The sequence below is a fragment of the Ancylobacter sonchi genome, from assembly GCF_018390695.1.
Classification (GTDB): Bacteria; Pseudomonadota; Alphaproteobacteria; order Rhizobiales; family Xanthobacteraceae; genus Ancylobacter; species Ancylobacter sonchi.
Genome location: NZ_JAHBGF010000036.1, coordinates 557,317 through 613,250, shown reverse-complemented (window position 1 = coordinate 613,250; position 55,934 = coordinate 557,317). Strand labels below are relative to the sequence as shown.

Below are 55,934 nucleotides of genomic sequence, written 5' to 3'. Positions count from 1 at the left end.
GTGTTCTGAGCGGCGCTGTTCCGGGCCAGCGGCCATGCCGACCCGGATCTCAGCGCGGGCGCATCAGCCAGACGATCTCGTGCGCCGGCTTCAGGCCCTTCAGCCCGTCCTTTAATTCGTGCCGACCGGCCTCGGTGACATGGTAGGCGCCGCCGTAGTGCCGTCGCACCTCCGCCTCCGGCACCGCGAAGGGCGGCCCGACCAGCTGCGACTGGTCGTACTCGAAGGCGATCAGCAGCTGCGGCGCGGCACGGGCGAGGTGGACGAGATGGCCAGCATAACGCGCGCGCATCGCCTCGGGGAGCGCCACGAGCGCCGCCCGATCATAGACCGCGTCGACCTCGCCGAGGACGTGGCGGTCGAGATCGAAGAAATTGCCGACGAACACGGTGAGCCGTCCGGCCTCGAAACGCTCCAGCGGCCCGGCCGGGGTGACATGCGGCACCATGCCGAGTTCGGCGAATAGCTGCTCGATGGCGAGCCGGCTAAGTTCGGCGCCGATGATTGTGTAGCCCTGCCCGAGCAGCCAGGAAATGTCGCGGGTCTTGCCACAGAGCGGCAGCAGCAGGCGACTGTCGGCCGGCAGATGGAGGGCGGGAAGATAGCGCCGCAGCAACGGGTTGCCGTCGGCCTCGTGGAAGGCGATCTCGCCGCGCCGCCACTTGCCCTGCCAGAATTCCTCGTCCATCGCCGCGCACCTTTGCCGTCCCGGTCGTCCCGATATCATAAACCCGCCGGACCGCTTGCCTAGGCCGGGGGATCATTACTTGGCCGGCTCGCCGATGGGCGGGGCGTTGGGCGCCGCACTCAATCGGGCGTGCGCCGGATGAAGGCGCCGAAGGCGCGCGGGCCGTCGGCGACGTCGATATCGGCGACCACCTTGAGCGTGGCAACGTCGATGACGCTCAGCGTGTTGGCCTCCCAGTTCGCCACATAGACGAAGGCGCCGTCGCGGCTCGCCGCGATGCCCTCCGGGTAGTCGCCGAGCGGGATGGTGGCGAGGGGTTGCAGCGTCGCGGTATCGAAGACGGAGACCGTCGAGGCGTACTGGTCGGTGACGAAGGCCCGGCCCTTCGCCAGCGCCACCGCATAGGGCCGCTGGCCGACCTTCACCGTGGCGACGACCGTGCGGGCGGCGATGTCGATGATGCTGACATCGTCGGAACCGACATTGGCGGTGTAGGCGCGCCGGCCTTCGGCGTCGATGGTGACGCCGAACGGCCGGGTGCCGACCTTCACCGAGCCGGTGCGCGCGAGGCTGGCGGTATCGATGAAGCTCACCGCATCGGAATCGCGATCAGCGGAGAGCAGCAGCGCGCCGTCCGGGGTGACGGCGAGACCGGAGGGGGACTCGCCGACCTGCACCTCGCCGGCAATGCTGCCGCTCGCCGCGTCGACCGCGACGATGCGGTGCAGGTACCAGTCGGCGACATAGGCCGGGCTGCCGGAGGGGTGCACGGCGACGCCGAGCGGGCCGCCGCCGACCTCGACGCGGTGCTGCACCGTGCGGCTGGCGGCGTCGAGGATGGTGAGCGCCTTGCCGTCCGGCGAGGTGACGAAGGCGCGGGCACCGTCCGGGCTCACCGCGATGCCGGCCGGCTTGCCGGGGATCTTCAGCGTGGCGACGACCTTGCCGGTCGGCAGATCGACGACGGAGAGGGTTTCCGCCGGCTGCGAGGTGACGAAGGCTTCGTCGGCATGGGCGGGCGCGGCAAGAAGGGTGCCGATGACCGCCGCCGATATCGGAAGGGCGAACCGTGCCCGTCTCCGCCGAGGGGCGGGGGCGGCGAGGGGATGCGTGCTTCTCAGCGTCGGATGCGGCATGGAGTGGGCGTTCCGTCTGTCTCGATTGATATCCACGGGGATTCGACGGTGCCCCGGGGCCGGTCCCTCGTGCCCTGTGGCCTCACGGGGAGGAAACGAGAGTGAATGGGCAGGGACGCATCGCCTCCGATCCGGCGCGGCATATGAAGCCGATCCTTGCGGCCCGAGAGGCCTTCGCTACGGGATTCCCACGTGGCGTCAAATCGGCGCCGCTGCCGCGTACCGCGCCGGCTCGCCGGCATGTTGCTCGCCGTGCGCCAATCCCGGAGCGAGAGGGCCGGGGCTCGGAGAAACCGTGCCCGCCTGAAGGGCTCGCCAGCCATCGCCGTTTCGGCGCTGCGCTCTTTTCCTCCCAGCTCGAGTCCGGCCATGCCCAAACCGAAGGGCGCCGGTGTCGGCGGCGAGGCAGTCCACGCAACGGGTCGGCGGCCCTCCGACCGCAACCCGGAAAGCCCCTGCTCTGGCCCTCCACCAACATCGGATGTGCCCGATGCTGCTCTTGTCGAGGGCAAGGTCCGGCGAGAATCGGGTTCCGTGCGGGAGAGGGCATGGCTGGCCGGCGGGGGAGTTGCAAAGAGGCGCCTCCAGCGGCAGGTGCACGGTGCGCCTCCGATGTCCGTTTCCTTTCTCCCTCTTTCAAGGGAGAAAGGATTTCGATGCCACCGGCGACGCCGGCAGGCGGAGGGGCATGGAAGGTGACGGCGCTTGCGACGCGCCGCCGGTTTCAGCTGCCGCCTTCGATCTTCTTCTTCAGACCGTCGAGGCCGGCCTTGTAGAGCCCGGTCACGGCGGCGATGGCGGCCTCGTCGTTCAGCTCCGGCGGCGGGTCGTTATTGGGATAGCCGCGATAGAAGGCGCCGCGCCACTCGACCTTGGACTTGGCGCCGCCGTCCTCCGGGGTGACGATCAGCCAGGAGGAGTAATTGGTGACCGGCAGCACCTTCACGTCGACCTGATCGATGCGGTACATCAGGGTCATCTTCTCCGGCTCGAGCTTGGCGACTTCCTCGACCACCGTCGCGCCGTTCTTCAGCGTGAGGGTGCGCTTGGCGCCGGCCGCGTTGCCGCCGGTGCCCTCGGTCTTGTCGACCACCGGAATCCAGCCGCCATCCTGGAAATTGCCGACCACTTCCCAGACCTTGGCCGGCGCGGCGTTGATCACGATGGTCTCGCTGACCTTCTGGCGGGTCGGGCCGTGCGCCTGCGCGCCGGAGGCGCCGACGGCGAGGGTGGCCGCGGCCACGGCCATGGTGAGGAGTTCGAACTTCATCGCTTCCATCCCGGAACAGTTGACGTTGCGGACGTTTCTCGCCCGTTGCCAACCAGTCTAGGAGCGGAATCGGCCGTCGTGAACTCCTTTGAACGGCGAAAATGTCGCGGGCGAATTCTTAGAGAATTCTAAGAGAATTCTTTGAGAATCTTAAGAAACGCCGTGCCGAAGGCTTCCAGCTTGGCGGCGCCGACACCCTTGATGCCGCCGAGCTCGGAGCGGGTGCGCGGGTGCTCCACCGCCATCTCCTCCAGCGTGCGGTCGGCGAAGACGACATAGGCCGGCACGCCGCGCTCGGCCGCCAACTCGCGGCGCAGCGCCTTCAGCTTGGCCAGCAGCGAGGCTTCGGCGGGGGCGAGTTCGGGCGCCTCCGCGCGGCTGGAGCGGTCGCGCTTCACCTTCGAGGGCGCGCGCAGGGTGAAGGCGCGGGTGCCGGCGAGGATCGCCTTGCCGTGATCGGTGAGCTGGAGCGCGCCGAAGCGCTCGACATCGGCATGCAGGGCGCCGGTGGCGACCAGCTGGCGCAGCAAGGCGCGCCACTCGGTGGCCGGTCGGTCGGCACCGGCGCCGAAATCGGCGAGCCGGTCATGACCGCGCCCGCACACCTGGTCCGAGCGCTGGCCGGTGACGACGCTGGCGAGATAGGCGGCGCCGTAGCGCTCGCCGGTGGCGCGGGCGAGGCGCAGCACCAGCTCGGCCTGCTTCGAGGCGTCAACCACCTTGGGCGGATCGCGGCAGACGTCGCAATGGCCGCAGGCCTTGGCGCGCTCGCCGAAATAGCCGAGCAGCACCGCACGACGGCAGGTGACCGCCTCGCAGAAGCCGACCATGGCGTCGAGCCGGCGGGCCTCCACCAGCTTGCGCTCGGGCGAGGACTGCTCCTCGTCGATGAAGCGGCGGCGGGTGGCGATGTCGCCACCGGAATAGAGCAGGTGCGCCTCGGAGGGCTGGCCGTCGCGGCCGGCGCGGCCGATCTCCTGATAATAGGCCTCGAGGCTGCCCGGCGCGTCGGCATGCAGCACGTAGCGGACATTCGACTTGTCGATGCCCATGCCGAAGGCGACGGTCGCCACCATCACGATGCCGTCCTCGGCGAGGAAGGCTTCCTGATGCGCGGCGCGCTGCTCCGGGGTGAGGCCGGCATGGTACGGCAGGGCCCGCACGCCGGCGGCGACCAGGCGCTCGGCGGTCTCCTCCACCTTCTTGCGCGAGATGCGGTAGATGATGCCGGGCACGCGCGGGCGCGCCTTCACATAGCTCTCGATCTGCCGGGCCGGGTCCTTCTTCTCCTCCATGCCGATGAAGATGTTCGGCCGGTCGAAGCCGGAGACGAACACCCGCGCCTGCCCGCCGAACAGCCGCTCGACGATGTCGCCCTGCGTCGCCTTGTCGGCGGTGGCGGTGAGCGCCACCAGCGGCACGCCGGGGAAGATCTCGCGCAGCCGGCCGAGGCCGAGATATTCATTGCGGAAGGAATGGCCCCATTGCGAGATGCAGTGCGCCTCGTCCACCGCGACGAGCCCGAGCGGCAGCCGGGAGAGGGCGGAGAGCATGCGATCGGTCATCAGTCGCTCGGGGGCGAGGTAGAGCAGGCGCACCTCGCCGGAAGCGACGCGGCGCCAGATCGCTACATTGTCTTCGCGCGGCTTGCCGGAATGCAGCGCCTCGGCGGCGACGCCCTGCAGCTTGAGTGCGTTCACCTGGTCGTCCATCAGCGCGATCAGCGGCGAGATGACGATGGACAGGCCGCCAAGGGTGAGCGCCGGCAGCTGGTAGCACAGCGACTTGCCGGCGCCGGTCGGCATCACCGCCAGCGTCGGCACGCCGGCGAGCACGGCATCCACCACCTCCTGCTGGCCGGGGCGGAAACGGTCGAAGCCGAAGACTTCCTTGAGGATGGCGGTCTTGCGCGCCTCGACCTCGCGCGGCAGCACGTCGGAGGCGGCGGAAGCGGTGGCGTGCATGTTCATGCTGCGCGGCGCCGGTCGGATCGGCCCGGGACGGCTGACAAACGCTGGACGGAAGACAGGCTCTGGACGGCTGTGGCGGCGATGGACATGGTGCGGCCTCCTGCCGGTTTTGAGAGAATCAGTGCGGATGGCGCCGGAGCTCACCCTCGGTTTAACCTTTGTCGCGCTGCTGTTCGAGGCCGCTTTCGGCTATCCGGCATTGCTCGTGGCGCGCATCGGCCATCCGGTGATGTGGGTCGGGCGGCTGATCTCTCTCCTCGACCGCCATCTCAACCGCGAGCGCGACCCGCCGCGCCTGCGCCAGTTCGCCGGCCTCGTCGCGCTGCTGGTGCTGCTCACCGTGTGCGTTGGCGCGGGGCTCATGGCGCAGAAGGCGCTGCTGGCGATCCCCTTCGGCTTCCTTGCGGTGGCGGTGCTCGGCTCGACGCTGCTGGCGCAGCGCAGCCTCCATGAGCATGTCGCACGGGTGGCGGATGGGCTCGATGCGGGACTCGCCGAGGGGCGGGCGGCGGTGTCGATGATCGTCGGCCGCGACCCGGAGGCGCTCGACGAGGCCGGGGTGTCGCGGGCGGCGATCGAAAGCCTCGCCGAGAACTTCTCCGACGGCATCGTGGCGCCGGCGCTGTGGATGGCGATCGGCGGGCTGCCGGGCATCTGCATGTACAAGGCGGCCAACACCGCCGACAGCATGATCGGCCATCGCACGCCGCGCTTCCTCGATTTCGGCCGGGCGGCGGCGCGCTTCGACGACCTGATCAACCTGCCGGCCTCGCGGCTGGCCGGCGGGCTGATGATCGCGGCGGCCTTCCTGATGCCGGGCGCCTCGGCGCGCGGGGCGTGGACGGCGATGCGACGCGACGCGCGCGCCCACAAATCGCCTAATGCCGGCTGGCCGGAGGCGGCGCTGGCCGGCGCGCTCGGCCTGGCGCTGGCCGGGCCGCGCGTCTATCACGGCCAGCTGGTGACCGACGGCTATATGGGCACCGGCGGGCGGCGGGACTGCACGGCGGCGGATATCAGGCGCGCGCTGGCGCTGTACCGCATCGCCGATGGGCTGTTGATCGCGCTGGCCGGCGCCGGGGCGGCGGCGTTCTGGGCGTTCTAGCCCCGCGCGATCTCCAAGAGCCGGTCCAGCTTCACATGGCGGGCGAGGTGGTCGGCCAGCGCGTCGAGCGCGGCGTCGACGCCGGCCTCGTAGTCGAGCACGCTCGGGGCGGCACCGAGGCGGGTGAGCCAGGCCGAGCGCTGGGCGTCTTCGGCGAACAGGCCATGCGCATAGGTGCCGACGACGCGGCCATCGGCCGAGATGGCGCCCTCGACGCCCTCGCCGTCGATGCGGGCGAAGGGGCGGGCGCGGTCGGGGCCTTCCGTCACGCCCATATGCATCTCGTAGCCATGGAAGGCGATGCCGTCGGTGCTCACGCCGGTGATCGGCACGAGGCGCTTTTCCGCCGTCAGCACCGTGTCGACATCGAGCAGGCCGAGGCCGGGAACCTTGCCGGCGGGGCCCTCAATGCCCATGGGATCGTCGATGGAGCGCCCGAGCATCTGGTAGCCGCCGCACAGGCCGAGCACCCGGCCGCCGCGCCGCGCATGCGCGGCGATGTCGATGTCCCAGCCGGCGGCGCGCAGTTCGGCGAGATCGGCAATGGTGGATTTCGAGCCGGGCAGGATGACGAGGTCGACGTCCCCCGGCAGCGGCTGGCCGGCCCGCAGGCGGATGAGTTCGACCGCCGGCTCGGCTTCCAAGGGGTCGAGGTCGTCGAAATTGGAGATGCGCGGCAGGATCGGCACGGCGATGCGCAGGCGCGCGCCTGATTTGCGCGCGGGGGCGGCGTCGAGGGCGAGCGCGTCCTCGGCGGGCAGGCGGTGGGCATGCTTGAAGAAAGGGATCAGGCCGAGATTTTCCCACGCGGTGCGCCGCGCGATCTCGTCCATGCCGCTGGCGAACAGCGCCGGGTCGCCGCGGAAGCGGTTGACCAGGAAGCCGCGGATCATCGCGGCATCTTGCGGGTCGATCACCGCCCGGGTGCCGACCAGGCTGGCGATGACGCCGCCGCGGTCGATGTCGCCGATGAGGATGACGGGAACGTTCGCCGCGCGCGAAAAACCCATATTGGCGATGTCGGCGGCGCGCAGATTGATCTCCGAGGCCGAGCCGGCGCCTTCAACCAGCACGAGGTCGGCCTCCGCGCGGAGCTTCTCGAAGCTCTCCAGCACCGGGGCCATCAGTTCGGGCTTCAGGCGCTGGTAGTCGCTGGCGCGGGCACTGCGCCACGCCTTGCCCTGCACGACGATCTGCGAGCCGGTCTCGCTCTGCGGCTTCAGCAGCACAGGGTTCATGTGCACGCTGGGCGGCACGAAGGCGGCGCGGGCCTGCAGCGCCTGCGCGCGGCCGATCTCGCCGCCGTCCTGCGTGACAGCGGCATTGTTCGACATGTTCTGCGGCTTGAAGGGGCGCACCCTCAGACCCTGCCGGGCGAAGGCGCGGGCGAGGCCGGCGACGATCAGCGACTTGCCGACATCCGAGCCGGTGCCCTGGAACATGAGGGCGGGAGCGGTCACGGGGCCGCTCCCGCGTGTCGCGTCAGGCGCGGCGGTTTTCCAGATAGTCGACGCGGCGCTCCAGATTGGCTTCGCGCACCATGCCGGGGATGAGGAACAGGTCGATGATCTGGCCGATGCCCAGCAGGCCGAGCGTCAGCAGCCACAGCGCGCCGGTCCAGTAGCGGCCGGCATAGAAACGGTGGATGCCGCAGACCCCGATGAGGCCGAACAGCCAGAAGAGATAGGCAACGGGCGTCGAGCGCATGGACGCGCAACTCCATCTGAAGACCACGCCGCGACATCCGGCGTCCCCCTGCAGATAGGGATGACGCAGCGGGATTTCGAGGGGGCGGCATCAGAACTCGATGCCCTTCTGCGCCTTCACCCCCGCCTTGAAGTGGTGCTTCACCAGGGCCATTTCGGTGACGAGGTCGGCGGCCTCGATCAGCTCCGGCTTGGCGTTGCGGCCGGTGACGATCACGTGCAGATCCGGGCGGCGCTGCGTGAGCACCGCGATCACCCCGTCGAGCGGCAGGTAGTCGTAGCGCAGCGCGATGTTGAGCTCGTCGAGGATGACGAGGCCGATGGACGGATCGTCCATCAGCTCTTGCGCCTTGTTCCAGGCGCGGGCGCAGGCGGCGATGTCGCGGGCCTTGTCCTGCGTCTCCCAGGTGAAGCCCTCGCCCATGGAGTGCCATTCGACCCGGTCGCCGAAGACCGAGAGCGCGTCGCGCTCGGCCGAGTGCCAGGCGCCCTTGATGAACTGCACCACGCCGACCCGGCCACCATGGCCGAGAATGCGCAGCGCGAGGCCGAAGGCGGCGGTCGACTTGCCCTTGCCGGCGCCGGTATGGACGATGAGCAGGCCCTTCTCGACGGTCTTGCCGGCGACTTCGGCGTCCTGTACCGCCTTGCGCTTCGCCATCTTCTCGCGATGGCGCGCCGCCTCCTCGACAGAGATGTCGGTCATCACTTCACCTTCAACGGAATGCCGGCGACCACCAGGATCACCTCATCGGCTACCTCGGCGAGGCGTTGGTTGAGCCGTCCCTGCGCGTCGCGGAAGCGGCGGGCCAGCGCGTTGTCCGGCACGATGCCGAGCCCGACTTCGTTGGACACCGCCACCACCGGGCCGTCATGGGCGAGCAGCTCGGCTTCAAGGATCGCCGAATCGAGGTCGGGATCGGCGTCGGCCAGCATGCGGTTGGACAGCCAGAGGGTCAGGCAGTCGATGAGCACCGGGGCGCCGGAAGGCAGGGCGCCGAGCGCGCTGGCGAGGTCGTGCGGCGCCTCGACGCCGATCCAGCCTTCGCCACGGCGGTCGCGATGCAGGGCGATGCGCTCTTCCATCTCGGCGTCATAGGCCTGCGCCGTGGCAAGGTAGTACCACGGCGCCGGGAAGCGCTCGACCAGCGTCTCGGCGTGGCGGCTCTTGCCGGAGCGCGCGCCGCCGAGGACGAGGGTGAACGGCATGGCAGTTCTCAGGCCGCCGGCGCGCCGAGGCGCGGACGCAGCCAGCCGGACAGGCCGCCGAGCAGCACCCAGAACAGGAAGCTCACCGCCACCGAGGCGACGACGAAGCTGTGGTGCAGCGCTTCCGGGATAGGGCTGTCATGGCTGTCGGGCTGCGGCGCGCCCACGAAGTGCGGCGCCAGGATGACCAGCACGCCGAGCGCCGCCAGCAGCGGCGAACGGCCATAGACCAGCAAGGCGAGGCCGACGGCGGTGGCGAGCGCGGTGCCGATCCACCACAGCTGGCGCGCCATCAGATCCGCGGCCGGCATGGCGGGCAGCTCCGGCGGCAGGCCGAGGCCCGGGGCGAGGGTGAACACCGCGAAGCCGGCGAGGCCCCACAGCACGCCCTCGCGCCAGCCCGACAGGCCGCCCTTCAGCTCGGTGGCGGCGACCAGCAGCAGGCCGAAACCGAAGGCGGTGAGGATGCTGGCGACGACGGTGAAGGCGTTGCGCTCGAAGCCGTCGGCGGGGGACCACGCCTCAGGATCGTGGTGATGGTCGTCGGCGGCGCCGGCGGCATGGCTGTGCGCCTCGGTCGAGGCGTGCGCATGCGCATCGGCCTGTACCTCGGCGGCTGGGGCGGCTTCCCCGCCCTCGAAGGTCTCGGCCTTGAGGATCAGCGGCACGGTGGTGAACAGGTGCACGGCGGCGGAAGCCACGCCGGTAGCGATGCCCGCCACCAGTGCGACGAGCAGGATCGTCCGGAACAGGGACATGGAAACCCCCGTCAGTGGCAGGGGAAGGCGTTGACGTGACGCACGTCGTGCGCCGCATTGTGCGCGGCGGCGATGTGGGAGAAGCCCACCCCGCCGATCACGAACACGCCGAGCAGCGCGGCGAAGGTGATGGCGAGCGCGCGCGAGGCCGGGGTCTCGGTTGCGGCGGCGGCGGAATGCGGGCGTGCGTTCAGGCTATTCATGGTCGTCTCCTTCTGCCCTCCACCCGAGGGCCGGCCACCGCGATGGCCGGAGTGATGTCGACGGCCGGTCTCCTGGCTCGCGGGTCGTCGCCCGTCCCTCCGCCTTCCCGGCGCGAACGCCAGTGGCCAGTAGAGGTAGGCTCGCCGCTTACAGTTGCGGGGGCAGCCACGGAATCGACCCTGCCCGAAGGCCAAGATCCCACCGCGTTCCCGTCTTGCGTCCCGTGCGCATCACGGAAACCGTCGACTGGCTTCAACTATACCGGCCGGCGGGGGCTTCGCAATGGACTCCTGACGATTAGGATCGTCGAAAGCAAGGGAAGGACAGCGTGGCAGAGGGCGCCGGAGTGAATGCTCGTGGCCAGAAGCTGGTGGAAAAGACCGGGTGGCGGGGCAATCATCGCTTCGCCATCGTCTGGCTGCTCCAATGCACGTCCTGTGGAACGGGCTACGGCGCAAACAGCTGCGATTTCCATATCGGCCGCTGCCCGAACTGCCAGGACGGCAAGCCGGGCCTGCTGCTTCACGCCCCGCGTTGACATTCCCCCGCCGCGCACCTTTAGTGGCCGCGACCGACGGTTTCCTCCCTTCACCGGGAGGGACGAAGAGGGAATGCGGTGCGCGGGCCCGGAAACGGGCCGGCAATTCCGCGGCTGCCCCCGCAACTGTGAGCGGCGAGCCCGAGCCGAAAAGCCACTGGAGCGATCCGGGAAGGCGGCAAGGGCGGCGACCCGCGAGCCAGGAGACCTGCCGACGGTCCGGTCGTGCGTGCCGGCGGGGTGCCCGGCAGGCAGGTGACGCCGCGGGCCCAACGAGGCGCCTGCGGCGTGCGCGGGAAGCCTCCCGCGGCCGGCGTGCCCTCACACTGCAACGCCGCCGGAGACGCCTTCATGACTGGTTCCACCTCGCTCGCCCGTGTTCCCTGCACCATCGTCACCGGCTTCCTCGGCGCCGGGAAGACCACGCTGATCCGCCACGTGCTGGAGAACGCCAAGGGCAAGCGCCTCGCGGTGATCGTCAACGAGTTCGGCGATGTCGGCATCGACGGCGACATCCTGAAGGGCTGCGGCATCGAGACCTGCCCGGAGGAGAATGTCGTCGAGCTGGCCAATGGCTGCATCTGCTGCACGGTGGCCGACGATTTCGTGCCGGCGCTCGACGCCATCCTCTCCCGCGTGCCGAAGGTCGACCACATCCTCATCGAGACCTCCGGCCTCGCGCTGCCCAAGCCGCTGGTGCAGGCCTTCCACTGGCCGGCGATCAAAAGCCGGGTGACGGTGGACGGCGTCGTCGCGGTGGTCGATGGCGAGGCGCTGGCGTCCGGCCGCGTCGCCCATGATCACGACGCGCTGGCCGAGCAGCGGGCGGCCGACGCCTCGCTCGACCATGACGACCCGATCGAGGAGGTGTTCGACGACCAGATCGCCTGCGCCGACCTGGTGGTGCTGACCAAGGCCGACCTGATCGACGCCGATGGCGCGGTGCGGGCACGCGCGGCGCTCGACGCCGAGCTGCCGAAGGGCGTGCGGGTGGTGAACGTCACCGGCGGCCGGCTCGACCCGGCGGTGCTGCTCGGCCTCGGCGTGGGCACCGAGGACGACATCGAAAACCGCCGCACCCATCACGATAACGAGGCCGAGCACGACCACGACGATTTCGACAGCTTCGTCGTCGAGGTGCCGGAGATCGCCGACCCCGCCGAGTTCGCCGTTCGTGTGGCCAAGGCCGCCGAGGAGGCGGAGGTGCTGCGGGTGAAGGGCTTCCTCGCGGTGGCCGGCAAGCCGATGCGCCTGCTCGTGCAGGCGGTGGGGCCGCGCGTCGACCACCATTACGACCGGCCCTGGGGCGCCGGGGAGCGCCGCGGCCGGCTGGTCGCCATCGGGCTGAAGGGGCTCGACCGGTCGAAGGTGGAGGCCATCCTCGCCGGCGAGCCGGTGGCGGCCTGAGGCGGGCGATGGCGCGGCGCGCGGCTGAACCGATGCCGTCGGCGATCCCGGGCGCGACCGGCGCGTCCGGTGAGGGCGCGCACCTGCCTCGTGTCGTCGTGCGCACCGGCGCGGCTCGGTAGCGGCGCCATGCACATCCTCGCCACCAGCTCCAGCTCGCTCGACGACCTCGCTGAGCCGGTCGATCTCGCGCAGGCGCCGGCGGAGATCGTGGTGGCGTCCTTCGCCGACAGCGACCTTGCGGCGCTGGCACGGGCATCCGGAGATCGGAGCGGGGAGGCGGTGTCGGGCGGGGCGCCGCTGTTTCGGACACCGCCTTCGCTCGCCCTGACCAATCTGCGCGAGCTGAAGCACCCGATGTCGGTCGATCTCTGGGTCGACCGGCTGGCGCCGCACGCCCGGATCGTGGTGGTGCGGCTGCTCGGCGGGCTCGACTGGTGGCGCTATGGCGTCGAGCGGCTGGCGGCGGCGGCGCGGGCGTACGGCTTCGCGCTCGCCGTGCTGCCGGGCGAGGACCGCGACGATCCGCGCCTCGCCGGAGCCTCGACGCTGGCGGCGGACGAACTCGCGGCGCTGCTCGGCTATTTCCGCGCCGGCGGGCCGGACAATATGCGGGCCCTGCTGGTCCTGCTGGGGCGCCATGCCGGGCGTGAGGCCGAGGTGCCGCCGCCGCGACCGCTGCCGCTGGCGGGGTTTTATGACTGGGACGAGGGGGGAGCCGGCGCCGCGTTGGCTTTCCCGCGGCATACGTCCTCACCAAACCCTCTCCCCGCCGGTGAGAGGGCTTTTGCAGCAATACGGCCGGCTCTTTCCCCCCGCACAGAACCCGATCGCAGCCGGGTTCCGCACTCGACGAGACCAACATCGGATGCATCCGATGTTGGTGGAGAGGGTTGGGGCGAAGGGGAAGCCCCGGCAACCGACAGGGGCGAGCGAACGGCGATAGACGAGGCGCCGGTCGTCCCCGTGCTGTTCTACCGCTCGCTCTTGATGGCCGGCGACACCGCGCCGGTGGACGCGCTATGCGCGGCGCTGGCGGCGCGGGGGATGGTGCCGCGCCCGATTTTCGTCGCCAGCCTGAAGGAGCCGCAGGCGGCGGCGTTCCTACGCTGCGAACTGCCGGGGCTGCGGCCGGCGGCGCTGGTGACGCTGACCGCTTTCGCCGTCTCCGAGGCGGGCGAGGAGGGGTTGCTCGACCTCACCGACGCGCCGGTGCTGCAGGCGGTGGTGGCGACTACGCGGCGGGCGGCGTGGCGCGAAAGCGCGCGGGGACTGGCCAGTGCCGACCTCGCCATGCATGTGGTGCTGCCGGAGCTCGACGGGCGGGTGCTGGCCGGAGCGGTGTCGTTCAAGGACATGGCGGAGGCGGGTGCCACCCATCTCGTCAACCGGCCGGAGCCGGAGCTGGTGGCGGCGGTGGCCGACCGGGTGGCGGCACTGGTGCGGCTGCGGCGCCTCGTGCCTTCCTCGCGCCGGGTGGCGGTGATCCTGCCGGACTATGCGGGAGCCGCCGGACGCACCGGCTGGGCGGTGGGGCTCGACGTGCCGGCGAGCGTGCGAGCCCTGCTCGCCGACATGCAGGCAGCCGGCTACTGCGTCGCGGACGTGCCGGCGGACGAGCGGGCGCTGGTGGCGGCGCTCGGCGCTGATGGTCCGCTCGGCGAGGTTTTGTCGATCGAGACCTACCGCTCCCTCCTCGCCGCTCTCCCACCTGAGGCATTCGTCGCCCTCAACGCCGCATGGGGCGCGCCGGAGGACGATCCCGACTGCATCGACGGGGCGTTCCGCTTCCGGGCGATCCGCTGCGGCAATGCCCTCGTCGCGCTGGCGCCGGATCGCGGCTCGGCGGCCGAGCGGCGGGCGCAGTATCACGATCCCGCTTTGCCGCCGCGCCACGCGCTCGTCGCCTTCGGGCTGTGGCTGCAGCGCGAGGCCGACGCGCTGGTGCACATGGGCGCGCATGGCACGCTGGAATGGCTGCCGGGCAAGCAGGTGGCGCTGACGCCGTCCTGCTTCCCCAGCCTCGTCGTCGGCGCGCTGCCGGTGGCCTACCCGTTCATCGTCTCCAATCCCGGCGAGGCGGCGCAGGCCAAGCGGCGCATCGCGGCGGTGACGCTCGGCCATTTGCCGCCGCCGATGAAGGACGCCGAGCTCGACGGCGACGCCCGCGATCTCGAGCGGCTGGTCGACGAATATGCGCAGGCCGACGGTCTCGACCGGCGCCGGCGCGAGAAGCTGGCGCGGCTGATCGTCGAGGAGGCCGGGCGTACCGGGCTGGCACGCGAGGCGCGGCTCGACGGCACGGATGATGGCGAGGCGCTCCGGCGCATCGACGCCTGGCTGTGCGACCTCAAGGAATTGCGGCTCAAGGACGGCTTCCACGTCTATGGGCGCGGGCCATGTGGGGGCGAGGAGCGCGACGGGCTGCTGGCGGCGCTCGACGGTCGGCGGGTGAAGGCCGGGCCGGCGGGCGCGCCGGCGCGGGGGCGCTCCGACGTGCTGCCCACCGGGCGCAACCTCTCGACCGCCGATCCGCGCGGCCTGCCGACGCCGACGGCGATGGATCTCGGCCGGCTCGCCGCCGACGAGGTGGTGCGCGCCTACATGCAGGCGCATGGCGACTGGCCGCGCGCGCTGGTGCTCGATCTGTGGGGCAGCGCCACGCTGCGCACCGGCGGCGAGGAGATTGCGCAGGGGCTGGCGCTGATCGGCGCCCGGCCGGTATGGGATCCGGCGACCGGGCGCGTCACCGGCATCGAGGTGCTGCCGCCGGCGGTAATGGGGCGGCCGCGCATCGACGTGACCTTCCGCATCTCCGGACTGTTCCGCGACCTGTTCCCGGCGCAGATCGTCCTTTTGGATGCGGCGCTGAAGGCGGTGGCCCGGCGCGATGAGCCGGCGGAGGAGAACCCGCTGGCGGCGGCGGGCGAGGGGGCGCCACGCATCTTCGGCACCGCGCCGGGGGCCTATGGTGCCGGGCTCGACATGCTGGCCGGCGAGCGGGAGGCGGATGCGGTGGGCACCGCCTATCTCGCCAGTGCCTCGCACGCCTATGGCGGCGCCGAGGGTACGGCGCGGCCGGCGGCGGAGGCCTTCGCGGCGCGGGTCGCGGCGGCGGATCTCATCGTGCACGGGCAGGACGATCCGGGACGCGACCTCTTGGAGGGCGATGCCGACCTGGCCTTCCTCGGCGGCTTCGCGGCGGCGGCAGCCTCGCTCGGGCGGGCTCCGGACCTCGTGGTGCTCGACACCAGCGATCCGGCCCGGCCGACGGCGCGGCCGCTCGACCAGGCGCTGGCGCGCATCGTGCGGCGACGGGTTGCCCCCGGCTATATCGAGGGTCTCCTGCGCCACGGGCCGCGCGGCGCGGCGGAGATCGTCGAGACCGTCGACCGGCTGGTCGGCTTCGCCGAGGTGACGCCGGCGGTGCCCTCGTATCTGATCGACCTCATCCACGCCGCCTATGTCGCGGACGAACGGGTGCGGGCCTTCCTCGCGGCGCAGTCGCCGGATGGGGCGGGCTTCGTCGCCGACCGGCTGGACGGCGCGCGCCGGCGCGGGCTGTGGCACCCGAGACGTAACGATGTCGATGTCGGCCTCGACGGGTTGCGCGTGCCCGGAAGGGGCGGGGAGGCGGCGGAATGAACGATGCCGCACGGTCACTCGACAGCCTGCGTCGGGGCGCCTGCCCGAGCCTGCCGGCGCCGATGGCGACGGGCGACGGGCTGCTGGCGCGGCTCGCGCTCGCCGCGCCGCTGACGCCGGAGCAGGCGATCGGGCTGGCGGCGCTGGCGCGGGACTGCGGCAATGGCATCGTCGAGGTGACCGCGCGCGGGAAAATGCAGCTGCGCGGGCTCGATGCGGCGGGGACGGCGCGTCTCGCCGAAGGCGTGGGAGCGCTCGGTATCGCGGTGCGCGAGGGGCTGGGCATCGAGGTGAGCGCGCTGGCCGGACGCGATCCCGCCGCCGCCTTCGATCCGCGCCTGCTGGCGGCGGCGCTGGCGCAGGCGGCCGATGTCGCCGGGCTGGCGGCGCGGCTGGCGCCGAAGGTGAGTGTCGGCATCGATGGCGGCGGCATGCTGGGGCTCGGCGGGCGTGATCTCGACATTGCCGTGTCGCCGGCGGCGGGGGGATTCCGCATCGAGGCGGGCGGCGTGGTGCTCGGGCGGACCAGCGCGCCGGTGCCGGTGGTGCTGGCGCTGCTGGAGCGGCTGGCCGCTTTCGGTCCTCGGGCACGGATGCGCGACCTGATCGCCGCCGAGGGCGTGGCCACGCTCGGCGAAGGGCTGGAACCGGCCGGGGCGCGCGCGCCGGCACCGGCCGAGCCGGTAGGGCGGCACGCGCTCGCCGAGGGATGGGCACTCGGGCTGGCGTTGCCCTTCGGCCAGATCGAGGCCGAGGGGCTGGCGGTGCTGGCCGGCAAGGCGGCGGAACTGGGCGCCGGCTTCATCGAGCCAGCCGGCGGGCGGGCGCTGCTGATCGGCCCCCTCGCGGCGGCCGAGGCCGAGGCGCTGGCGCAATGGGCCGGGGCGGCGGGGCTGATCGTCGAGCCTGGCGATCCGCTGCGGCGGGTCGAGGCCTGTCCCGGTGCGCCGGCCTGCGGCTCGGCGCGATTCGCCACACGAGCACTGGCGCGCGAACTTGCCGGGCTGGCGAGGGGGCGCTCGGTGCATGTTTCGGGCTGTGTGAAGGGCTGCGCACATCCCGGTCGGGCCGGCCTCACCATCGTGGGGCTGGACGAAGGGGCCGGGATCGTGATCGAAGGCACGCCGCGCGACGTGCCGACCCGGATCGTCCCCTTCGACGAACTGGCGGGCGCCGCGTGCCGAATTCTGGAGAGCGCACGTGGCTGAAGCTGCCCACGACTATATTCGCGACGGCAACGCCATCTATGAGCGTTCCTTCGCCATCATCCGCGACGAGGCCGAGCTCGGCCGCTTCACGCCGGAGGAGGCGGAGGTGGCGGTGCGGATGATCCATGCCTGCGGCCTCGTCGAGGCGGCGCTCGCCATCGACTTCGCGCCCGATCTGGTGCGAGCCGCGCGGGCCGCGCTCGCCGCCGGCGCGCCGATCCTGTGCGACGCGCAGATGGTGGCGCATGGGGTGACGCGGGCGCGGCTGCCGGCGAACAACGAGGTGATCTGCACGCTGCGCGATCCCGAGGTGCCGGCGCTGGCCGAAAAGCTCGGCACCACCCGCTCGGCGGCGGCGCTGGAACTGTGGCGCGACCGGATGGAGGGCGCGGTGGTCGCCATCGGCAATGCCCCGACCGCGCTGTTCCAGCTGCTGGAGATGCTCGACGCCGGGGCGCCGAAGCCGGCGGCGATCCTCGGCATTCCCGTCGGCTTCGTCGGCGCGGCGGAATCCAAGGACGCGCTGGCGGCCGGCGACCATGGCGTGCCGTGGCTGGTAGTGCGCGGTCGGCTGGGCGGCAGCGCCATGGCGGCGGCGGCGGTGAACGCGCTGGCGAGGGTGGGGATATGAGCGCTCCCGCCACTTCCACCGGCTGCCTGATCGGGGTCGGCGTCGGGCCGGGCGACCCGGAGCTGATGACGCTGAAGGCGGCGCGGGCGCTCGGCGAGGCCGATGTGGTCGCCTATTTCGCCAAGCGCGGCAATGGCAGCCATGCGCGGGCCATCGCGCATCCGCATTTCCGCGCCGGGGCGGTGGAACTGCCGCTCGACTACCCCGTGACCACCGAGCTGCACCGCCACGATGACAGCTACCGGGCGCAGATCACCGATTTCTACGACGCCAGCGCGCGGCGTGTGGCCGAGCATCTCGATGCCGGGCGCAAGGTGGCGGTGCTCTCCGAGGGCGACCCGCTGTTCTATGGCTCCTACATGCACCTGCATGTGCGGCTCGCGGCACGCTACCCGACCGAGGTCATCCCCGGTGTCACCGGCATGTCCGGCTGCTGGGCGCAGGCGGGCACGCCGATCGCCCAGGGCGACGACGTGCTGAGCGTGCTCCCCGGCACACTGGACGAGGCGGAACTGGCGCGGCGGCTCGCCGAGGCCGACGCGGCGGTGATCATGAAGGTGGGGCGCAACCTGCCGAAGATCCGCCGCGCGCTCTCCGCTGCCGGACGGCTGGGGCAGGCGCTCTATGTCGAGCGCGGCACCATGGCGGGCGGCGGCACCATGCCGCTCGCCGCGCGCGGCGAGGAGCCGGCGCCGTATTTCGCCATCGTGCTGGTGCCGGGCTGGCGCACGCGCCAAGAGACGAGAATTGCAGCGGCGGGCGCGGGATCGGGCGAATGAGCGGGCGGATCGCGGTGATCGGCCTCGGCCCCGGCGAGGCGCGCTACCTGACGCCGGAAGCCGAGGTTGAGCTCGAAGCCGCCGAGGCGGTCTATGGCTACGGCCCCTATCTCGACCGGGTGCCGGCGCGGGCCGGCCAGAGCCGCCACGCCTCCGACAATCGCGAGGAGATCGCGCGGGCGGGCGCCGCGCTCGCCCATGCCGCAACGGGGGCCAGGGTGGCGATGGTGTCGGGCGGCGATCCCGGCGTGTTCGCCATGGCGGCGGCGGTGATCGAGGCGATCGAGGCCGGGCCGGCCGCATGGCGGACGCTCGACGTCGCGGTGGTGCCGGGCATCACCGCGATGCTGATGGTGGCGGCCAAGGCGGGGGCGCCGCTGGGGCACGATTTCTGCGCCATCTCGCTCTCCGACAATCTGAAGCCATGGGAGTTGGTCGAGCGGCGGCTGCGGCTGGCGGCGCAGGCGGGATTCGCGATGGCGTTCTACAACCCGGTGTCGAAGGCGCGGCCGTGGCAGCTCGACCGGGCGTTCGACATCCTGCGCGAGGAACTACCGGGCGTGGTGCCGGTGATCTTCGGCCGCGCGGCGGGACGGGCGGACGAGAAGATCGTCACCGTGCCGCTCGCCGGTGCGCGGGGCGAGATGGCGGACATGGCAACCTGTATCCTCGTCGGCACGACGGCGACGCGGATCGTCGCGCGGGATGGCTTGCCCGACCTCGTCTACACGCCGCGCCGCGCCGATGCGGGGCGGGCGGAGCGGGCATGAAGCCGGGCGTCGATCCAGGCGAGGGCCTCGCCGACATTGGCGGCGGCCTCGACGTCCGGCCGGGGCGGGCGGGCGACGAGCACCACCTTGAGGCCGAGCGTGCGGGCGGCGGCGAGCTTGGCGGCGCTGGCCGTTCCCCCGCTGTTCTTGGCGAGGACCACCTCGATGCCGTGCGATTTGAAAAGATCGATCTCGGCTTCAAGGACGAACGGGCCACGGTCGAGAACATAGGCAGCGAGCGGCACGGCGAGCGGCGGTTCGACCGCATCGACGCTACGGATCAGGTAATGGTGCTGCGGCACGGCTTCCAGCGCGCGCACCTCGTTGCGGCCGAGCGCGGCGAACACCCGGCGCGGCGCGGCGCCGAGGCCGGCGAGGGCGGCGGGCAGGCTTTCCGCCTCCTGCCAGTCGTCGCCGGGTTGCGGCGTCCAGGCCGGGCGGGCCAGAGCCAGCAGCGGCACGCCGGCGAGCCGCGCAGCATCGGCGGCATTCATCGACATGATGGCGGCGAAGGGGTGGGTGGCGTCGACCATGAGGTCGATGCCCTCGGCCCGCAGATGCGTGACGAGCCCCGCCGCGCCACCGAAGCCGCCGATGCGGGTCGGCGCGGGATAGGGGAGCGGGTTGCGCGTGCGGCCGGCAAGCGACACGCTGGGCGCCAGATCGGCCCGGTTCGCCAGCGCCTCGACGAGCGCGCGGGCCTCGCTGGTGCCGCCAAGCACCAGGACGCGCAGCGGGCGGGACGCGGAATGAGGAGCGGTGATGCCGGAAGCTGAAGCCGTGGTGCGTGACATGGTGCGTGACATGGCGCGGGACAATGCGCCGGCGCGGCGCTGGTTGTCCATCGTCGGCATCGGCGAGGACGGTCTCGACGGGCTGTCCGCGCGCGGGCGTGAACTGATCGAGCTCGCCGACGTGGTGTTTGGCGGGGCGCGGCATCTCGCGCTCGCCGGCGAGGCGATCCATGGGGCAGCGCGGGCGTGGCCGAGCCCGTTCGAGGACGGGGTGAAGCAGGTGCTGGCGCTGGCCGGCGGCGATGTCTGCGTGCTCGCCTCGGGGGATCCGTTCCTCTACGGCGTCGGCACCGTGCTGGCGCGCCACGTGCCGGCGGACGAGATGGAGGTGGTGCCGGCGGCCTCCGCCTTCAGCCTGGCGGCGGCGAGGCTTGGCTGGGCGCTCAACGACACGACGCTGCTCTCCGCGCATGGCCGGGCGGTGGAGGGGACAAGGCGGCACCTGCATGACGGAAGGCGGCTGCTGGTGCTGACCTCCGATGCCGACGGGCCGGCGGCGCTGTCGGCGCTGCTCGCGGCGGCCGGGTTCGGCCCCTCGCGGATGCATGTGCTGGAGGCGCTGGGCGGCGCGCGGGAGCGGGTGCGCTGTGCGACGGCGGAAGGCTTCGCGCTCGGCGACATCCATCCGCTCAACCTCGTCGGCATCGAGGTGGTCGCCGGGGAGGGGGCGCGAGCGATCCCGCTCACGCCCGGCCTGCCGGACGACTGGTACGAGAATGACGGCCAATTGACCAAGCGCACCATCCGCGCGGCGACGCTGGCGGCGCTGGCGCCGCGCCGGGGCGAACTCCTGTGGGACATCGGCGCAGGGGCGGGGTCGATCGGCATCGAATGGATGCTGGCCGATGCATCCTTGTCGGCCATCGCCATCGAGGAGCGCGGCGAGCGGGCTTCGCGGGTGAAGCGCAACGCGCTGGCGCTCGGCGTGCCCGGGTTGCGTGTCGTCGAGGGGCGGGCGCCGGAGGCGCTGGAAGGTCTGCCGGCGCCGGATGCCATCTTCGTCGGCGGCGGGGCGAGCGACAGCGGAGTGCTCGATACCGCGCTGGAGGCGCTGAAGCCGGGCGGGCGGATCGTCGTCAACGCGGTGACGCTGGAGACCGAGGCGGTGCTGCTGGCGCGGCACGTGGCGCTGGGCGGCGAGCTGACGCGGCTTTCGGTGGCGCAGGCGGCTCCGGTCGCCGGCATGACCAGCTGGCGGCCGGCGATGCCGGTGACGCAATGGTCATGGAGAAAGCCGTGCGGGTGAAGCGATGATCGTCGCGGGGGTCGGCAGCCGGCGGGGCGTGAGCGCACAGGAAGTGTGCGACGCCGTGCGCGGCGCGCTGGCGCGCCATGGCGTGAAGCTCGGCGAAATCTCGCTGATGGCGACGCCGGCGCTGAAGGGCTCCGAGCCCGGCATCATGAAGGGCGCGCTCGATCTCGGCCTGCTGCTGGTCATGGTGCCGCAGGCGCAGATGGAGGCGGCCGGCGCGCGCGCCGTCACCCATTCGGAACGGGTGGTGGCGCTGATGGGCGTGCCCTCGGTGGCGGAAGCGGCGGCGCTGGCGGCGGCGGGGCGCGGATCGACGCTGCTCGGGCCGCGCTTCGTGCTGGGGCCGGTGACCTGCGCGCTGGCGCGGGAACGCGACAAGCAGGCGGATCAAGAGACGGGCGAGACGACGTGACGGTGCATTTCATCGGGGCGGGACCGGGCGCGGCCGACCTCATCACCCTGCGCGGGCGCGAGTTGATCGGCCGCTGCCCGGTGTGCCTCTATGCCGGCTCGCTGGTGCCGGCGGAGATGCTCGGCTGGTGCCCGCCCGGCGCGCGGCTGGTCGACACCGCGCCGCTGTCGCTCGACGAGATCGAGGCGGAGTTCGTGCGGGCGACCGCTGCCGGCGAGGATGTCGCGCGGCTGCAATCCGGCGACCTCTCGATCTATTCGGCGGTGGCCGAGCAACTGCGCCGACTGGATCGGCTGGGGATTGCGTACACCCTCACCCCCGGCGTGCCGGCCTTCGCGGCGGCGAGCGCGCTGCTGGGGCGCGAACTCACCGTGCCCGGCGTGGCGCAGAGCGTGGTGCTGACGCGGGTGTCGGGCCGCGCCTCGGCGATGCCGGACACCGAGACGCTGGAGGCCTTCGCCGCCACCGGTGCGACGCTGGTGCTGCATCTCGCCATCCACGCCCTGGAGCCGATCGTCGCGCGGCTGCTGCCTACCCATGGGGCGGATTGCCCGGTGGCGGTGGTGGTGGAGGCCAGCCGACCGGGCGAGCGGGTGATCCGCGGCACGCTCGCCGATATCGTCGCGCGGCATGGCGAGGCGCCGGCGGAGCGGGCAGCGCTGATCCTCGTCGGGCGGGCGCTTGGCGCCGAGGAGTTCCGCGAGAGCGCGCTCTACGATGCGCATTACCAGCGGCGCTTCCGGGGGCGGGACTAATGGCGCGCGCGCTCATCCTCGCGGCGCCGCGCTCGGGCTCCGGCAAGACCACGGTGACGCTCGGCGTCGTCGGGGCGCTGGCGCGGCGCGGCGTCAAGGTGCGGGCGGTGAAGTCCGGGCCGGACTATATCGATCCTGCCTTCCATGCGGTGGCCAGCGGCCGGCCGGGGCTGAACCTCGACAGCTTCGCCATGGCGCCGGAACTGGTGGCCGGCCTGCTCGCCGAGGCCGGGCGCGAGGCGGAGCTGGTGATCATCGAGGCCTCGATGGGGCTGTTCGACGGCATTTCAGGCGAGGCGGGCCGGAGCGGCGCGGCGGCCGATCTCGCGGCGCGGTTCGGCATCCCCGTGGTGCTGGTGATGGACGTGTCCGGCCAGTCGCAATCCGCCGCCGCGGTGGCGCGGGGCTTCGCGACGCACGACCCCGCCGTGCGGATCGCCGCCGCGGTGCTCAACAAGGTGGCGAGCCCGCGCCATCGCGCGCAGGTAGAGGAAGCAATGGCCGGCCTCGGCCTGCCGGTGATCGGCGCGGTGCCGCGCGACGCGGCGCTCGGGCTGCCGGAGCGCCATCTCGGGCTGGTGCAGGCCGCCGAGCACACCGGGCTGGCCGCGCATCTCGACCGGCTGGCGGAAATGGCGCGGGCGCATGTCGACCTCGACGCGCTGGTGGCGCTGGCGGCGCCGCTCGACCTCGCGCCGCCGCCACGACCGGCGATCGCCCCGCCGGGGCAGCGCATCGCGCTCGCCCAGGATGTCGCCTTCAGCTTCGCTTATGCGCATCTCGTCGCCGGCTGGCGGGCGGCGGGCGCGGAGATCGTGCCGTTCTCGCCGCTCGCCGATGAGGCGCCGGCGGAGGATTGCGAGGTTTGCTGGCTGCCGGGCGGCTATCCCGAACTGCATGCCGGCCGCCTCGCCGCCGCCTCGCGCTTCCTCGACGGCGTGCGGCATTTCGCGCGCTCGCGTCCGGTGCATGGCGAGTGCGGCGGCTACATGATGCTCGGCGAGGCGCTGGAGGATGCCGACGGCGCGGTCCACGTGATGCTCGGCCTGCTCGGCCATGAAACCAGCTTCGCCCGGCGCCGGCTCAATCTCGGCTACCGCCGGGCGACCACGCTGGCGGCCGGACCGCTCGGCCCGGTGGGGACAAGCCTGCGCGGCCACGAGTTCCATTATGCCAGCGTCATAAAGCCCGGCGACGATGCGCCGCTCGTCACATTGGCGGACGGACAGGGTAAGCCGCTGGGACCGGCAGGAAGCCGGCGCGGCCTCGTCTCCGGGGCCTTCTTCCATGTGATCGCGCAAGATTAGCGTGCAGGAGTAGAGTGATGACACCCTATCGCCGCCTCATCGTGCTTCTCGCCGGCCTGTTCGGCGTGGCGGGCGTCGGCCTCGCGGCGGCGGCGGCGCATGCCGTGCCCGACGCCAGCCTCGCCACCGCCGCCAGCTTCCTGATGATCGGCGCGGCGGCGCTTGTGGGCTGCGCGGCGCTGGCGGCGGCGGGCGGGCGGCGCTGGTCCTTCGCCGATCTCGGCGCCGGGTTGATCGCGCTGGGCACCGTGCTGTTCAGCGGCGCCATCGCCATGCGGGTGCTCATGGATGCCGTGCTTTTTCCTATGGCCGCCCCGACCGGCGGGACTATGCTGATGATCGGATGGGCGGCGCTGGGCCTCGCGGCGTTCGAGAAAACCCGCTCGCCCGCATGAGGAATTGTCGGGCCAGTTGGCCAAAAGGTTGCATGGCCGGTGCCGGCATCCGCCGGATATCGGGACCGGCGGAGTGGCAGGCGGCAAATCGCCGAGGGGAGCGCTAGTCGCAGATGACAGTCGAGGTCGAGAGCAAGATGCTGGACAAGCCGGAGACGACCACCCGCGCACCGGGCGCAGCCGGCGACGATGTCGCCAAGTTCCGCACCGCGGTCATCGCCAAGCTCACCTATGCGGTGGGCAAGAATCCGGCGGCGGCCAGCGACCGTGACTGGTTTCTCGCCACCGCCTTCGCCACCCGCGACCGCATCGTCGACCGCTGGGTGACCTCGACGCGGCAGACCTATTCGGAAGGCCGCAAGCGGGTCTACTACCTCTCGCTGGAGTTCCTGATCGGGCGGCTGCTGTTCGACGCCCTCACCAATCTCGAAATGCTGGAGACGGTGCGCGCGGCGCTCGGCGATCTCGGCGTCGACCTCGACCGGCTGCGGCAGGTGGAGCCGGACGCGGCGCTGGGCAATGGCGGCCTCGGCCGTCTCGCCGCCTGCTTCATGGACAGCATGGCGACGCTCTCCGTCGCCGCCTATGGCTATGGCATCCGCTACGACCACGGCCTGTTCCGGCAGGTGATCAAGAATGGCTGGCAGCAGGAATATCCCGAGGACTGGCTGTCCTTCGGCAATCCCTGGGAGTTCGAGCGGCCGGAAGTCACCTACGATGTCGGCTTCGGCGGCTCGGTCGAGGCGGTGGCGCTGGGCGGCGACCGCAAGAAGCAGGTCTGGCACCCGGCCGAGCAGGTCGAGGCGGTGGCCTATGACACGCCGATCTGCGGCTGGCGCGGCCGGCACGTGAACACCCTGCGGCTGTGGTCGGCGCGCGCCACCGACCCGCTGCGGCTCGACGCCTTCAACCAGGGCGACCATGTCGGCGCGCTGGTCGACCAGGTGAAGGCCGAGGCGATCTCCAAGGTGCTCTATCCCAGCGACGCCACCCCGGCGGGCCAGGAACTGCGCCTGCGGCAGGAATATTTCTTCACCGCCGCTTCGCTGCACGACCTGATGCGCCGCCATGTCGATACGTTCGGCGACGTGCGCTCGCTGCCGGACAAGGTGTCGATCCAGCTCAACGACACCCATCCCGCCATCGCGGTGGCGGAGCTGATGCGCGTGCTGGTCGACGAGCACGACATCGAATGGGCGCAGGCCTGGGACATCACCCAGCGCACCATCTCCTACACCAACCACACGCTGCTGCCCGAGGCGCTGGAAACCTGGCCGGTGCCGCTGATGGAGCGGGTGCTGCCGCGCCACATGCAGATCATCTACCTGATCAACGCGCTGCACATCGAGAACGTGCGCAAGCAGTTCCCCGGCGACGACGCGCTGCTCTCCTCGGTGTCGCTGATCCAGGAGGATCACGGCCGGCGGGTGCGCATGGGCAACCTCGCCTTCCTCGGCTCGCACTCGATCAACGGCGTCGCGGCGCTGCACTCGGAGCTGATGAAGACCACGGTCTTCAAGGACTTCTACCGCATCTACCCGGAGCGGATGAACAACAAGACCAACGGCATCACCTTCCGCCGCTGGCTGAACGAGGCCAATCCGGGCCTTACCAACCTGCTCGTCGAGGTGTGCGGGCCGGAGGTGCTCGACGACCCGTCGGCGCTGAAGAAGCTGGAGGCGCATGCCGCCGACAGTTCGCTGCATGACCGGCTGGCGGCGATCCGGCGGCAGAACAAGGTGGCGCTGGCGCGGGTGATCCGCGACCGGCTGGACATCAAGGTCAATCCCGGCGCGCTGTTCGACGTGCAGATCAAGCGCATCCACGAATATAAGCGCCAGCTGCTCAACGTGCTGGAGACCATAGCCCTCTACGACGCCATGCGCGCCAACCCGGCCAAGGCATGGGCGCCGCGGGTGAAGATCTTCTCCGGCAAGGCGGCGGCGAGCTACCACATGGCGAAGCTGATCATCAAGCTCGCCAACGACGTCGCGCGGGTGGTGAACGACGATCCCACCGTGCGCGACCTGCTCAAGGTGGTGTTCCTGCCGAACTACAATGTGTCGCTGGCCGAGGTGATCATCCCCGCCGCCGACCTCTCCGAGCAGATCTCCACCGCCGGCATGGAAGCCTCCGGCACCGGCAACATGAAGATGGCGCTCAACGGCGCGCTCACCATCGGCACGCTCGACGGCGCCAATGTCGAGATCAAGGAGCATGTCGGCGACGACAACATCTTCATCTTCGGCCTCACCGCCGAGCAGGTGGAGAAGCGCCGGGCAGAGGGCATCGACGAGGCCGGGGCGATCGCCGCCTCGCCGCATCTCGGCGAGGTGCTGGACGCGGTGGGCGCCGGCGTGTTCTCGCCGGACGAGCCGGACCGCTACAAGTCGCTGGTCGACGCCATGCGCCACCACGACTATTTCCTGGTGACGCCGGACTTCGATGCGTACTGGGACGCCCAGCGCCAGGTCGACGCCAAGTGGAACGCGCGGTCGGCCTGGTGGACCTCCAGCGCCATCAACACCGCCAATATGGGCTGGTTCTCCTCCGACCGCACGATCTCGGAATATGCCCGCGACATCTGGCACGTACCGGTGTTGCAGACGCGATGAGGCCGTCGACGGGGCGCTGCCTGCGGCTTCATGCCTCGGGTAGCGCCCCGTCGTTCGCTTCCTGAAGCTTGGTGGTGGACTTCTTGCCGACGGTAAGGGAACCTTCGCGTCGATCGGGTCTTGAAACAGAAGATTCCGATGAGGAAAGGTCGTCGCGCATGCACGCCTGGCAGGCCCCTGACCGGGACGTCGACCAACTCGTCGGCGGCCGGCATCACGACCCGTTCGGGCTGCTGGGACCGCACGAGACCGAGGACGGGCTGGTCATCCGCGCCTTCGTGCCGAGGGCCGAGACGCTCGACGCCTACGACATCGACGGCTCGCATGTGCTCTCCCTCGCGCTCCGGCATGCCGCCGGCTTCTTCGAGGGACATGTCGCCGGCCGTCCGGCCTGGGCGCGCTACACGCTGAAGGCGCGCAATGAGGGTGGCGAGTGGTGGCTCGACGATCCCTATGCCTTCGAGCCGGTGCTGGGTCCGCTCGACGACCATCTCATGGTCGAGGGCACCCATACCGAGCTCTATGAGCGGCTCGGCGCGCATCTGTCCCTGCACCAGGGCGTGGAAGGCGTCGCCTTCGCGGTGTGGGCGCCGAACGCGCAGCGCGTCTCGGTGGTCGGCGACTTCAACGCCTGGGACGGGCGGCGCCACCAGATGCGCAAGCGCATCGACAGCGGGCTGTGGGAGATCTTCGCCCCCGGGCTCAGTGAGGGCACGATCTACAAATACGAGATCATCGCCGCCGACGGCCGGCTGCTGCCGCTGAAGGCCGATCCGTTCGGCTTCCGCGGCGAGTTCCGCCCGGCCACCGGCTCGGTGGTGGCGCGGCTCGACGATTTCCAATGGGGCGACGACGCGCATCTCGCCGCCCGCCGCGAGGGCGCGGCGCGGCACAAGCCGATGTCGATCTACGAGGTGCATCTCGGCTCGTGGCGGCGCGGCGAGGGCAACCGCTTCCTGACCTATGACGAGCTGGCCGACCAGCTGATCGAGTATGTCGAGTGGATGGGCTTCACCCATATCGAGCTCTTGCCGATCTCCGAGCACCCGCTCGATGCCTCCTGGGGCTACCAGCCGATCGGGCTCTACGCGCCGACCAGCCGCTTCGGCGACCCGGCCGGCTTCGCCCGCCTCGTCGACCGTGCGCACCGGGCCGGCATCGCGGTGATCCTCGACTGGGTGCCGGCGCATTTCCCGACCGACATTCACGGCCTCGCGCATTTCGACGGCGGGCCGCTCTACGAGCATGCCGACCCGCAGCGCGGCTTCCACCCGGACTGGAACACCGCGATCTACGATTTCGGCCGCCGCGAGGTGTCGAACTTCCTCACCGCCAATGCGCTGTTCTGGCTCGACCGCTTCCACATCGACGGGCTGCGCGTCGATGCGGTGGCCTCGATGCTCTACCTCAACTATTCGCGCAAGGAGGGCGAGTGGTCGCCCAATCCGGACGGCTCCAACGACAACAAGGATGCCGTCGCCTTCCTGCAGCGCGCCAATGTCACGCTCTATGCCGAGCATCCCGGCACGGTGACCATCGCGGAGGAGTCTACTTCCTGGGCCGGAGTGTCGGCGCCGGTGCATGCCGGCGGGCTCGGCTTCGGCTTCAAGTGGAACATGGGCTGGATGCACGACACGCTGGACTATCTGGCGTTCGACCCGGTCTACCGGCCCTGGCACCACGACAAGATCACCTTCGGGCTGATGTACGCCTTCTCGGAGAACTTCGTGCTGCCGCTGTCCCATGACGAGGTGGTGCACGGCAAGGGCACGGTGCTCTCGCGCATGCCCGGCGACGACTGGCAGCGCTTCGCCAATGTGCGGGCCTACTACGCCTTCATGTGGGCCTATCCCGGCAAGAAGCTGCTGTTCATGGGCCAGGAATTCGCCCAGCGGAGCGAATGGAGCGAAGAGCGCTCGCTCGACTGGCACCTCACCGGCATGGGCCCGCACCATCGCGGCGTGCAACTGCTGGTGCGCGACCTCAACCGCACCTATCGCGACGAGCCGGCGCTGCATACCGGCGACAACGACCCGACCGGATTTCGCTGGCTGGTGGTCGACGATCGCGCGCAATCGGTATTCGCCTGGCTGCGCACCGGCGGCGAGGACGACGCGCCGGTGGCGATGATCGCCAATTTCACCCCGGTGCCGCGGCCATTCTATCGCCTGGGCCTGCCAAGGGCCGGCCGATGGAGTGAAATCGTCAATACCGATAGTGCAGACTATGGCGGCTCGGGGATGGGCAATCTCGGCGGCGTCGTCGCCGTCGATGTGCCGGCCCACGGCATGCCGGCGAGCGTGGAACTGGTGCTGCCGCCGCTCGCCACGCTCTACCTGAAGTGGGAACCGGAGCGGGCGCCGCCCGCGACGGCCGAGGAAACGCCAAAGTCCATCGTGACGTGCAAGGAGTAACCCCGACATGGCCAGGCCGACGCTCCAGAACGCACCTCTCGCCCGAACGGCCATGGCCTATGTGCTCGCCGGCGGCCGTGGCAGCCGGCTGATGGAACTGACCGACCGGCGCGCCAAGCCGGCGGTCTATTTCGGCGGCAAGTCGCGCATCATCGATTTCGCTTTGTCCAACGCGCTGAACTCCGGCATCCGCCGCATCGGCGTGGCGACGCAGTACCAGGCGCACAGCCTGATCCGCCACATGCAGCGCGGCTGGAACTTCTTCCGCCACGAGCGCAATGAGAGCTTCGACGTGCTGCCGGCCAGCCAGCGGGTCTCCGAGACCATGTGGTATCTGGGGACGGCGGACGCGGTCTATCAGAACCTCGACATCATCGAGGCCTACGACACCCGCCACATCATCATCCTCGCCGGCGACCACGTGTACAAGCAGGACTACGAGGTGATGCTGCAGGAGCATGTCGACAAGGGCGCCGACGTGACGGTGGGCTGCCTCGAAGTGCCGCTCGAGGACGCCAGCGCCTTCGGAGTGATGCATGTCGATTCCGAGGACCAGATCATCTCCTTCCTGGAGAAGCCGAAGAAGCCGCCGGCGATGCCCGGCCACCCGGACAAGGCGCTGGCCTCGATGGGCATCTATGTCTTCGAGACCAAGTTCCTGATCGAGCAGCTGAAGCGCGATGCCGCCGACCCGCTGTCGACGCATGATTTCGGCAAGGACATCATTCCCTATCTGGTGAAGCACGGCAAAGCTTGCGCCCACCATTTCTCGCGCTCCTGCGTGCGCTCGGACATGGAGACGGCGCCTTATTGGCGCGACGTCGGCACGGTCGACGCCTATTGGGAGGCCAATGTCGACCTCACCGGCATCGTGCCGGAGCTCGACCTCTACGACCGCGACTGGCCGATCTGGACCTATAGTGAGATCACCCCGCCGGCGAAGTTCGTGCATGACGACGAGGGGCGGCGCGGGCAGGCGATCTCCTCGCTGGTGTCCGGCGGCTGCATCGTCTCGGGTTCGTCACTGCGGCGGGCGCTCTTGTTCACCGGGGTGCGGGTGAACTCCTACGGCACGCTGGAGAACGCCGTGGTGCTGCCCTATGTCGAGATCGGCCGCTCGGCGCAGCTGCGCAACGTGGTGATCGATTCGCATGTGCGCATCCCCGAGGGGCTGGTGGTCGGCGAGGATCCCGAGCTCGACGCCAAGCGCTTCCGCCGCACCGAGAAGGGCATCTGCCTGATCACCCAGTCGATGATCGACCGGCTCGATATGTGAGCGTCGCAAAGCGGCGTCAGGATCGGCCGGGAGAGCGGGCCGGAGCAGGGAAACAGGGCAGGCGGGAATCGTGTCGGAACTGAAGCTTCTCTCGGTGGTCTCCGAGGTCTACCCGCTGGTGAAGACCGGCGGCCTTGCCGATGTGGCCGGCGCGCTGCCGGCGGCGCTGAAGGCGCAAGGGGTCGCGGTGCGCACGCTGGTCCCCGGCTATCCGGCGGTGATGGCGGCGCTCGGCGCGCGGGAGGAAGCCTTCTATTTCGACCATCTGTTCGGCGCCCCGGCGCGGCTCTACGCCGCCACCGCCGCCGGGCTCGACCTGTTCGTCATCGACGCTCCGCATCTCTATAACCGGCCAGGCGGCCCCTATACCGGCACCGACGGGCGCGACTATGCCGACAATGCCCAGCGCTTTGCGGCGCTGGGAGCGGTGGCGTCGGGGATCGGGCTCGGCCTGGTGCAGGGCTTCGTGCCTGATGTCGTGCACGCGCATGACTGGCAGGCCGGCCTCGCGCCCGCCTATCTGCATTATGCCGGCGGCCGGCGGCCCGGTACGGTGATGTCGATCCACAACATCGCCTTTCAGGGGCAGTTCCCCGCCAGCGTCGCGCCGCTGCTGGGGCTGCCGGCGCATGCCTTCTCGGTGGGCGGCATCGAATATTACGGCACGGTCGGCTATCTGAAGGCCGGCCTGCAACTGGCCGACCGCATCACCACCGTCTCGCCCGGCTACGCCGCCGAAATCCTGCAGCCGGAAGCCGGCATGGGGCTGGAAGGCCTGCTCAACCAGCGGCGCGGCGTGCTCTCCGGCATTCTCAACGGGCTCGACGCCGCAGCGTGGGACCCCGCGGCGGACGCTCTGCTGCCGTCACCGTTCGACGCGAAGCGGCTGGATGCCCGCGCGGCCAACAAGGCGGCCTTGCAGGCGCGCTTCGGCCTGCCGCAGGAGCCGGACACGCTGCTGTTCGGCGTGGTCAGCCGGCTGTCCTGGCAGAAGGGACTCGACCTCTTGATGGACGGGCTGGGCACGTTGATCGACATCGGCGCGCAGCTGGTGGTGCTGGGCAGCGGCGACCCGCTGCTCACCGAGCGCTATGCCGGCTCGGCGCGGGTCAATCCCGGCCGGGTCGGGGTGCAGTTCGGCTATGACGAGGAGTTGGCGCATCTGATCCAGGCCGGGTCGGACGCGCTGCTGGTGCCCTCGCGCTTCGAGCCCTGCGGCCTCACCCAGCTGGCGGCGCTGCGCTATGGCGCGCTGCCGGTGGTTGCGCGGGTCGGGGGACTCGCCGACACGGTGATCGACGTCAACGAGATGGCGCGGGCGAGCGGCGTCGGCACCGGCGTGCAGTTCTCGCCGGTGACGGTGCCGGCGCTGCAGAACGCGCTCGCCCGCACCCACGCGCTGTGGCAGGACAAGACGCTGTGGCGCACGTTGCAGCGCAACGCCATGGCCACCGACGTGTCCTGGGACCGCGCCGCGCGCGCCTATGCCGAGCTGTTCCGCAACCTTGCGAGGGAGCGCACGGCGTGACCGACTGGCGGCTGACGGGCGGGCAACCGGAGCCGCTGGGCGTCACGCTCGCCGGGCAGGGCGCTATGGCCGGGGTCAATGTGGCGGTGTTCTCCGCCAACGCCACCCGCATCGAGTTCTGCCTGTTCAACAGCGCCGACTTGGAGATCGCCCGCTTCCCGCTGCCCGAGCGTACCGGCGACGTGTTCCATGGCCACCTCTCCGGGGTGCTGCCCGGCATGCGCTACGGGCTGCGGGCATTCGGGCCGTGGGACCCGGCGCAGGGGCATCGCTTCAACCCGGCAAAGCTGCTGGTCGACCCCTATGCGGCGCTGCTCGACCGGCGCTTCCAGCTGCACGAAGCGCTGTTCGACGCCCGCGCGCGCGGCGCCAGCGAGGACGAGACCGACAGCGCCGCCTATGTGCCGAAGGCCATCGTGTTGCCGGGCGAGCCCGAGCCGGTGCGCCGGCCGCGCTTCGACTGGGCGGGGCAGGTGTTCTACGAACTGAACGTGCGCGGCTTCACCCGGCTGCATCCCGATGTGCCGCTCGAGCTGCGCGGCAGCTTCGCCGGGCTCGGCGAGCCGGCGGCGGTGGAGCATCTGGCGAAGCTCGGCGTCACCACGGTCGAGCTGATGCCGGTGATGGCGTGGATCGACGAGCGGCATCTGCCGCCGCTGGGGCTGACCAATTACTGGGGCTACAACCCGGTGGTGTTCGGCGCGCCCGATCCCGGCCTCGCGCCGGGCGGCTTCGACGAGATCCGCCGGGCGATCGCGGCGCTGCACGCGGCAGGCATCCGCGTGGTGCTCGACGTCGTGCTCAACCATACCGGCGAGAGCGACGTGTTCGGGCCGACGGTGAGCCTGCGCGGGCTCGACCACGCCACCTATTACCGCCACGCCACCGGCGACCCCGGCCTGCTGCTCAACGACGCCGGCACCGGCAACACGCTGGCGCTGGAGCGGCCGCCGGTGCTGCGGCTCGCCATGGACATGCTGCGGCGCTGGGCGGCGACCGGGCTTGACGGTTTCCGCTTCGATCTCGGCGCGACGCTGGGTCGGCGGGCGGACGGCTTCGATCCCGAGGCGCCGTTCTTCGCGGCGATGGCGCAGGACCCGGTTCTGCGTGACCTCGCCTTGATCGCCGAGCCCTGGGATGTCGGGCCGGGCGGCTACCAGGTCGGCCGCTTTCCGGCCGACTGGGCCGAGTGGAACGACCATTTCCGCGACGCGGCGCGGCGTTTCTGGCGCGGCGATGCCGGACAGGTGGGGGCGCTGGCGACACGGCTGGCCGGCTCGGCCGACGTGTTCGCGGCCCGGCGGCGGCCATTGTCACGGGCGATCAACTTCGTCACCGCCCATGACGGCTTCACGCTGGCCGATCTTGTCTCCTACTCGGCCAAGCACAATGAGGCGAATGGCGAGGACAACCGCGACGGCACCGATGCCAATCACAGCTGGAACCACGGCGTCGAGGGGCCGACCACCGACCCGGAGGTGACGGCGCGGCGGCGGGGCGACGCCCGGGCGCTGCTGGCCACGCTGCTCACGGCGCGCGGCACGCCGATGCTCACCATGGGCGATGAATGCGGCCGCTCGCAGCTGGGCAACAACAATGCCTATGCGCAGGACAATTTTCTGACCTGGCTCGACTGGAGCAAGGTGGATGGTGGGCTGGCGCGCTTCACCGCCCGGCTGGTGGCGCTGCGGCGCGCGCATCCGGCGCTCGACGGCGAGGCGCCGCTGTCCGGGCGGCCGCTCGACGCCAGCGGCATCCCCGATGTCGAGTGGCGGGCGGCGGATGGCCGAGTGGTCGCCTGGGACGATCCGGGCACGCGGGTGCTGGTGGCGGTCTTCTATGCCGCTGCTGCCGGCGAGGTGCCCGCCGACCGGGTCGCGGTGGCGCTCAATGCGGCGGACGACGCGGTGCTGCTGGTGCTGCCGGAGGCGCGGGACGGATTCGTCTGGCGGCTCGATGCCGACACGTCGCGGCCGGAAGCCGAGCCCGAGGAGCAGGCCGGGGATGTGCTGGTCCCGCTGGCCGGCCGGTCGGTGCTGGTCCTCGTCGAGGTGGCGGCGCCCGAACGGCCGAGGCGGGCCGCCGATCCGGCGCAGCTGGAGCGGCTGGCGGCGGCGGCCGGCATCGCGCATGACTGGTGGGACGTCGATGGAAATCACTACCCGGTCGGCGACGACACCAAGCGGGCGCTGCTGACGGCGCTGAAGCTGCCGGCCGGCAGCGGCGGCGAGGTGCGCGACAGTCTCGCCGTGCTGTCGGAGGAGCGCTTCGGCCGCGACCTGCCGCTGGCGCTGGTGGTGCGCCCCGGCGAGGCCGAGCTGGTGCTGGGCGGCACGGCGGCGACGAGCGGGCGCAGCCTTGATCTCGTCATCGCGCTGGAGGACGGCAGCGAGCAGGCGCGGCGCATCCGCCCCGAGGATGGCGTGCGGCGCGAGGTGGCGCGGCCGGATGGGCGGCCCGCCGTCGAGCGGCGCATCGGCCTGCCGGAACTGCCACCGGGACGGCACGTGCTGCGGCTCGGCCTCGGCGAATGTGCGCTTACCGTGGCGCCACGCTCGAGCTACCTGCCGCCGGAGCTGGAAGGGGGCGAGCGGGTGTTCGGCCTCGCCGGCCATCTCTACACGCTGCGCGGCGGCCACGACCATGGCATCGGCGACTTCTCGGCGCTGGCGGAACTGGCCGAGGCGGCGGGCGGGCAGGGGGCACGGATCCTCGGGCTCAACCCGCTGCACGCGCTGTTTCCGCAGGATCGCCGGCGCGCCAGCCCCTATCATCCCTCCGACCGGCGCTTCCTCGACCCGATCTATATCGATGTCGGCGCGCTCGCGGGACCGGCGAGCGTCAACGACGCGCTGGCAGCCGGGCAGGGCGAGTTCATGGCGCTCGCCGCCCGCGGAGATGTCGACTATGCCGGCGTCTGGTCGGCCAAGCGGGCGGTGCTGGAGGCGGCGTTCCGCGCCACCACCGATCTGCCGGACGCCGATTTCGCGCAGTTCGTCACCGAAGGGGGCGCGGCGCTGCAACGCTTCGCGGCATTCCAGCTGCTGGCGCGGCAGTTCGCCAATGTGAACTGGCGCGATTGGCCGGACGGCTTCGCCGATGCGCATGGCCCGGCGGTGGCGGCGCTCATCGTCGAGGAGCCGCGCAGGATCCGCTTCGAGCTGTGGCAGCAATGGATCGCAGACCGCCAGCTCGCGGCGGCGGCGGGGCGGGCGCAGGCCGCCGGCCTGTCGCTCGGCTTCTATCGCGACCTCGCGGTCGGCACCGCTCCGGACGGAGCGGAAGCCTGGAGCGAGGCGGAGGCGCTGATGGCGGGGGTGACGATCGGCGCACCGCCCGATCCGCTCGGTCCCGAGGGGCAGAACTGGAACCTGCCGCCGCTCGACCCGCTCGCCATGGCGCGCGACGGCTACCGTTCCTATGGCCGGCTGCTCGCCGCCAATATGCGCCATGCCGGCGCGCTGCGGATCGACCATGTGATGGGGTTGCGCCGGCTGTTCCTGCTGCCGGAAGGCGCGAGTGCCGCCGAGGGCGCCTATCTCGCCTATCCCTATGCCGATCTTGCCGGGCAGGTGGCGCTGGAAAGCCGGCGGGCCCGTTGCCTGGTGGTGGGCGAGGATCTCGGCACCGTGCCGGAGGGGATGCGCGCCGAACTCGATCGCGAGCGCATGCTCTCCTACAAGGTGCTGTGGTTCGAGCGGCAGGGCGAGGATTTCGCGCCGCCGGAGCAGTATCCGTCGCTGGCGGCGGCCTGCGTCTCGACGCACGACCTGCCGACGCTCGCCGGCTGGTGGGACGGCGTCGATCTCGCCGAGCGGCGGGCGTTGGGGCTCGACGACGAGGCGGCGTTCCAGACCGCGCTGGCGGAGCGGGCGCAGGAAAAGGCGCGGCTGGGCGCGGCCCTCAAGCGCGAAGGACTGATCGCCGAGCTGCCGGCCGAGGGGGCGCCGCTCGATCCCGGCTTCCTTGCCGCGGCGCATGGCTATATCGCGCGCACGCCTTCGCTGATCGCGCTGGCCCAGCTTGACGATCTCGCCGGCGAGACGGTGGCGGTGAACCTGCCGGGAACCGACCGCGAGCGGCCGAACTGGCGCCGCCGGCTGTCGCAGCCGGTCGACGCGGTGCTGGACACGCCCACCGCGCGCCTGACGCTCGCGGCGATGCGCGCCGCCCGCTAGGGCGCCCGGTCAGGGTGCCGGCGGGTTGGCGGGAGTCGCCGGGGCGGGCGCGGCAGGCTCGGGCGAAGCGGGGGCCGGTGTGGCCGGGGCCGGCAGGCTCTGCGAGACGGGCGGAGTCGGCGATTCGGTCGGCTGCGGCGTGGTACGGCCGGAAAAATGCACCGCGGCGTAGAGTGCGAGCAGCACGAGAACGACAGCGGCGATGAGGGTTGTCGTACGGTTCATGCCTCCCTCCGGCGTCAACTTACGTTACGTGATGAATTTTTTCATTGTCGCAACGTTCGTGATCGACGAAAGTTCCAGTTCGACATCCCGGCGGCCGGCTGCGTCCGCCGCCGAGGAATGATTGGCGAGCCGCACAAGCGGCCGGGTTCCCGCCCTTTCTCCGGCGGCGGGACGTATGGGGAGGAGAACGTGATGCCGCAGGCCGAGTTCGACATCGTCACCCTCTCGCCCTCCACGGTGCGCGTGATGCACCGTGTGGCGCACCACATCTATGAATTCTCGCTGGTCGACGACGGTTGCGGCCGGCGTATCGTCTCGCAGGGGCCGTCCATCCATTTCGGCAAGAGCGACCACGTGGCGGCGTGGCATCTGGTGGCGGAGGCGGAGCGGGTGGCCGCCGAGGTCGCCCGTCGGACCGGGATGATCGACTGACCGCAATCCTGAGCGGCGGCCGTCGCGGCAGATATCCGCAACAAGCTGAACGATCCTCGCTGTAGCCGGGCGGCGCTATCCCGGCGCGGCCCGTGTGCGCCCGGCAGGCGCGGGCGGGGCGCGGCTTGTGGGCTGGCTGTCGCTCGGCTCGCCCGAGGCGAAGCGGAACCTCGGTAACAAGGTGGCTCCACGGTCGCGCTTTCGTGCGACCGCGATATCGCGCCGGTGACGGCTCGCACGGCCGGGGCGGCTTTCACCGCTTCGGTACTGGCGTCGTCCGTTCGATCATGTATATGGACGAATATATGATCACGGGAGACGCTCCATGTTCCATGCCTCCGCCTCTTCGTTCCGGCCGGCCGTGAAGCTGGCCGCCGCTGCGGCCGCCGCGCTGTTCGTCACCATCGCCGCTCCCGTCTCGCAGGCATGGGCGCAGACCACGGTGTTCGCCGCCGCCTCGATGACCAATGCGCTGCAGGACGTCGGCAAGCTCTACAAGGAGAAGACCGGCAAGGAGGTCGTCTTCTCCTTCGCTGCCTCCTCGGCGCTCGCCAAGCAGCTGGAGCAGGGCGCGCCGGCGGGCATCTTCATCTCCGCCGACAACAAGTGGATGGACTATACCGAGGGCAAGGACCTCACCCTGAAGGCCACCCGCGTGACGCCGATCGGCAACAGCCTGGTGCTGATCATGCCGGCCGACAAGGCCAAGGACGTGAAGATCGACAAGAGCTTCGACTGGCTCGCCTTCCTCGGCGCCGACGGCAAGATCGCCACCGGCCTCACCGATTCCGTGCCGATCGGCGTCTATGCCAAGACCGCGCTGACCAATCTCGGCCAGTGGGACAAGGTGAAGGACCGCGTGGTCGGCGCCGAGAGCGTGCGCGCGGCGCTGGCGCTGGTCGAGCGCGGCGAGGCGGCCGCCGGCATCGTCTATTCCACCGACGCCGCCATCGCCAAGAATGTGAAGGTGGTCGCCACCTTCCCGGCCGACAGCCACCCGCCGGTCGAGTACCCCTACGAGATCGTCAAGGGGCAGGACAATGCCGAGACCAAGGCGGTGTTCGACTTCCTCGTCGGCCCGGAAGCCAAGGCGGTTTACGCCAAGTACGGCTTCGTGGTGCATTGACGTCTGCGTGGTTGACGCGCCGTCCGTCCGGGAGAGCCCATGCTGACGCCTGAGGAATGGACGGCGGTCCAACTGAGCCTGAAGGTCGCCTTCTGGGCGACCTTCTGGAGCCTGCCCTTCGCGCTGGCGACCGCCATGGTGCTGGCGCGCACCAGCTTTCCCGGCAAGAGCCTGTTCGACGGCATCGTCTACCTGCCGCTCGTGCTGCCCAAGGTGGTGGTGGGCTATCTGCTGCTCATCACGCTGGGCGCGCGCGGCTATCTCGGCCAGTATCTCGCCGAGTGGTTCAATATCCGGCTGATCTTCACCACCGCCGGCGCGACCGTGGCGGCGGCGGTGATCAGCTTCCCGCTGACGGTGAACGCCATCCGCCTCGCGCTGGAGGCGGTGGACCGTGGCCTCGAGACCGCCGCCCGCACGCTGGGGGCGAGCCGGCTCGACGTGTTCCTCACCGTCACCCTGCCGCTGATGCTGCCCGGCATCCTGTCCGGCGCGCTGCTCTCCATCGCCTCGGCGCTGGGCGAGTTCGGCGCCACCATCACCTTCGTCTCCAATGTCGAGGGGCAGACCCGCACCATCCCGCTCGCCATCTACAGCGCCACCCACATGACCGATGGCGACGCCATGGCGGCGCGGCTGACCGTGGTGTCCATCGTGCTGGCGCTGGCGGCGCTGCTGCTCGCCAACCTCGCCGACCGCCGCATCCGCACGCTGATCGGACGCGCATGATCGAGGTCGACATCCAGCTGGCCCGCCCGGGCTTTTCGCTCGCCTCCGCCTTCACCGCGCCGGGGGCCGGGGTGACGGCGCTGTTCGGCCGCTCCGGCGCCGGCAAGACCACCATCATCCAGGCGGTGGCCGGGGTGGTGCGGCCGGATCGCGGACGCATCGTCGTCGATGGCGAGACCTATTTCGATTCCGCCGGCGGCATCGACGTGCCGATCGAGCGCCGCCGCGCCGGCTATGTGTTCCAGGACGCGCGGCTGTTTCCGCACATGTCGGTGGAGCGCAACCTGCGCTACGGCCAGCGACGGGCGCGCGGCGCCGATGCGGGCATCGGCTTCGACGCCGTGGTCGAGCTGCTCGGCATCGGCCATCTGCTCGGCCGGCGGCCGCACACGCTGTCGGGCGGCGAGAAGCAGCGCGTCGCGATCGGCCGGGCGCTGCTGTCGCAGCCGCGCCTGTTGCTGATGGACGAGCCGCTCGCCGCGCTCGATGCCGCCCGCAAGGCGGAGATCTTGCCTTATCTCGAACGCCTGCGCGACGAGATGAAGCTGCCGATCCTCTATGTCAGCCACTCGCTCGAGGAGGTGCTGCGGCTCTCCGACCGGGTGGTGGCGCTGAAGGACGGCCAGCAGATCGCCGAGGGCTCGGTCGCGGAGGTGATGTCGCGCACCGACATGCAGCCGGTGATCGGGCGCTTCGACATCGGTACGGTGCTCGACTGCACGGTGGCGCGGCACGACGCGGCGTACGATCTCTCGACGCTCGCCTTTCCCGGTGGCGAACTCCGGGTGCCGCGCGTCGAGGCGCCGCTCGGCGGCGCGGTGCGGGCGCGGGTGCGCGCGCGCGACGTCGCCATCGCGCTGGCGCAGCCGGTCGACGTCTCCGTGAGCAACCTGTTGCCGGCGGTGGTCGAGGCGATCACGCCGGGCGAGGGCCCCTATGCCGACGTGGCGCTGCTGACCGGCGCCACCCGGCTGGCCGCCAGCGTGACGCGCGAGAGCGTAACTCGGCTCGGATTGGTGCCGGGGCAGGCGGTGTGGGCGATGATCAAGACCGTCGCGGTCGACAGCCGCAGCCCGGACTTCGCGGTTCCGGGCGAGCCGTCGTCCTAGCCTTCCCCGCCCGCTTTGGCGGCTTTCTTGGCGCCGGGCTGAGGCTTGTCCTCGCCGCGCGGCAGCCGTTCCGGCGCGAGGGCGGCGCGCAGCTCGGCGGTCTCGGCGGCGGTGGCGGCGGCGCTCTTTTCCTCGATGGCGCGGTAGAGCGCGATCAGCCGCTCGCCGAAGGGGGTGAGGTCGGTGCCGTGGCCGCGCCGGCCGGGATGGGTGACCACCACCCGCTGGCCGTAGGAGGTGTCGAGCTCCTCCACCAGCAGCCAGGCCCGGCGATAGCTCATGCCCATCTTCTTCGCCGCGGACAGGATGGAGCGTTCGCGGCGGATCGCTTCAAGAAGCTCGATCATGCTGGGGCCGAGATGGCGGCCGTCGCCGAAATAGACCCGGATGAACAGCCCATCGCGCGGCCGGGCGTTGCCGCCGTCTTCTGGATCATGGTCGCGGTTGTCGGTCATGCTTTCCCGTGACGATGCCGGCGCCCTCGGCGGCAATCTAGGGGAAGCCGCGCCGAACCGGAAGCATCCGGCTCGGCGCTATCCCCGGCGGCGTCAGGCGGGGCGTGGCCGGCGGCGCGGGCGCCGCGCGAAGGCGAAATCGAGCGCCAGCATCGCCAGAAGTGAGGCGCCGACTAGCGGAAAGACGAGGCCGAACAATGCCATGACCAGTACCAGGCCGCGCATGGCCCGGGGATCGGCCGGCGCCGGCGGGACACCGAGCGAGCCGGCCGGACGGCGCTTCCACCACATCACCCCGGCGGCGACCGCCATCAGCACGATGGCGAGGCAGACGGCGAGCAGCACCAGCTGGTTGGCGAGGCCGTATTCCTGGCCCATATGGACGTTGATGCCCCACTCCATGGCCTTGGCGGCCGGGCCGTAGTCGGCATAGCTCATGTCGATCAAGGGCTTACCGCTGTACTGGTCGAGATGCACGACGCGCTGCCGCGACAGGTCGGCCGGGTAGACGGCGGCGGAATACACGCCGGCGGCGCCGGAGGGCAGGCTCAGCGTGTAGCCGGGTGCGACGCCGAGCCCGTCGAAGATCGCCTTGGCGGCATCGATCCCGATGGGCTGGCCGATGGGGTGGCCGGTGGGAGCAGCGGAGAGCGGCATCTTCGCCTGCTCCAGCGACCAGCTGGTCGGGCCGTTGGCGTGGGCGAGGTGCTCGTCCGACATCGGCACGTTGTCGTAGACGCCGGCAGGGTAGCCGTAATTGGCGCTGTTCGCCCACTCGTTGACGTGCTCGCCCCAGAACACCGACCACGGCATGCCGGAGAGGGCCATCACCGCGATGGCGAGGCCGGCGAAGGCGCCGGTGACGGCGTGGAGGTCGCGCCAGAACACGCGCTTCCCCGGCGTGCCCCGCACGCTCACCACGCCGCCGGTCTGCTTCCTTGGCCACCAGAGATAGAAGCCGGTGCCGACCAAGAGGATCGACCAGCCGGCGACGATCTCGATGACGCCATTGGCGATGGTGCCGAACTCGACGAGGCTGTGCAGCCGGCGGATGGTCCACATCAGCGTGCCGCGATCGGCGAGCTCGCCGAGCACGCGCCCGTCATAAGGATCGACATAGACCGAGCGGCGGGCGCCGTCCGCGGTCTTCACCACGATCTCCGACGAAGCGTCGGGCGTCGCCGGAGTGATGATCTTCAGCGCGGTGCCGGGACGGGCGGCGAGCGCCGCCTCGAGCTGTGCGCCGGCGGCAAGCGGGGTGGTCTGGCGGATCTCCACGACCTTGAGGTCGCGATGCCAGAGATTGTCGATCTCGGTGTGGAACAGGAAGGCGCCGCCGGTGACGGCGAGCAAAATCAGGAAGGGCAGCACCAGCAGGCCGGCATAGAAGTGCCAGCGCCAGACGGCGCGGTAGAGGTCGCTTCCGCTCCCCTCGCGGGAGGAGGGCACGTTTCTGGAGGAAGGCGTTTCGCTGGACATGGGAGTGGCGTTCATCGGATCGCATCCGGAAAGGGCCAACACACGGCGCGCGACATCCCTGCGCCTTACCGGATGTGAGAGCCGGGGCGGTCGGGCGTTTCGCGGCGAGGCGTCAGGCGATGAAGGACGGGAGCGGTTCCGCGCCGGCGTTCATCCGGCCGGTGCGGGCGGGCTCGGGGCTCAGCTTCAGTTCGACGGGGTGGTGCCCGCCGGCATACTACCCGCCGGCATGGTGCTCATGTCGTGGCCAGCATGCGGGTCGCCCGCCTGCGGCGCGGCACCCTTCGGGCCGGCCATGCCCTCGACCTTGAAGTCGACGGCGACCGTGCCGGCCTTCTCGAAGGTCAGCGTGCCCTTGAAGCTGGCGCCTTCCTTCAGCGGTTGCTTGAGGTCCTGCAGCATCAGGTGATAGCCGCCGGGCGCCAGCGCGACCTTGCCGCCGGCGGGGATGGCGACGCCGTCGGGCAGCATCTGCATCTTCATCACCCCGTCGGTGACGCTCATTTCGTGGATCTCGGCGCGGCCGGCGATGTCGGGCGCGACGGTGACCGAGACGAGGCGGTCGGGCGTGGTGCCGGTGTTCTCGATGGAGAGATAGGCGCCGCCGACCTTGGCACCGGGCGGCGTCATCCGCGCCCAGGGATGGCCGATCTCGATCGCGCCGGCCTTGTAGCCGTGCGCATGGGCGCTGTCGAAGGCGAAGAGCAGCACTGCGAGAGCGAGCAGGGCGAAGGCGAGGCGCTGGGTGGAATCGCGGAAGCTGTGAAGCAGGGCGGACATGCTGAATTCCCGTGGGCCGGCACGGGACGAATCCCGGCCGAATGACGACAGAGGCGACGAGGCGGGTCTGCGTCAGGCCAGGGGAGGGGCGCGGGCATTGTGCGGGAGATGGCCGGTACCGGCCTGCGCGTCGTCGGCGGGAGCGGCGACGAGCGCCAGCGCCGGCAGGACGAGCGGCGCGGGGAGGGCGGCGAGATCCGGCGGCGGCAGCGAGGCCAGCATGCCGATGCGGCAACCGGCGGTGCAGCAATCGGGCAGATGGCCGGCCTTGTCGCTCGGGCCATCTTCCGTCGGCGCGGCGAGACAGATGACCTCGCCGGACGGGCCGAGCGCCACGCCCATTCCGGCATGGGTGCCCATGGCGAGGCCACCGAGCACGACATTGAGGACGAGCAGATAGGCGACGACGAGGCTCGCCGCCATCAGGCCCATCTGTCGTACGCGGTTGCTCATGCCGTCCGTCGCGCTGCCTCACTTCAGCCCAAGGACGTAGCACGCCCTGGGACGGACGACCAAGCGACCGGATGCCGCCCTCGGCGCCGAAGCGTCTCCTGACGCAGCGATAGCATCGGCCGGCCGGGAAAAGCTTCCGATCTTCAGGGACGGGGCAGCGTTTTCTTCGCCCCGTCCCGGATGTGGACGCTGGAACATGTTCCAGCTTATTGAATCCAGAGCACTTTCCTATCGATCAGGTTTCCACCTGACCGGAAAGGGCCCTAGTGCACGGCACCCGGGCCGGCGATGGCGCCGGGCGGGCTCTTGCCCATGATGATCATGCCGAGCACCTCGTCCTTGGTGACGTCGGTGGTGCGGGCGGTGCCGACCAGCTTGCCGTTCTTCATCACGCTGACGCGGTCGGCGAGATCGAAGACGTCGTGGATGTCGTGGCTGATCAGGAAGATGCCGATGCCCTCGGCCTTCAGCTGCTTGATCAGCTCTGCCACCTGCGCGGTCTCCTGCGGGCCGAGCGCGGCGGTCGGCTCGTCCATGATCAGGATCTTGGCGTTGAAGTGGATGGCGCGGGCGATGGCCACCGACTGGCGCTGGCCGCCGGAAAGACCGCGCACCGGCTCCTTGAACTTGCGGAAGTTCGGGTTGAGCCGGCCCATCACCTCGCGCGCCGCCGCCTCCATGGCGACGTCGTCCAATGTGCCCCACGGCGTCATGATCTCGCGGCCGAGGAACAAATTGGCGGCGGCGTCGACATTGTCGGCCAGCGCCAGCGTCTGGTAGATCGTCTCGATGCCGTAGCGCTTGGCATCGCGCGGATTGCCGATCTCGGCCTTCTCGCCATTTATGCGGATCTCGCCGGAGTCCGGCCGGTAGGCGCCGGCGAGGATCTTGATCAGCGTCGACTTGCCGGCGCCATTATGCCCGAGCAGGCCGACCACTTCGCCGGGATAGAGATCGACATTGACCCCGTCGACGGCACGGATGCCGCCGAAGGCGATCGAGATGTCGCGCATGTCGACGAGCGGAGCGGAGGCGGTGGGGGACGTCGAACCTTGTGCAGCCATGATGTCGCCTCCTCTCACTTGAAGCGCTTGCGGTAGAGGGTGTCGACCCAGACGGCGACCACCAGCACGATGCCGACCACGATGTTCTGGTAGGGGGTGTCGACCCGCATCAGCACCATGCCCGATTGCAGGCTCTGCATGACGAGGGCGCCGAGCATGGCGCCGGCCACGGTGCCCGCGCCGCCGGCCAGCGAGGTGCCGCCGATCACCGCCGCGGCGATGACATAGAGCTCATCCAATGTGCCCTGGGCGTTGGTCGCCGAATTCAGGCGGGCGGTGGAGATGGCGGCGCCGATGGCGGCGAGGCCGCCCATCAGTGCGAACACCATCAGCGTCACCCGCTTGGTGTTGATGCCGGCGAGCTCGGCGGCTTCCGGGTTGCCGCCGATGGCGAACACGTAGCGGCCGAAGCGGGTGCGGGTGGTGACGAAGGTCATGATCACGCCGATGGCGAGCGCGACCAGCACCGGCACCGCGAAGCCGAAGGAGATGGCGAGACCCTCCGGCGGCACGGTCAGGCCGTTGGCCTCGGCGTAGCGGCGGGCGAGCGCGGCGGGCAGCGTGTAGGCGTTGACCACCAGCGTGGCGGCGATCACCGCGAGGCAGCCGGCGCCGGCGGTGACCAGCTCGGCCCAGACCGGCTTCAGCGGGAAGCGGAAGCGCTGGCGCTGGCGGCGGGCCTGCACGGTGGCGAGCACGATGACGATGCAGGCCATCGCCGCCACGACCCAGCTCCAGAAGGCACCGATCGAGCCGTCGGCGCCGCCGCCGAGCAGCTTGAAATGGTCGTCGACCAGCGGGATGGTCTTACCTTCCGCCACCGCCCAGGCGGCGCCGCGCCAGACCAAGAGGCCGCCGAGGGTGACGATGAAGGCGGGCACGCCGAGATAGGCGATGACGAAGCCGTGCAGCGTGCCGATCAGCGCGCCGATGGCGACGCCGGAGATGAGGGTGAGCACCACCACGGCCGGGTGGTTGAAGCCGAAGGTCGGCATCAGCGTGCTGACCTGGAACACCGCCATGATCATGCCGGTGACGCCGAGGATGGAGCCCACCGACAGATCGATGTGGCGCATCACGATGACGAGGACCATGCCGGTCGACATCACGGCGATGGAGGCGGTCTGGACCGAGAGGTTCCAGAGATTGCGCGGGGTCAGGAACGTGCCGTCGGCGAGGAAGTCGAAGACGATCCAGATGACGGCCAGCGCGCCGACCATGCCGAGGAAGCGCACGTCGAGCTCCAGCGCGCCGATGAGCGACGGCGCGGGCGCCTGCGGCGGCGAGGCCGGGCGCGCGGGGGCGGGTGCGATGGTGGAATGGCTCGTGGACTGGCTCATGGGGCGTACTCCTCAGCCGACCCGTTGAAGGGCGGCGGCGGGGTTCGCGCCCCGCCGCGTTGTTGGACGACGATCAGTTGCAGGCCTTGACGGTGCCGGCCTTCACGCCCTGGCACACGGTGGCCTTCGGCACCCAGCCGGCCTCGATAATCACGCCGAGATTGTCCTTGGTGATCGGGATCGGCTTCAGGAAGGTGGAGTTCATCGGCACCTTCTTCGGGCCGCCGGTGAAGGTGGCGGTGCCGGCGACCTTGGCGGGCTCGGTGCCCTTGGCGAGGTCGAGGGCGATCTCCGCGGCGCGCTTGCCGAGCTCGCGCGAGTCCTTCCACACCGACACGGTCTGGGTGCCGAGGGCGACGCGGTTCAGCGCGGCGAAGTCGGCGTCCTGGCCGGAGACCGGCACTGTGCCGGCGAGGCCCTGGGCGGCGAGCGCGGCCACGGCGCCGCCGGCGGTGCCGTCATTGGAGGCGACGACAGCGTCGACCTTGTTGTTGTTGGCGGTCAGCATCTGCTCGGTGTTGCGCTGGGCGTTGGCCGGCAGCCACGAGTCGGTATAGGCCTCGCCGACATTCTTGATGTCGCCCTTGTCGATGGCGGGCTTCAGCACTTCCATCTGGCCGGAGAACAGGAAGTCGGCATTCGGATCGGAGGCCGAGCCCTTGATGAAGAGGTAATTGCCCTTCGGCTTGATCTTCTGCACCTCGGCGGCCTGCAGGCGACCCACCTCCTTGTTGTCGAAGGTGATGTAGTAGGCGTAGGGGTTCTCGATCAGGCGGTCATAGCCGACGACCGGGATGCCCTCGCTCTGCGCCTTGGTGATGGCCGGGGCGATGGCGTCGGAATCCTGGGCCAGGATGATCAGCACATTGGCGCCCTGCGCGATCAGCGCCTCGACGTCGGAGAGCTGCTTGGAGGCGGAGGACTGCGCGTCCGCCGAGATGTACTTGGCGCCGGCGGCCGCGAGCGCCTTCTTGATCGCCGCCTCGTCGGTCTTCCAGCGCTCTTCCTGGAAGTTCGACCAGGAGACGCCAACGACGGTGTCGGCGGCGCGGGCGGCGCCGGTCGCGACGAGCATCGCGAAGGCCGCCACGGTGACGGTAAGCTTGGACTTCATGCGTTCCTCCCAAAAGGATGCGTGGTGATCGGGTGCAGGGCCCGATTTGAGGGATGGGCCGTCAGCGGCCTCTTTCTCTTGATGTTCGAACCTCAAATTGGATGACGGGTTTTTCCCTCCTCTGCAATCGGGAGTCGACTTTGCACAGGTTTGGTGCCTTCGTCGAGCCTCCTTCGCATCGCAACAGAACAATTCCACCACGACGTTTCGCTCGTTGTCTAATTGGTGGACATCTCATTCATGAGTTGCGTACGTCAGATTTTGAGGGCAACCTTTCGCCATGTCGAGAGTTTCCTCACGCATCACCCTTCAGGACGTCGCCCGCGAGGCCGGCGTGTCGCTGGCCACCGCCGACCGTGTGCTGAACGGGCGCGCCGGCGTGCGCGGCGCCACGGCGGAGCGGGTGCGTGACGTGGTGGCCCGGCTCGGCTACCGGCCGAACGCCGCGGCGGCGCGGCTGGCGCGCGGCGAGACCTACCGCTTCTGCTTCGTGCTGCCGTCCGGGCCGAACGTCTTCATGCGCCAGCTCGCCGAGCAGGTGACCAACACCGCCGAATGGCTGTCGACCCACAACGCCTTCATCGACCTCCTGCGCGTCGACGTCTTCGCCCCGGAGGCGCTGGCCTCGACGCTGGAGGCGCTGATCGGCCGCTATGACGGCGTGGCGGTGGTGGCGCTCGACCATCCGCGGGTGCGCTCGGCCATCGACGACCTCACCGCCGCCGGCATGGTGGTGGTGACGCTGGTCTCTGACGTGCCGTCCTCACACCGCCGCCATTATGTCGGCGTCGACAACATCGCCGCTGGCCGCACCGCCGGCACGCTGATCGGCCGCTTCGCCGGCGGCCGGCAGGGGTCAGTCGGGCTGATCGTCGGCACGCCGGCGCTGCGCGACCACGCCGAGCGGCAATTCGGCTTCACCCAGGTGCTGTCCGGCGAATACCCGGGGCTGAAGCTGCTGGCGGCGCAGGAAAGCCTCGATGAGGACGTGCGGACGCAGGCGATCGTCGAGCAGATGCTGCGCGACGTGCCCGACCTGGTCGCCATCTACAATGTCGGCGCCGGCAATAGCGGCATCGCCGCCGCGCTGGCGGCGGCGGGGCAGGCCGGCGAGCGGATCTTCATCGGCCACGACCTCACCGACGACACCCGCCGCTTCCTGCTGCGCGGCGTGATGGACGCGGTGATCAACCAGGATGCCGGCCACCAGTCGCGCTCGGCGGCGCGGGTGCTGCTCGCCCATTGCTCGGGCGAGCCGCTGTTCGACGAGCAGGAGCGCATCCGCATCGACATCTTCGTGCGGGACAATCTGCCGTGATACGCCACTGCGCCAATGCGGTGTGGAATCACGGTGAATGAAAGGAAGTGAGGCATGTTTGTCGGCCTCGATATAGGCACGTCCGCCATCAAGGCGGTGCTCGTCGACGAGACCCAGGCGGTGCTGGCCACTGCCGAAGTGCCGCTGTCGGTGTCCCGGCCGCAACCGGGGCACAGCGAGCAGAACCCCGAGGACTGGTGGCAGGCGACGCTCGCCAGCCTCGACCAGCTCAAGGCGGCGCGACCGGCGGAACTGGCGGCGGTGACGGGCATCGGCCTGTCCGGCCAGATGCACGGTGCGGTGCTGCTCGACGCCTCCGGCGCGGTGCTGCGGCCGGCGATCCTGTGGAACGACGGCCGCTCGGCCGCCGAGTGCGTGGAGCTTGAGGCCGCCTTCCCGAGCCTGCACCAGGTGACCGGCAACCTCGCCTTTCCCGGCTTCACCGCGCCGAAGCTGATCTGGGTGCGCAAGCACGAGCCGGACATCTTCGCCCGCACCGCCAAGGTGCTGCTGCCCAAGGCCTATGTCGGCTATCGCCTGACCGGCGAGATGGTCGAGGAGATGTCCGACGCCTCCGGCACGCTGTGGCTCGACGTCGGCAAGCGCGACTGGTCGGACGCGGCGCTGGCCGCCACCGGCCTCGACCGCTCGCACATGCCACGCCTTGTCGAGGGCAGCGAAGTCGCGGCCCGCATCAAGCCGGAGCTCGCCGCCCGCTGGGGCATGGCGACGCCGCCGGTGCTGGCGGGCGGGGCGGGCGACAATGCCGCCGGCGCCATCGGCCTCGGCGCCATCCATGCCGGCGACGCCTTCGTCTCGCTCGGCACCTCCGGCGTGCTGTGGGCGACCACCGACCGCTTCGCGCCGAACCCGCAGTCGAGCGTGCACGCCTTCTGCCACGCCATCCCCGCCACCTGGCACCAGATGGGGGTGATCCTCTCGGCCGCCTCGGCGCTCGGCTGGTGGGCGCAGACCGAGGGCATCTCGCCCGGCGACCTCCTGAAGCCGCTCGGCGACGCGCCGGCCGCGCCGTCGCGGGCGGTTTTCCTGCCTTACCTTTCCGGCGAGCGCACCCCGCACAACGACACCACCATTCGCGGCGCCTTCATCGGCCTCGACCATGAGACCTCGCGCGAGACGCTGACGCAGGCGGTGCTCGAAGGCGTCGCCTTCGCGTTCAAGGACTGCCTCGACGCGCTGAACGCCGCCGGCACCACGCTGTCCAGTGCCGACATCATCGGCGGCGGCTCGCGCTCGCGCTACTGGACCGCGGTCATCGCCAACGTGCTCGGCCTGCCGATCAACCGCATCGAGGACGGCGAGCGGGGCGGGGCGTTCGGCGCCGCCCGGCTGGCGCGCATGGCGGCGACCGGCGAGAGCCCGACCGCCATCTGCCTGCCGCCGCGCCGCATCGAGACCATCGCGCCGACCCCGGCGCTTCAACAAGCCTATGCGGAAAAGCATGCCCGCTACCGCGCGCTGTACCCCGCATTGAAGGGAGTCACCTCATGAATGCCCCCGCTCGCTTCTTCGAGCTCGCCGCGCCGCTGGCCTATGAAGGGCCGGAGAGCCGGAATCCGTTCGCCTTCCGCTGGTACGACAAGGACCGCGTCGTGCTCGGCAAGCGGATGGAGGACCATCTGCGCTTCGCGGTGGCCTATTGGCACAGCTTCACCTGGCCGGGCGGCGATCCCTTCGGCGGCGAGACCTTCCTGCGCCCGTGGATGCACGGCGCCGACGAGATGGACCTCGCCCGCGCCAAGGCCGACGTCGCCTTCGAGCTGTTCCGCCTGCTCGACGTGCCGTATTTCGCCTTCCACGACCGCGACATCGCTCCCGAGGGCAAGAGCCTGAAGGAATCGAACGCCAATGTCCGCGCCATCGCCGACATCTTCGCCAAGAAGATGGAGACGTCGAAGGTGAAGCTCTTGTGGGGCACGGCGAACCTGTTCTCCAACCGCCGCTTCATGGCGGGCGCCGCCACCAATCCGGATCCGGACGTGTTCGCCTATGCCGCCGCGCAGGTGAAGAACGTGCTGGAAGTCACCCATGAACTCGGCGGCGAGAACTACGTGCTGTGGGGTGGCCGCGAGGGCTACGAGACCCTGCTCAACACGGATCTCAAGAGCGAGCTCGACCATATGGGCCGCTTCCTCAACCTGGTAGTCGAGCACAAGCACAAGATCGGCTTCAAGGGCACCATCCTGATCGAGCCGAAGCCGCAGGAGCCGACCAAGCACCAGTACGACTTCGACGTCGGCACGGTGTACGGCCTGCTCTGCCGCGCCGGTCTCGAGAAGGAGGTGAAGCTCAATCTCGAGGCCAACCACGCCACGCTCGCCGGCCACAGCTTCGAGCACGAGATCGCCATGGCGGCGGCGCTCGGCGTGTTCGGCTCGATCGACATGAACAAGGGCGACGCGCAGTCCGGCTGGGACACCGACCAGTTCCCGACCAATGTCGAGGACACCGCGCTCGCCATGTACGAGATCCTGAAGGCGGGCGGCTACACCACCGGCGGCACCAATTTCGACGCCAAGATCCGACGCCAGTCGATCGATCCGGAGGACCTCGTCCTCGCCCATGCGTCGGCGATGGATGTGTGCGCCCGCGCCCTGCTGATCGCCGCCGACATGGTGGAGGACGGCGCGCTGAAGAAGGCGGTCGACGAGCGCTATGCCGGCTGGCAGTCGCCGGCGGCGAAGTCGATGCTCGCCCCCGGCTCCTCGCTCGACGCCATTGCGGCGCGGGTGGAGGCCGACGCGCTCGACCCGCAGCCGCGTTCCGGCCGCCAGGAGCGGCTGGAGGCGCTGGCGGTCAGCTATCTGCGCTGAGACGGTTCCTCCATGCCCGGCCGCGCCCGGGCATGCAAAGGGAGCGCGCCCTCTCTCCCGCGAGGACGCGCTCCCTTTTTTCTTGACCACCGCCCGCGACATCGCGGCGCGGGCAGGCCATCACATCCCGGTGTTGCCGCGGCGAGGCATTAACCATCCGTCATTGACTTGTGGTGAATAAATCCCTTCGATCGGTATCCGGGAGCGACCGTGACTCGTGCCGAACGTCCCCCTCTAGCGGGATGCGGCGATCTGAGGAGGGGATTTAAGTATGCGTTGGAGCATTGTTGGCGCGCTGGCCTTTGCCGCCGCCGTGTCGGGTGGAGTCGCCAGCGAGGCGCAGGCCCAGGCCCGCCCGCCCGCCGGGCTCAACAGCATGCTGCTGGACGTGCAGGAGGAGCCCGGCCGCGTGCCGACGCCGGACGAGGAACAGCTCGATCCGACCTTCCGCCGGCAGCCGGTGTATTTCCGCACCAACGAGCCGCCGGGCACGCTGATCATCCACACCGATGAGCGCTTCCTCTATCTGGTGCTCGGCGACAACCGGGCGATGCGCTACGGCATCGGCGTCGGCCGCGACGGCTTCCAGTGGTCGGGCCTGCAGAAGATCTCGCGCAAGGCCGAGTGGCCGGACTGGACGCCGCCGCCGGAGATGATCCAGCGCCAGCCCTACCTGCCGCGCTTCATGGCGGGCGGGCCCGGCAACCCGATGGGCGCCGCGGCGCTGTATCTCGGCCAGACCGTCTACCGCATCCACGGCACCAACCAGCCGCAGACCATCGGCTATGCCGTCTCCTCCGGCTGCTTCCGGCTGGTGAACAGCGACGTGCAGGACCTGTTCAACCGCGTGCCGGTCGGCACCAAGGTCATCATTCGGCAGACGCCGGCTCTCTGAACAAGGCGACATGCGGCAGGGGCCGCAGGGGGAACGCATGAAACATCTGGGAATGGCGCTGGCGGCTGCCGGCGTCCTGTTCGCGACCGGGGTCGCGCAGGCCGACACGCTCGCCGACGTCAAGGCGCGCGGCACGCTGAAATGCGGCGTCAATCAGGGGCTCGCCGGCTTCTCGGCCAAGGGCGCGGACGGCACGTGGAGCGGCTTCGACGTCGATCTGTGCAAGGGCATCGCCGCCGCCATCTTCAACGATCCCGCCAAGGTCGAGTATGTCCCGCTCTCGGCGGAGGCGCGCTTCCCCGCCCTGTCCAAGGGCGAAGTCGACGTCCTCGTGCGCAACTCCACCTGGACCATGTCGCGCGAGGCGGGGCTGAAGCTCTTGTTCGCCGCGGTGTCCTATTATGACGGCCAGGGCTTCATGATCCCGGCGGCGGCGAACAAGACCAGCGCGCTGGAGCTCGACGGTTCCAAGGTCTGCACCCAGGCCGGCACGACCAGCGCGCTCAATGCGCAGGACTATTTCCAGCAGAACAACATGAAGCTGGAGCTGATCCAGCAGCCGGGCGTCGACGAACTGGTCAAGGCCTATGACGAGGGCAAGTGCGACGTGCTGACGACCGACGTGTCGCAGCTCTACGCGCTGCGCCTCAAGCTCGCCAAGCCGGCCGACAGCATCGTGCTGCCCGACGTCATCTCCAAGGAGCCGCTCGGCCCGGTGGTGCGCCAGGGCGACGACGTGTGGCTGAACGTGGTGAAGTGGAGCTTCTACGCGCTGGTCAATGCCGAGGAACTCGGCATCGGCACCGCCACGCTCGACAAGGCGCTGGCCTCGCAGAAGCCGGACGTGAAGCGCTTCGTCGGCGCCGACGGTACCTATGGCGCGGATCTCGGTCTCTCCAAGGACTGGGCGGTGCAGATCGTGAAAGCGGTCGGCAATTACGGCGAAGTGTTCGAGCGCAATGTGGGCACCGGCTCCAAGCTCGGCATTCCCCGTGGCATCAACCAGTTGTGGAGCCAGGGCGGCATCCAGTACGCGCCGCCGATCCGCTGAGCGCGACAGCATCGCCAAAGACGAGAGCCGGCTCCCCGAAAGGGTGAGCCGGTTTTTTATTGGTCATCGGAAAGCGGAACAAAACAGGCATTCACTTGTTTATCCGAATGCTGACGAAATGCTGACGAATCTGTTCAGGCATGCATTCATGCGTGTCAAGTAAAGTTCGTAGCAGGAGTGGCATAGCAGGAGTAATCCGATGATGAAGAAGATTTCATTCGCTGTTGCGGCGATCGCCGCCTTTGCCAGCGCCGGCATTGTTCCCGCTGCGGCCGTGCCATGGAACCCGAGTGGCCTACAGGCCCCGGCTCAGCAAATCGAGCAGGTGCAATACCAGCCGCGCCCACGTCCCAATATGGGGCCGCGTCCCGGCGTCGGGCCCCGGCCGAATTACCAGTCGCGTCATTACGCTGGGGCGTCGCGTGGATACTACAACAGGGGCGGTCGACACTATTACAACGGTCATCGCGGCTATAATTACTATCGGCCCGGCTACCGCAGCTACAATGGCTGGTGGTTCCCCGCTGCCGCCTTCGCCACCGGTGCTTTGATCGGCGGTGCCATTGCCGCCCAGCCGAGCTACGGCGGCGGTGGCAACGCGCATGTGCAGTGGTGCGCGAGCCAGTACCGCTCCTATCGGGTCTCGGACAACACCTTCCAGCCCTATAACGGTCCGCGCCAGCAGTGCGTCTCGCCCTACTGACGCCGTCCCGCATTCGAAAAGCGAAAGCCTGGCCCTGGCCGGGCTTTCGTGCTTTTCGGCCGGCTTGACGGCGGCGCGGCGAGCGGGCCTATCGGAGGCGTCCGATTTTCCGGCTGAAACCTCCGATGAAGGTGCGTCCATGACCGAACTGACCCTCGCTGCCGCCCAGACCATCGTCGCCACGGCGCTCGACCATTGCCGCAAGGGCAATTTCAAGCCGATGTCCGTCGTCGTGCTCGATGCGCGCGGGGCGCTGAAGGCGGCGGCGTCGGAGGACGGCACCAGCCTGAAGCGGGCCGGGGTGGCGCATGGCAAGGCTTATGGCGCGCTCTCGCTCGGCCTCGGCTCGCGCTCGCTGTTCAAGCGCGCCAAGGAGCAGCCCTTCTTCATCGCCTCGGTGACGCATGTGGCCGAGGGCGCGCTGGTCCCGGTGCCGGGCGGCGTGCTGATCCGCGATGCGGCCGGCGCGCTGGTCGGCGTCGTCGGCATTTCCGGCGACACCTCGGACAATGACGAGGCGGCGGCACTGGCCGGCATCGCGGCGGCCGGCCTCGTCGGCGACCCCGGCGAGGATTGATCCTCGCCGTTCAGGCACTAGGCGCCGTCGTCAGGATTTGGCGACGGCGTCGAAGGCCTGCAGCCGGGCGATCAGCGCCGGCATGTTGTCGATCTGGATCATGTTGGGGCCGTCCGACGGCGCGTGATCCGGATCCTCATGGGTCTCGATGAACACCCCGGCAACGCCGATGGCGACCGCGGCGCGCGCCAGCGTCTCGACATATTCGCGCTGGCCGCCGGAGGAGCCGCCCTGGCCGCCCGGCTGCTGCACCGAATGGGTGGCGTCGAAGATCACCGGCGCGCCGAGATCGGCCATGATCGGCAGCGAGCGCATGTCGGAGACCAGCGTGTTGTAGCCGAAGCTGGTGCCGCGCTCGCACAGCAGCGTGTTCGGATTGCCGCTCTCGGCGATCTTGGCCAGCACGTTGCGCATGTCCCAGGGGGCGAGGAACTGACCCTTCTTCACATTGATCGCCCGCCCGGTCTTCGCCGCGGCGATCAGCAGATCAGTCTGGCGCGAGAGGAAGGCGGGGATCTGCAGCACGTCGACCACCGGCGCGACCAGCGCGCACTGTTCCTCGGTGTGGACGTCGGTGAGCACCGGGAAGCCGAACTGCTGCTTCAACTCCGCGAACACCTCCATCGCCTTGTCCAGCCCGATGCCGCGCTTGCCGGACAGCGAGGTGCGGTTCGCCTTGTCGAAGGACGACTTGTAGACGAAGCGGATGCCGGCCTTGTCGCAGATCCCGGTCAGCCGCTCGGCCATCATGAAGGCGTGGTCGCGGCTCTCCATCTGGCAGGGGCCGGCAATCAGCGCCAGCGGGGCCTTGTTGGCGAAGGTGACCTGCCGGTCGCCGGAGCCGACCTGGATGGTGGCGTTGGTGGTCGGTTCGATGCTCACGTCGTGAACTCCTGGCCGAAGGGTGCGCCTTCGGCATTCTGGCTGTTCGGCACTCTGTTCGGCACTCGCGGCCTTGCCGTCGTCAGGCGGATGCGGCCGCCAGCATGTGGCGCGCGCGCTCGAGGTCTTCCGGCGTGTCGACGCCGAGCGGCACCGAGGCGACGATCTCGACATCGATGCGCATGCCGGCTTCGAGCGCCCGCAGCTGTTCCAGCTTCTCGCGCTGCTCCAGCGGGGACGGGGGCAGTGCCACGAAGCGTTCCAGCGCCGCGCGCTTATAGGCGTAGAGCCCGATATGGTGATAGAGCGGCCCGTCGCCATGGGGGGCGGTGGCGCGGGTGAAGTACAGCGCGCGCAGGCGGCTGTACGACAAGGGCGAGCCGACCACCTTCACCACGTTCGGATTGGTGCGCTCTTCCGCGCGGACGATCTCGACGCACAGCGTGGCGATGTCGACGCTGGTATCGGCGAGCGGGGCGAGGGCGGCGCGCACCGTGTCCGGCTCGATGGTCGGCAGGTCGCCCTGCACGTTCACCACGTAGCGCGCGCGGCCCTGCGGGTCGACGCGCTCCAGCGCCTCGAAGATGCGGTCGGAGCCGGAGGGGTGGTCGGCGCGGGTCATCACCGCCTCGAAGCCGGCGGCGGTGACCGCGCCGAATACCGCCTCGTCATCCACGGCGACCACCACGCGGCCGATATCGGCTTCCGCCGCCCGGCGGGCGACCTGCACGATCATCGGCGCGCCGGCAATGTCGGCGAGCGGCTTGCCCGGCAGGCGGGTGGAGGCCATCCGCGCCGGAATGAGCACCAGCGTCTCGCTCTTCATGCGACGCCCGCGCGCAGCAGATCGTGGATGTGAATGATGCCCTGGGGACGCCGCTGCGTGTCGACCACGAAGGCGACGGTGATCTTCTCCGACTGCATCAACAGCAAAGCGCGCGCCGCCAGCATCGCCTCGTCGACGACGCGCGGACGCTTCGACATCACCGTCTCCACCGGCTGCTGCAACAGGTCGGGCGCCATGTGGCGGCGCAGGTCGCCATCGGTGATGACGCCGACCAGCGCCCCGGCCGCGTCGACGATGCCGACCACGCCGAAGCCCTTGCTGGACATCACCAGCAGCGCCTCGCTCATGCGCAGGCCGAGCGGGATGAGCGGCATCTCCTCGCCGATATGGGCGATCTCGCCGACCGGGCGCAGCTGCGAGCCGAGCTTGCCGCCGGGGTGGAAGACGCCAAAATCCTGCGGGGTGAAGCCGCGATGCTCCAATAGCGCGATGGCGAGCGCGTCGCCGACCAGGAGCTGGAGCAGCGTCGAGGTGGTTGGGGCGAGGCCGTGCGGGCAGGCTTCCGCCACCTGCGGCAGGCACAGCATCACATTGGCGTTGCGGCCGAGCGCGCTGTCCTCGCGCGAGGTGA

At 70.3% G+C, this 55,934-nt stretch carries 52 protein-coding genes and 2 riboswitches (2 of these 54 only partly in view); of the genes, 30 read left to right on the top strand and 22 right to left on the bottom strand.

What is annotated here, in order from left to right; translation table 11 throughout:
- Positions 1-9, top strand: the 3' end of a protein-coding gene (locus tag KHC28_RS23670) for a zinc ribbon domain-containing protein (protein WP_214010804.1). The gene continues 159 nt to the left of window position 1, outside the view; 9 of the gene's 168 nt are visible here — the last part of the coding sequence; its start codon lies off the left edge, out of view; the stop codon is at positions 7-9.
- Positions 10-49: 40 nt separating this feature from the next.
- Here KHC28_RS23670 and tmpT read toward each other — a convergent pair whose 3' ends face one another.
- From tmpT to recQ, 4 genes are all read right to left on the bottom strand, one after another.
- On the bottom strand, positions 50-688 hold the full coding sequence (tmpT, locus tag KHC28_RS23665; protein WP_214010803.1) for a thiopurine S-methyltransferase: 639 nt from the start codon (positions 686-688) through the stop codon (positions 50-52).
- A 119-nt stretch (positions 689-807) separates the two neighbouring features.
- Positions 808-1,824 (bottom strand): YVTN family beta-propeller repeat protein, encoded by a 1,017-nt coding sequence (locus KHC28_RS23660; protein ID WP_214010802.1) that lies wholly within the window; start codon positions 1,822-1,824, stop codon positions 808-810.
- Positions 1,825-2,548: 724 nt separating this feature from the next.
- Positions 2,549-3,094 (bottom strand): SRPBCC family protein, encoded by a 546-nt coding sequence (locus tag KHC28_RS23655; RefSeq protein WP_214010801.1) that lies wholly within the window; start codon positions 3,092-3,094, stop codon positions 2,549-2,551.
- A 128-nt stretch (positions 3,095-3,222) separates the two neighbouring features.
- On the bottom strand, positions 3,223-5,058 hold the full coding sequence (recQ, locus tag KHC28_RS23650; protein WP_446680411.1) for a DNA helicase RecQ: 1,836 nt from the start codon (positions 5,056-5,058) through the stop codon (positions 3,223-3,225).
- Between the two features lie 133 nt (positions 5,059-5,191).
- Here recQ and cbiB point away from each other — a divergent pair, with 133 nt between their 5' ends.
- Positions 5,192-6,169: an adenosylcobinamide-phosphate synthase CbiB gene (cbiB, locus tag KHC28_RS23645; protein WP_214010799.1), complete on the top strand. Its 978-nt coding sequence runs from the start codon at positions 5,192-5,194 to the stop codon at positions 6,167-6,169.
- Here cbiB and KHC28_RS23640 read toward each other — a convergent pair.
- From KHC28_RS23640 to KHC28_RS23615, 6 genes are all read right to left on the bottom strand, one after another.
- Positions 6,166-7,611, bottom strand: coding sequence for a cobyric acid synthase (locus tag KHC28_RS23640; protein WP_214010909.1), 1,446 nt, complete (start codon positions 7,609-7,611; stop codon positions 6,166-6,168). The genes cbiB and KHC28_RS23640 overlap by 4 nt on opposite strands.
- 40 nt (positions 7,612-7,651) lie before the next feature.
- Positions 7,652-7,876, bottom strand: a complete 225-nt coding sequence (locus KHC28_RS23635; RefSeq protein WP_214010798.1) for an NINE protein — start codon at positions 7,874-7,876, stop codon at positions 7,652-7,654.
- Positions 7,877-7,966: 90 nt separating this feature from the next.
- Complete coding sequence (gene cobO, locus KHC28_RS23630) at positions 7,967-8,581, bottom strand: cob(I)yrinic acid a,c-diamide adenosyltransferase (protein WP_214010797.1); 615 nt, start codon at positions 8,579-8,581, stop codon at positions 7,967-7,969.
- Positions 8,581-9,084, bottom strand: a complete 504-nt coding sequence (cobU, locus tag KHC28_RS23625; protein WP_214010796.1) for a bifunctional adenosylcobinamide kinase/adenosylcobinamide-phosphate guanylyltransferase — start codon at positions 9,082-9,084, stop codon at positions 8,581-8,583. Before cobU ends, cobO begins: the two co-directional genes overlap by 1 nt.
- 8 nt (positions 9,085-9,092) lie before the next feature.
- A complete protein-coding gene (locus tag KHC28_RS23620) occupies positions 9,093-9,842 on the bottom strand; it encodes a CbtA family protein (protein WP_214010795.1) in 750 nt (249 codons plus the stop codon).
- 11 nt (positions 9,843-9,853) lie between these two features.
- Positions 9,854-10,045, bottom strand: a complete 192-nt coding sequence (locus KHC28_RS23615; protein ID WP_214010794.1) for a CbtB domain-containing protein — start codon at positions 10,043-10,045, stop codon at positions 9,854-9,856.
- Positions 10,046-10,090: 45 nt separating this feature from the next.
- Positions 10,091-10,305, bottom strand: a riboswitch (cobalamin riboswitch).
- A 69-nt stretch (positions 10,306-10,374) separates the two neighbouring features.
- Between KHC28_RS23615 and KHC28_RS23610 the strand changes: the two genes are divergently transcribed.
- From KHC28_RS23610 to KHC28_RS23580, 7 genes are all read left to right on the top strand, one after another.
- Positions 10,375-10,584, top strand: coding sequence for a hypothetical protein (locus KHC28_RS23610; protein WP_214010793.1), 210 nt, complete (start codon positions 10,375-10,377; stop codon positions 10,582-10,584).
- A 20-nt stretch (positions 10,585-10,604) separates the two neighbouring features.
- A riboswitch (cobalamin riboswitch) is annotated at positions 10,605-10,814 on the top strand.
- A gap of 121 nt (positions 10,815-10,935) precedes the next feature.
- A complete protein-coding gene (gene cobW / locus KHC28_RS23605; protein WP_214010792.1) occupies positions 10,936-11,991 on the top strand; it encodes a cobalamin biosynthesis protein CobW in 1,056 nt (351 codons plus the stop codon).
- A gap of 129 nt (positions 11,992-12,120) precedes the next feature.
- Entirely contained in the window at positions 12,121-15,636 is a 3,516-nt protein-coding gene (gene cobN / locus KHC28_RS23600; protein ID WP_214010791.1) for a cobaltochelatase subunit CobN, read from the top strand.
- Positions 15,633-16,844, top strand: coding sequence for a precorrin-3B synthase (cobG, locus tag KHC28_RS23595; RefSeq protein ID WP_214010790.1), 1,212 nt, complete (start codon positions 15,633-15,635; stop codon positions 16,842-16,844). The genes cobN and cobG overlap by 4 nt, the downstream gene beginning before the upstream one ends.
- The gene (locus KHC28_RS23590; RefSeq protein WP_214010789.1) at positions 16,837-17,475 is read left to right on the top strand and encodes a precorrin-8X methylmutase; all 639 of its coding nucleotides are present in this window, start codon (positions 16,837-16,839) and stop codon (positions 17,473-17,475) included. The genes cobG and KHC28_RS23590 overlap by 8 nt, the downstream gene beginning before the upstream one ends.
- Complete coding sequence (locus tag KHC28_RS23585) at positions 17,472-18,254, top strand: precorrin-2 C(20)-methyltransferase (RefSeq protein ID WP_214010788.1); 783 nt, start codon at positions 17,472-17,474, stop codon at positions 18,252-18,254. The genes KHC28_RS23590 and KHC28_RS23585 overlap by 4 nt, the downstream gene beginning before the upstream one ends.
- Positions 18,251-19,024 carry a precorrin-3B C(17)-methyltransferase gene (locus KHC28_RS23580; RefSeq protein ID WP_214010787.1) on the top strand — a complete coding sequence of 258 codons (774 nt, stop codon included), beginning with the start codon at positions 18,251-18,253 and terminating at the stop codon, positions 19,022-19,024. Before KHC28_RS23585 ends, KHC28_RS23580 begins: the two co-directional genes overlap by 4 nt.
- On the opposite strand, the gene KHC28_RS23575 is transcribed toward KHC28_RS23580, so the two are convergent.
- Positions 18,979-19,818, bottom strand: a complete 840-nt coding sequence (locus KHC28_RS23575) for a cobalt-precorrin-6A reductase (protein ID WP_214010786.1) — start codon at positions 19,816-19,818, stop codon at positions 18,979-18,981. The genes KHC28_RS23580 and KHC28_RS23575 overlap by 46 nt on opposite strands.
- 10 nt (positions 19,819-19,828) lie before the next feature.
- On the opposite strand from KHC28_RS23575, the gene cbiE reads away from it, so the two are divergent.
- The 10 genes from cbiE (at position 19,829) to glgX (ending at position 35,950) form a co-directional block, all read left to right on the top strand.
- Positions 19,829-21,064 carry a precorrin-6y C5,15-methyltransferase (decarboxylating) subunit CbiE gene (gene cbiE / locus KHC28_RS23570; RefSeq protein ID WP_214010908.1) on the top strand — a complete coding sequence of 412 codons (1,236 nt, stop codon included), beginning with the start codon at positions 19,829-19,831 and terminating at the stop codon, positions 21,062-21,064.
- Positions 21,065-21,068: 4 nt separating this feature from the next.
- Positions 21,069-21,482, top strand: a complete 414-nt coding sequence (locus KHC28_RS23565) for a cobalamin biosynthesis protein (RefSeq protein ID WP_214010785.1) — start codon at positions 21,069-21,071, stop codon at positions 21,480-21,482.
- Positions 21,479-22,237: a precorrin-4 C(11)-methyltransferase gene (gene cobM, locus KHC28_RS23560; RefSeq protein WP_214010784.1), complete on the top strand. Its 759-nt coding sequence runs from the start codon at positions 21,479-21,481 to the stop codon at positions 22,235-22,237. The genes KHC28_RS23565 and cobM overlap by 4 nt, the downstream gene beginning before the upstream one ends.
- Complete coding sequence (locus tag KHC28_RS23555; RefSeq protein ID WP_214010783.1) at positions 22,237-23,544, top strand: cobyrinic acid a,c-diamide synthase CobB; 1,308 nt, start codon at positions 22,237-22,239, stop codon at positions 23,542-23,544. Before cobM ends, KHC28_RS23555 begins: the two co-directional genes overlap by 1 nt.
- A 17-nt stretch (positions 23,545-23,561) precedes the next feature.
- Positions 23,562-23,939: a DUF423 domain-containing protein gene (locus tag KHC28_RS23550; protein WP_214010782.1), complete on the top strand. Its 378-nt coding sequence runs from the start codon at positions 23,562-23,564 to the stop codon at positions 23,937-23,939.
- A 113-nt stretch (positions 23,940-24,052) separates the two neighbouring features.
- On the top strand, positions 24,053-26,554 hold the full coding sequence (locus KHC28_RS23545; protein WP_214010781.1) for a glycogen/starch/alpha-glucan phosphorylase: 2,502 nt from the start codon (positions 24,053-24,055) through the stop codon (positions 26,552-26,554).
- A 158-nt stretch (positions 26,555-26,712) separates the two neighbouring features.
- Positions 26,713-28,968, top strand: a complete 2,256-nt coding sequence (gene glgB, locus KHC28_RS23540; protein ID WP_214010780.1) for a 1,4-alpha-glucan branching protein GlgB — start codon at positions 26,713-26,715, stop codon at positions 28,966-28,968.
- Between the two features lie 7 nt (positions 28,969-28,975).
- Entirely contained in the window at positions 28,976-30,244 is a 1,269-nt protein-coding gene (glgC, locus tag KHC28_RS23535; RefSeq protein WP_214010779.1) for a glucose-1-phosphate adenylyltransferase, read from the top strand.
- A gap of 70 nt (positions 30,245-30,314) precedes the next feature.
- On the top strand, positions 30,315-31,772 hold the full coding sequence (gene glgA / locus KHC28_RS23530; protein WP_214010778.1) for a glycogen synthase GlgA: 1,458 nt from the start codon (positions 30,315-30,317) through the stop codon (positions 31,770-31,772).
- On the top strand, positions 31,769-35,950 hold the full coding sequence (gene glgX / locus KHC28_RS23525) for a glycogen debranching protein GlgX (protein WP_214010777.1): 4,182 nt from the start codon (positions 31,769-31,771) through the stop codon (positions 35,948-35,950). The genes glgA and glgX overlap by 4 nt, the downstream gene beginning before the upstream one ends.
- A gap of 9 nt (positions 35,951-35,959) precedes the next feature.
- On the opposite strand, the gene KHC28_RS23520 is transcribed toward glgX, so the two are convergent.
- Entirely contained in the window at positions 35,960-36,175 is a 216-nt protein-coding gene (locus KHC28_RS23520) for a hypothetical protein (protein ID WP_214010776.1), read from the bottom strand.
- A 192-nt stretch (positions 36,176-36,367) separates the two neighbouring features.
- On the opposite strand from KHC28_RS23520, the gene KHC28_RS23515 reads away from it, so the two are divergent.
- The 4 genes from KHC28_RS23515 (at position 36,368) to modC (ending at position 39,571) form a co-directional block, all read left to right on the top strand.
- On the top strand, positions 36,368-36,607 hold the full coding sequence (locus tag KHC28_RS23515; protein WP_214010775.1) for a hypothetical protein: 240 nt from the start codon (positions 36,368-36,370) through the stop codon (positions 36,605-36,607).
- Between the two features lie 325 nt (positions 36,608-36,932).
- The gene (modA, locus tag KHC28_RS23510; RefSeq protein ID WP_214010774.1) at positions 36,933-37,733 is read left to right on the top strand and encodes a molybdate ABC transporter substrate-binding protein; all 801 of its coding nucleotides are present in this window, start codon (positions 36,933-36,935) and stop codon (positions 37,731-37,733) included.
- 39 nt (positions 37,734-37,772) lie between these two features.
- Positions 37,773-38,462, top strand: a complete 690-nt coding sequence (modB, locus tag KHC28_RS23505) for a molybdate ABC transporter permease subunit (RefSeq protein WP_214010773.1) — start codon at positions 37,773-37,775, stop codon at positions 38,460-38,462.
- Complete coding sequence (gene modC / locus KHC28_RS23500) at positions 38,459-39,571, top strand: molybdenum ABC transporter ATP-binding protein (RefSeq protein WP_214010772.1); 1,113 nt, start codon at positions 38,459-38,461, stop codon at positions 39,569-39,571. The genes modB and modC overlap by 4 nt, the downstream gene beginning before the upstream one ends.
- Here the strand turns inward: modC and KHC28_RS23495 are convergent.
- The 7 genes from KHC28_RS23495 to xylF form a co-directional block, all read right to left on the bottom strand.
- Positions 39,568-40,026 carry a winged helix-turn-helix domain-containing protein gene (locus KHC28_RS23495; protein WP_214010771.1) on the bottom strand — a complete coding sequence of 153 codons (459 nt, stop codon included), beginning with the start codon at positions 40,024-40,026 and terminating at the stop codon, positions 39,568-39,570. The genes modC and KHC28_RS23495 overlap by 4 nt on opposite strands.
- A 93-nt stretch (positions 40,027-40,119) precedes the next feature.
- Complete coding sequence (locus tag KHC28_RS23490; RefSeq protein ID WP_214010907.1) at positions 40,120-41,505, bottom strand: PepSY-associated TM helix domain-containing protein; 1,386 nt, start codon at positions 41,503-41,505, stop codon at positions 40,120-40,122.
- A gap of 186 nt (positions 41,506-41,691) precedes the next feature.
- Positions 41,692-42,285: a copper chaperone PCu(A)C gene (locus tag KHC28_RS23485; protein WP_214010770.1), complete on the bottom strand. Its 594-nt coding sequence runs from the start codon at positions 42,283-42,285 to the stop codon at positions 41,692-41,694.
- A gap of 72 nt (positions 42,286-42,357) precedes the next feature.
- Positions 42,358-42,738 (bottom strand): hypothetical protein, encoded by a 381-nt coding sequence (locus tag KHC28_RS23480; protein ID WP_214010769.1) that lies wholly within the window; start codon positions 42,736-42,738, stop codon positions 42,358-42,360.
- 263 nt (positions 42,739-43,001) lie between these two features.
- Positions 43,002-43,802 (bottom strand): ATP-binding cassette domain-containing protein, encoded by an 801-nt coding sequence (locus KHC28_RS23475; RefSeq protein ID WP_214010768.1) that lies wholly within the window; start codon positions 43,800-43,802, stop codon positions 43,002-43,004.
- Positions 43,803-43,816: 14 nt separating this feature from the next.
- Positions 43,817-45,142 carry a sugar ABC transporter permease gene (locus KHC28_RS23470; RefSeq protein WP_214010767.1) on the bottom strand — a complete coding sequence of 442 codons (1,326 nt, stop codon included), beginning with the start codon at positions 45,140-45,142 and terminating at the stop codon, positions 43,817-43,819.
- Between the two features lie 73 nt (positions 45,143-45,215).
- The gene (xylF, locus tag KHC28_RS23465) at positions 45,216-46,256 is read right to left on the bottom strand and encodes a D-xylose ABC transporter substrate-binding protein (RefSeq protein WP_214010766.1); all 1,041 of its coding nucleotides are present in this window, start codon (positions 46,254-46,256) and stop codon (positions 45,216-45,218) included.
- Positions 46,257-46,536: 280 nt separating this feature from the next.
- Between xylF and KHC28_RS23460 the strand changes: the two genes are divergently transcribed.
- The 7 genes from KHC28_RS23460 (at position 46,537) to KHC28_RS23430 (ending at position 53,634) form a co-directional block, all read left to right on the top strand.
- Positions 46,537-47,574: a LacI family DNA-binding transcriptional regulator gene (locus KHC28_RS23460; protein WP_214010765.1), complete on the top strand. Its 1,038-nt coding sequence runs from the start codon at positions 46,537-46,539 to the stop codon at positions 47,572-47,574.
- 54 nt (positions 47,575-47,628) lie between these two features.
- Entirely contained in the window at positions 47,629-49,086 is a 1,458-nt protein-coding gene (gene xylB, locus KHC28_RS23455; RefSeq protein WP_214010764.1) for a xylulokinase, read from the top strand.
- Positions 49,083-50,408 (top strand): xylose isomerase, encoded by a 1,326-nt coding sequence (xylA, locus tag KHC28_RS23450; protein WP_214010763.1) that lies wholly within the window; start codon positions 49,083-49,085, stop codon positions 50,406-50,408. Before xylB ends, xylA begins: the two co-directional genes overlap by 4 nt.
- A gap of 271 nt (positions 50,409-50,679) precedes the next feature.
- Positions 50,680-51,303, top strand: a complete 624-nt coding sequence (locus KHC28_RS23445; protein WP_214010762.1) for a L,D-transpeptidase — start codon at positions 50,680-50,682, stop codon at positions 51,301-51,303.
- A gap of 37 nt (positions 51,304-51,340) precedes the next feature.
- On the top strand, positions 51,341-52,354 hold the full coding sequence (locus KHC28_RS23440) for an amino acid ABC transporter substrate-binding protein (RefSeq protein ID WP_214010761.1): 1,014 nt from the start codon (positions 51,341-51,343) through the stop codon (positions 52,352-52,354).
- A 199-nt stretch (positions 52,355-52,553) separates the two neighbouring features.
- Positions 52,554-53,057, top strand: a complete 504-nt coding sequence (locus KHC28_RS23435; protein WP_246565117.1) for a BA14K family protein — start codon at positions 52,554-52,556, stop codon at positions 53,055-53,057.
- 139 nt (positions 53,058-53,196) lie between these two features.
- Entirely contained in the window at positions 53,197-53,634 is a 438-nt protein-coding gene (locus KHC28_RS23430; protein WP_214010760.1) for a GlcG/HbpS family heme-binding protein, read from the top strand.
- Between the two features lie 30 nt (positions 53,635-53,664).
- Here KHC28_RS23430 and kdsA read toward each other — a convergent pair whose 3' ends face one another.
- The 3 genes from kdsA to KHC28_RS23415 all read right to left on the bottom strand — a co-directional run.
- Positions 53,665-54,510 carry a 3-deoxy-8-phosphooctulonate synthase gene (gene kdsA, locus KHC28_RS23425; protein ID WP_312893326.1) on the bottom strand — a complete coding sequence of 282 codons (846 nt, stop codon included), beginning with the start codon at positions 54,508-54,510 and terminating at the stop codon, positions 53,665-53,667.
- An 88-nt stretch (positions 54,511-54,598) separates the two neighbouring features.
- Complete coding sequence (locus KHC28_RS23420; RefSeq protein WP_214010758.1) at positions 54,599-55,342, bottom strand: 3-deoxy-manno-octulosonate cytidylyltransferase; 744 nt, start codon at positions 55,340-55,342, stop codon at positions 54,599-54,601.
- Positions 55,339-55,934: the 3' portion of a KpsF/GutQ family sugar-phosphate isomerase gene (locus tag KHC28_RS23415; protein ID WP_214010757.1), read on the bottom strand. Its footprint extends 412 nt past the window's final position; 596 of the gene's 1,008 nt are visible here — the last part of the coding sequence; its start codon lies beyond the right edge, outside the window — the gene reads right to left on this strand; the stop codon is at positions 55,339-55,341. The genes KHC28_RS23420 and KHC28_RS23415 overlap by 4 nt, the downstream gene beginning before the upstream one ends.

Excerpts from the sequence above, each read along its gene's own strand:
- tmpT (WP_214010803.1), bottom strand. The coding sequence starts at position 688 with ATGGACGAGGAATTCTGGCAGGGCAAGTGGCGGCGCGGCGAGATCGCC.
- KHC28_RS23660 (WP_214010802.1), bottom strand. The coding sequence starts at position 1,824 with ATGCCGCATCCGACGCTGAGAAGCACGCATCCCCTCGCCGCCCCCGCC.
- KHC28_RS23655 (WP_214010801.1), bottom strand. The coding sequence starts at position 3,094 with ATGAAGTTCGAACTCCTCACCATGGCCGTGGCCGCGGCCACCCTCGCC.
- recQ (WP_446680411.1), bottom strand. The coding sequence starts at position 5,058 with ATGCACGCCACCGCTTCCGCCGCCTCCGACGTGCTGCCGCGCGAGGTC.
- cbiB (WP_214010799.1), top strand. The coding sequence starts at position 5,192 with ATGGCGCCGGAGCTCACCCTCGGTTTAACCTTTGTCGCGCTGCTGTTC.
- KHC28_RS23640 (WP_214010909.1), bottom strand. The coding sequence starts at position 7,611 with ATGTTCCAGGGCACCGGCTCGGATGTCGGCAAGTCGCTGATCGTCGCC.
- KHC28_RS23635 (WP_214010798.1), bottom strand. The coding sequence starts at position 7,876 with ATGCGCTCGACGCCCGTTGCCTATCTCTTCTGGCTGTTCGGCCTCATC.
- cobO (WP_214010797.1), bottom strand. The coding sequence starts at position 8,581 with ATGACCGACATCTCTGTCGAGGAGGCGGCGCGCCATCGCGAGAAGATG.
- cobU (WP_214010796.1), bottom strand. The coding sequence starts at position 9,084 with ATGCCGTTCACCCTCGTCCTCGGCGGCGCGCGCTCCGGCAAGAGCCGC.
- KHC28_RS23620 (WP_214010795.1), bottom strand. The coding sequence starts at position 9,842 with ATGTCCCTGTTCCGGACGATCCTGCTCGTCGCACTGGTGGCGGGCATC.
- KHC28_RS23615 (WP_214010794.1), bottom strand. The coding sequence starts at position 10,045 with ATGAATAGCCTGAACGCACGCCCGCATTCCGCCGCCGCCGCAACCGAG.
- cobW (WP_214010792.1), top strand. The coding sequence starts at position 10,936 with ATGACTGGTTCCACCTCGCTCGCCCGTGTTCCCTGCACCATCGTCACC.
- cobN (WP_214010791.1), top strand. The coding sequence starts at position 12,121 with ATGCACATCCTCGCCACCAGCTCCAGCTCGCTCGACGACCTCGCTGAG.
- cobG (WP_214010790.1), top strand. The coding sequence starts at position 15,633 with ATGAACGATGCCGCACGGTCACTCGACAGCCTGCGTCGGGGCGCCTGC.
- KHC28_RS23585 (WP_214010788.1), top strand. The coding sequence starts at position 17,472 with ATGAGCGCTCCCGCCACTTCCACCGGCTGCCTGATCGGGGTCGGCGTC.
- KHC28_RS23580 (WP_214010787.1), top strand. The coding sequence starts at position 18,251 with ATGAGCGGGCGGATCGCGGTGATCGGCCTCGGCCCCGGCGAGGCGCGC.
- KHC28_RS23575 (WP_214010786.1), bottom strand. The coding sequence starts at position 19,818 with ATGTCACGCACCACGGCTTCAGCTTCCGGCATCACCGCTCCTCATTCC.
- cbiE (WP_214010908.1), top strand. The coding sequence starts at position 19,829 with ATGGCGCGGGACAATGCGCCGGCGCGGCGCTGGTTGTCCATCGTCGGC.
- KHC28_RS23565 (WP_214010785.1), top strand. The coding sequence starts at position 21,069 with ATGATCGTCGCGGGGGTCGGCAGCCGGCGGGGCGTGAGCGCACAGGAA.
- KHC28_RS23555 (WP_214010783.1), top strand. The coding sequence starts at position 22,237 with ATGGCGCGCGCGCTCATCCTCGCGGCGCCGCGCTCGGGCTCCGGCAAG.
- KHC28_RS23550 (WP_214010782.1), top strand. The coding sequence starts at position 23,562 with ATGACACCCTATCGCCGCCTCATCGTGCTTCTCGCCGGCCTGTTCGGC.
- KHC28_RS23545 (WP_214010781.1), top strand. The coding sequence starts at position 24,053 with ATGACAGTCGAGGTCGAGAGCAAGATGCTGGACAAGCCGGAGACGACC.
- glgB (WP_214010780.1), top strand. The coding sequence starts at position 26,713 with ATGCACGCCTGGCAGGCCCCTGACCGGGACGTCGACCAACTCGTCGGC.
- glgC (WP_214010779.1), top strand. The coding sequence starts at position 28,976 with ATGGCCAGGCCGACGCTCCAGAACGCACCTCTCGCCCGAACGGCCATG.
- KHC28_RS23520 (WP_214010776.1), bottom strand. The coding sequence starts at position 36,175 with ATGAACCGTACGACAACCCTCATCGCCGCTGTCGTTCTCGTGCTGCTC.
- KHC28_RS23515 (WP_214010775.1), top strand. The coding sequence starts at position 36,368 with ATGCCGCAGGCCGAGTTCGACATCGTCACCCTCTCGCCCTCCACGGTG.
- modA (WP_214010774.1), top strand. The coding sequence starts at position 36,933 with ATGTTCCATGCCTCCGCCTCTTCGTTCCGGCCGGCCGTGAAGCTGGCC.
- modB (WP_214010773.1), top strand. The coding sequence starts at position 37,773 with ATGCTGACGCCTGAGGAATGGACGGCGGTCCAACTGAGCCTGAAGGTC.
- modC (WP_214010772.1), top strand. The coding sequence starts at position 38,459 with ATGATCGAGGTCGACATCCAGCTGGCCCGCCCGGGCTTTTCGCTCGCC.
- KHC28_RS23495 (WP_214010771.1), bottom strand. The coding sequence starts at position 40,026 with ATGACCGACAACCGCGACCATGATCCAGAAGACGGCGGCAACGCCCGG.
- KHC28_RS23490 (WP_214010907.1), bottom strand. The coding sequence starts at position 41,505 with ATGTCCAGCGAAACGCCTTCCTCCAGAAACGTGCCCTCCTCCCGCGAG.
- KHC28_RS23485 (WP_214010770.1), bottom strand. The coding sequence starts at position 42,285 with ATGTCCGCCCTGCTTCACAGCTTCCGCGATTCCACCCAGCGCCTCGCC.
- KHC28_RS23480 (WP_214010769.1), bottom strand. The coding sequence starts at position 42,738 with ATGAGCAACCGCGTACGACAGATGGGCCTGATGGCGGCGAGCCTCGTC.
- KHC28_RS23475 (WP_214010768.1), bottom strand. The coding sequence starts at position 43,802 with ATGGCTGCACAAGGTTCGACGTCCCCCACCGCCTCCGCTCCGCTCGTC.
- KHC28_RS23470 (WP_214010767.1), bottom strand. The coding sequence starts at position 45,142 with ATGAGCCAGTCCACGAGCCATTCCACCATCGCACCCGCCCCCGCGCGC.
- xylF (WP_214010766.1), bottom strand. The coding sequence starts at position 46,256 with ATGAAGTCCAAGCTTACCGTCACCGTGGCGGCCTTCGCGATGCTCGTC.
- KHC28_RS23460 (WP_214010765.1), top strand. The coding sequence starts at position 46,537 with ATGTCGAGAGTTTCCTCACGCATCACCCTTCAGGACGTCGCCCGCGAG.
- xylB (WP_214010764.1), top strand. The coding sequence starts at position 47,629 with ATGTTTGTCGGCCTCGATATAGGCACGTCCGCCATCAAGGCGGTGCTC.
- xylA (WP_214010763.1), top strand. The coding sequence starts at position 49,083 with ATGAATGCCCCCGCTCGCTTCTTCGAGCTCGCCGCGCCGCTGGCCTAT.
- KHC28_RS23445 (WP_214010762.1), top strand. The coding sequence starts at position 50,680 with ATGCGTTGGAGCATTGTTGGCGCGCTGGCCTTTGCCGCCGCCGTGTCG.
- KHC28_RS23440 (WP_214010761.1), top strand. The coding sequence starts at position 51,341 with ATGAAACATCTGGGAATGGCGCTGGCGGCTGCCGGCGTCCTGTTCGCG.
- KHC28_RS23435 (WP_246565117.1), top strand. The coding sequence starts at position 52,554 with ATGATGAAGAAGATTTCATTCGCTGTTGCGGCGATCGCCGCCTTTGCC.
- KHC28_RS23430 (WP_214010760.1), top strand. The coding sequence starts at position 53,197 with ATGACCGAACTGACCCTCGCTGCCGCCCAGACCATCGTCGCCACGGCG.
- KHC28_RS23420 (WP_214010758.1), bottom strand. The coding sequence starts at position 55,342 with ATGAAGAGCGAGACGCTGGTGCTCATTCCGGCGCGGATGGCCTCCACC.